This is a genomic window from Eubacterium sp. ER2, assembly GCF_000765215.1.
Classification (GTDB): domain Bacteria; phylum Bacillota; class Clostridia; order Lachnospirales; family Lachnospiraceae; genus Claveliimonas; species Claveliimonas intestinigallinarum.
The window spans coordinates 1-56,228 of the sequence record NZ_JPJE01000013.1 but is presented as its reverse complement, the minus strand read 5'-3'; the positions used below and the strand labels follow the sequence as shown (position 1 = coordinate 56,228).

At 53.9% G+C, this 56,228-nt stretch carries 58 protein-coding genes, 1 tRNA gene and 1 pseudogene; 6 read left to right on the top strand and 54 right to left on the bottom strand.

All coding sequences use genetic code 11. The features are described from left to right. Positions 1-155 precede the first annotated feature (155 nt). From NI21_RS0105510 to NI21_RS0105500, 4 genes are all read right to left on the bottom strand, one after another. The gene (locus NI21_RS0105510; RefSeq protein WP_033125251.1) at positions 156-497 is read right to left on the bottom strand and encodes a hypothetical protein; all 342 of its coding nucleotides are present in this window, start codon (positions 495-497) and stop codon (positions 156-158) included. 147 nt (positions 498-644) lie between these two features. Then, positions 645-1,067 (bottom strand): type II toxin-antitoxin system HicB family antitoxin, encoded by a 423-nt coding sequence (locus tag NI21_RS0105505; RefSeq protein WP_033125250.1) that lies wholly within the window; start codon positions 1,065-1,067, stop codon positions 645-647. 30 nt (positions 1,068-1,097) lie between these two features. Continuing rightward, a complete protein-coding gene (locus tag NI21_RS16335) occupies positions 1,098-1,271 on the bottom strand; it encodes a type II toxin-antitoxin system HicA family toxin (RefSeq protein WP_081957986.1) in 174 nt (57 codons plus the stop codon). Between the two features lie 230 nt (positions 1,272-1,501). Next, positions 1,502-1,575 (bottom strand) — tRNA-Val (locus NI21_RS0105500). 177 nt (positions 1,576-1,752) lie between these two features. Here NI21_RS0105500 and NI21_RS0105495 point away from each other — a divergent pair. Together NI21_RS0105495 and NI21_RS0105490 are read left to right on the top strand one after the other, a co-directional pair. Further along, the gene (locus NI21_RS0105495) at positions 1,753-3,021 is read left to right on the top strand and encodes an ArsB/NhaD family transporter (protein ID WP_033125249.1); all 1,269 of its coding nucleotides are present in this window, start codon (positions 1,753-1,755) and stop codon (positions 3,019-3,021) included. A gap of 33 nt (positions 3,022-3,054) precedes the next feature. Next, complete coding sequence (locus tag NI21_RS0105490) at positions 3,055-3,540, top strand: hypothetical protein (protein ID WP_033125248.1); 486 nt, start codon at positions 3,055-3,057, stop codon at positions 3,538-3,540. A 69-nt stretch (positions 3,541-3,609) separates the two neighbouring features. Here NI21_RS0105490 and hisIE read toward each other — a convergent pair whose 3' ends face one another. From hisIE to NI21_RS0105420, 14 genes are all read right to left on the bottom strand, one after another. Next, positions 3,610-4,893: a bifunctional phosphoribosyl-AMP cyclohydrolase/phosphoribosyl-ATP diphosphatase HisIE gene (gene hisIE, locus NI21_RS0105485; protein WP_033125247.1), complete on the bottom strand. Its 1,284-nt coding sequence runs from the start codon at positions 4,891-4,893 to the stop codon at positions 3,610-3,612. Positions 4,894-4,914: 21 nt separating this feature from the next. Continuing rightward, a complete protein-coding gene (gene hisB / locus NI21_RS0105480) occupies positions 4,915-5,502 on the bottom strand; it encodes an imidazoleglycerol-phosphate dehydratase HisB (RefSeq protein ID WP_033125246.1) in 588 nt (195 codons plus the stop codon). 7 nt (positions 5,503-5,509) lie between these two features. Beyond that, positions 5,510-6,811 (bottom strand): histidinol dehydrogenase, encoded by a 1,302-nt coding sequence (gene hisD / locus NI21_RS0105475; protein ID WP_033125245.1) that lies wholly within the window; start codon positions 6,809-6,811, stop codon positions 5,510-5,512. Positions 6,812-6,878: 67 nt separating this feature from the next. Continuing rightward, positions 6,879-7,514, bottom strand: a complete 636-nt coding sequence (gene hisG, locus NI21_RS0105470; protein WP_033125244.1) for an ATP phosphoribosyltransferase — start codon at positions 7,512-7,514, stop codon at positions 6,879-6,881. Between the two features lie 2 nt (positions 7,515-7,516). Further along, positions 7,517-8,773, bottom strand: a complete 1,257-nt coding sequence (gene hisZ, locus NI21_RS0105465) for an ATP phosphoribosyltransferase regulatory subunit (RefSeq protein WP_033125243.1) — start codon at positions 8,771-8,773, stop codon at positions 7,517-7,519. A gap of 65 nt (positions 8,774-8,838) precedes the next feature. Next, on the bottom strand, positions 8,839-9,387 hold the full coding sequence (locus tag NI21_RS0105460; protein ID WP_033125242.1) for a Holliday junction resolvase RecU: 549 nt from the start codon (positions 9,385-9,387) through the stop codon (positions 8,839-8,841). A gap of 2 nt (positions 9,388-9,389) precedes the next feature. After that, entirely contained in the window at positions 9,390-10,406 is a 1,017-nt protein-coding gene (locus NI21_RS0105455; RefSeq protein ID WP_033125241.1) for an RluA family pseudouridine synthase, read from the bottom strand. Between the two features lie 25 nt (positions 10,407-10,431). Next, entirely contained in the window at positions 10,432-11,007 is a 576-nt protein-coding gene (locus tag NI21_RS0105450) for a hypothetical protein (RefSeq protein ID WP_033125240.1), read from the bottom strand. 1 nt (position 11,008) lies between these two features. Next, positions 11,009-11,791, bottom strand: a complete 783-nt coding sequence (locus NI21_RS0105445; protein WP_033125239.1) for an SDR family oxidoreductase — start codon at positions 11,789-11,791, stop codon at positions 11,009-11,011. 34 nt (positions 11,792-11,825) lie between these two features. Next, positions 11,826-13,754, bottom strand: a complete 1,929-nt coding sequence (locus NI21_RS0105440) for a YgiQ family radical SAM protein (RefSeq protein WP_033125238.1) — start codon at positions 13,752-13,754, stop codon at positions 11,826-11,828. Then, the gene (locus tag NI21_RS0105435; protein WP_369792775.1) at positions 13,751-14,467 is read right to left on the bottom strand and encodes a pseudouridine synthase; all 717 of its coding nucleotides are present in this window, start codon (positions 14,465-14,467) and stop codon (positions 13,751-13,753) included. The genes NI21_RS0105440 and NI21_RS0105435 overlap by 4 nt, the downstream gene beginning before the upstream one ends. Next, positions 14,467-15,861 carry an RsmF rRNA methyltransferase first C-terminal domain-containing protein gene (locus tag NI21_RS0105430; protein ID WP_033125236.1) on the bottom strand — a complete coding sequence of 465 codons (1,395 nt, stop codon included), beginning with the start codon at positions 15,859-15,861 and terminating at the stop codon, positions 14,467-14,469. The genes NI21_RS0105435 and NI21_RS0105430 overlap by 1 nt, the downstream gene beginning before the upstream one ends. A gap of 68 nt (positions 15,862-15,929) precedes the next feature. Beyond that, the gene (locus NI21_RS0105425) at positions 15,930-16,643 is read right to left on the bottom strand and encodes a M23 family metallopeptidase (RefSeq protein ID WP_033125235.1); all 714 of its coding nucleotides are present in this window, start codon (positions 16,641-16,643) and stop codon (positions 15,930-15,932) included. 56 nt (positions 16,644-16,699) lie between these two features. Next, positions 16,700-18,148, bottom strand: a complete 1,449-nt coding sequence (locus NI21_RS0105420; protein ID WP_033125234.1) for an aminoacyl-histidine dipeptidase — start codon at positions 18,146-18,148, stop codon at positions 16,700-16,702. 129 nt (positions 18,149-18,277) lie between these two features. Here NI21_RS0105420 and NI21_RS0105415 point away from each other — a divergent pair, with 129 nt between their 5' ends. Next, positions 18,278-19,240, top strand: a complete 963-nt coding sequence (locus NI21_RS0105415) for a hypothetical protein (protein ID WP_033125233.1) — start codon at positions 18,278-18,280, stop codon at positions 19,238-19,240. Between the two features lie 7 nt (positions 19,241-19,247). Here NI21_RS0105415 and NI21_RS0105410 read toward each other — a convergent pair whose 3' ends face one another. From NI21_RS0105410 to NI21_RS0105325, 19 genes are all read right to left on the bottom strand, one after another. Next, the gene (locus NI21_RS0105410; protein WP_033125232.1) at positions 19,248-19,874 is read right to left on the bottom strand and encodes an ATPase; all 627 of its coding nucleotides are present in this window, start codon (positions 19,872-19,874) and stop codon (positions 19,248-19,250) included. Next, the gene (gene coaD / locus NI21_RS0105405; RefSeq protein WP_033125231.1) at positions 19,871-20,368 is read right to left on the bottom strand and encodes a pantetheine-phosphate adenylyltransferase; all 498 of its coding nucleotides are present in this window, start codon (positions 20,366-20,368) and stop codon (positions 19,871-19,873) included. Before coaD ends, NI21_RS0105410 begins: the two co-directional genes overlap by 4 nt. After that, positions 20,362-20,931 carry a 16S rRNA (guanine(966)-N(2))-methyltransferase RsmD gene (rsmD, locus tag NI21_RS0105400; protein WP_033125230.1) on the bottom strand — a complete coding sequence of 190 codons (570 nt, stop codon included), beginning with the start codon at positions 20,929-20,931 and terminating at the stop codon, positions 20,362-20,364. Before rsmD ends, coaD begins: the two co-directional genes overlap by 7 nt. Positions 20,932-21,151: 220 nt before the next feature. Beyond that, positions 21,152-21,358, bottom strand: a complete 207-nt coding sequence (locus NI21_RS0105395; RefSeq protein ID WP_033125229.1) for an alpha/beta-type small acid-soluble spore protein — start codon at positions 21,356-21,358, stop codon at positions 21,152-21,154. A 63-nt stretch (positions 21,359-21,421) separates the two neighbouring features. Beyond that, complete coding sequence (gene recG / locus NI21_RS0105390) at positions 21,422-23,452, bottom strand: ATP-dependent DNA helicase RecG (protein ID WP_033125228.1); 2,031 nt, start codon at positions 23,450-23,452, stop codon at positions 21,422-21,424. Positions 23,453-23,537: 85 nt separating this feature from the next. Beyond that, a complete protein-coding gene (locus tag NI21_RS0105385; RefSeq protein ID WP_033125227.1) occupies positions 23,538-25,223 on the bottom strand; it encodes a DAK2 domain-containing protein in 1,686 nt (561 codons plus the stop codon). Positions 25,224-25,240: 17 nt separating this feature from the next. Continuing rightward, positions 25,241-25,600, bottom strand: coding sequence for an Asp23/Gls24 family envelope stress response protein (locus NI21_RS0105380; RefSeq protein ID WP_033125226.1), 360 nt, complete (start codon positions 25,598-25,600; stop codon positions 25,241-25,243). A gap of 147 nt (positions 25,601-25,747) precedes the next feature. Next, complete coding sequence (gene rpmB / locus NI21_RS16330) at positions 25,748-25,933, bottom strand: 50S ribosomal protein L28 (RefSeq protein ID WP_076777440.1); 186 nt, start codon at positions 25,931-25,933, stop codon at positions 25,748-25,750. A 342-nt stretch (positions 25,934-26,275) separates the two neighbouring features. Beyond that, positions 26,276-26,686: a GerW family sporulation protein gene (locus NI21_RS0105375; protein WP_033125225.1), complete on the bottom strand. Its 411-nt coding sequence runs from the start codon at positions 26,684-26,686 to the stop codon at positions 26,276-26,278. Between the two features lie 21 nt (positions 26,687-26,707). After that, on the bottom strand, positions 26,708-27,754 hold the full coding sequence (locus NI21_RS0105370; protein ID WP_033125224.1) for a DUF2953 domain-containing protein: 1,047 nt from the start codon (positions 27,752-27,754) through the stop codon (positions 26,708-26,710). A 1-nt stretch (position 27,755) separates the two neighbouring features. After that, a complete protein-coding gene (locus NI21_RS0105365) occupies positions 27,756-28,079 on the bottom strand; it encodes a hypothetical protein (RefSeq protein ID WP_033125223.1) in 324 nt (107 codons plus the stop codon). Between the two features lie 18 nt (positions 28,080-28,097). Continuing rightward, positions 28,098-29,564 (bottom strand): peptidoglycan D,D-transpeptidase FtsI family protein, encoded by a 1,467-nt coding sequence (locus NI21_RS0105360; RefSeq protein WP_369792773.1) that lies wholly within the window; start codon positions 29,562-29,564, stop codon positions 28,098-28,100. Continuing rightward, positions 29,479-30,954: an FtsW/RodA/SpoVE family cell cycle protein gene (locus NI21_RS0105355; protein ID WP_033125222.1), complete on the bottom strand. Its 1,476-nt coding sequence runs from the start codon at positions 30,952-30,954 to the stop codon at positions 29,479-29,481. The genes NI21_RS0105360 and NI21_RS0105355 overlap by 86 nt, the downstream gene beginning before the upstream one ends. Positions 30,955-30,962: 8 nt before the next feature. Continuing rightward, the gene (locus NI21_RS0105350; protein WP_052083962.1) at positions 30,963-33,185 is read right to left on the bottom strand and encodes a U32 family peptidase; all 2,223 of its coding nucleotides are present in this window, start codon (positions 33,183-33,185) and stop codon (positions 30,963-30,965) included. A 54-nt stretch (positions 33,186-33,239) separates the two neighbouring features. Next, positions 33,240-33,653, bottom strand: coding sequence for a cell division protein ZapA (gene zapA / locus NI21_RS0105345; RefSeq protein ID WP_033125221.1), 414 nt, complete (start codon positions 33,651-33,653; stop codon positions 33,240-33,242). A 67-nt stretch (positions 33,654-33,720) separates the two neighbouring features. Next, positions 33,721-34,728 carry a Holliday junction branch migration DNA helicase RuvB gene (ruvB, locus tag NI21_RS0105340; protein ID WP_033125220.1) on the bottom strand — a complete coding sequence of 336 codons (1,008 nt, stop codon included), beginning with the start codon at positions 34,726-34,728 and terminating at the stop codon, positions 33,721-33,723. A 15-nt stretch (positions 34,729-34,743) separates the two neighbouring features. Then, positions 34,744-35,358: a Holliday junction branch migration protein RuvA gene (gene ruvA, locus NI21_RS0105335; protein ID WP_033125219.1), complete on the bottom strand. Its 615-nt coding sequence runs from the start codon at positions 35,356-35,358 to the stop codon at positions 34,744-34,746. A gap of 16 nt (positions 35,359-35,374) precedes the next feature. Further along, positions 35,375-35,869, bottom strand: coding sequence for a Gx transporter family protein (locus NI21_RS0105330; RefSeq protein WP_033125218.1), 495 nt, complete (start codon positions 35,867-35,869; stop codon positions 35,375-35,377). Between the two features lie 12 nt (positions 35,870-35,881). After that, positions 35,882-36,253: a NusG domain II-containing protein gene (locus NI21_RS0105325; protein WP_033125217.1), complete on the bottom strand. Its 372-nt coding sequence runs from the start codon at positions 36,251-36,253 to the stop codon at positions 35,882-35,884. Positions 36,254-36,494: 241 nt separating this feature from the next. Between NI21_RS0105325 and NI21_RS16325 the strand changes: the two genes are divergently transcribed. Beyond that, positions 36,495-37,748 carry a transposase gene (locus tag NI21_RS16325; protein ID WP_197052605.1) on the top strand — a complete coding sequence of 418 codons (1,254 nt, stop codon included), beginning with the start codon at positions 36,495-36,497 and terminating at the stop codon, positions 37,746-37,748. Positions 37,749-38,020: 272 nt separating this feature from the next. Then, positions 38,021-39,007 (top strand): FAD:protein FMN transferase, encoded by a 987-nt coding sequence (locus NI21_RS0105310; RefSeq protein WP_033125216.1) that lies wholly within the window; start codon positions 38,021-38,023, stop codon positions 39,005-39,007. Between the two features lie 379 nt (positions 39,008-39,386). Here NI21_RS0105310 and NI21_RS16320 read toward each other — a convergent pair whose 3' ends face one another. The 17 genes and pseudogenes from NI21_RS16320 to NI21_RS0105225 all read right to left on the bottom strand — a co-directional run bounded on the left by NI21_RS16320 (position 39,387) and on the right by NI21_RS0105225 (position 54,932). After that, a complete protein-coding gene (locus tag NI21_RS16320; RefSeq protein ID WP_081957984.1) occupies positions 39,387-40,013 on the bottom strand; it encodes a hypothetical protein in 627 nt (208 codons plus the stop codon). Positions 40,014-40,054: 41 nt separating this feature from the next. Continuing rightward, entirely contained in the window at positions 40,055-40,465 is a 411-nt protein-coding gene (locus NI21_RS0105295; protein ID WP_191493258.1) for a DUF2752 domain-containing protein, read from the bottom strand. A gap of 51 nt (positions 40,466-40,516) precedes the next feature. Next, positions 40,517-41,308 (bottom strand): RnfABCDGE type electron transport complex subunit B, encoded by a 792-nt coding sequence (locus NI21_RS0105290; RefSeq protein WP_033125213.1) that lies wholly within the window; start codon positions 41,306-41,308, stop codon positions 40,517-40,519. A gap of 12 nt (positions 41,309-41,320) precedes the next feature. Then, positions 41,321-41,896, bottom strand: coding sequence for an electron transport complex protein RnfA (locus tag NI21_RS0105285; RefSeq protein ID WP_033125212.1), 576 nt, complete (start codon positions 41,894-41,896; stop codon positions 41,321-41,323). Positions 41,897-41,907: 11 nt separating this feature from the next. Then, a complete protein-coding gene (rsxE, locus tag NI21_RS0105280; protein ID WP_033125211.1) occupies positions 41,908-42,624 on the bottom strand; it encodes an electron transport complex subunit RsxE in 717 nt (238 codons plus the stop codon). Positions 42,625-42,636: 12 nt separating this feature from the next. After that, positions 42,637-43,221 carry an RnfABCDGE type electron transport complex subunit G gene (locus NI21_RS0105275; RefSeq protein ID WP_033125210.1) on the bottom strand — a complete coding sequence of 195 codons (585 nt, stop codon included), beginning with the start codon at positions 43,219-43,221 and terminating at the stop codon, positions 42,637-42,639. Further along, positions 43,221-44,174: an RnfABCDGE type electron transport complex subunit D gene (locus tag NI21_RS0105270; protein ID WP_033125209.1), complete on the bottom strand. Its 954-nt coding sequence runs from the start codon at positions 44,172-44,174 to the stop codon at positions 43,221-43,223. The genes NI21_RS0105275 and NI21_RS0105270 overlap by 1 nt, the downstream gene beginning before the upstream one ends. Positions 44,175-44,203: 29 nt before the next feature. Further along, on the bottom strand, positions 44,204-45,526 hold the full coding sequence (rsxC, locus tag NI21_RS0105265) for an electron transport complex subunit RsxC (protein ID WP_033125208.1): 1,323 nt from the start codon (positions 45,524-45,526) through the stop codon (positions 44,204-44,206). 212 nt (positions 45,527-45,738) lie between these two features. Continuing rightward, entirely contained in the window at positions 45,739-46,839 is a 1,101-nt protein-coding gene (gene rpsA / locus NI21_RS0105260) for a 30S ribosomal protein S1 (RefSeq protein WP_033125207.1), read from the bottom strand. Beyond that, positions 46,820-47,085: pseudogene (locus tag NI21_RS16315) on the bottom strand (4-hydroxy-3-methylbut-2-enyl diphosphate reductase); the annotation flags it as partial. The gene rpsA and the pseudogene NI21_RS16315, both read right to left, overlap by 20 nt. Positions 47,086-47,102: 17 nt before the next feature. Further along, the gene (cmk, locus tag NI21_RS0105255) at positions 47,103-47,759 is read right to left on the bottom strand and encodes a (d)CMP kinase (protein ID WP_033125206.1); all 657 of its coding nucleotides are present in this window, start codon (positions 47,757-47,759) and stop codon (positions 47,103-47,105) included. 58 nt (positions 47,760-47,817) lie between these two features. After that, positions 47,818-48,261 (bottom strand): YcxB family protein, encoded by a 444-nt coding sequence (locus tag NI21_RS0105250; protein WP_147581168.1) that lies wholly within the window; start codon positions 48,259-48,261, stop codon positions 47,818-47,820. Between the two features lie 37 nt (positions 48,262-48,298). Next, positions 48,299-49,528, bottom strand: coding sequence for an NAD(P)/FAD-dependent oxidoreductase (locus tag NI21_RS0105245; RefSeq protein ID WP_033125204.1), 1,230 nt, complete (start codon positions 49,526-49,528; stop codon positions 48,299-48,301). Then, positions 49,521-50,459 carry a MurR/RpiR family transcriptional regulator gene (locus tag NI21_RS0105240; protein WP_033125203.1) on the bottom strand — a complete coding sequence of 313 codons (939 nt, stop codon included), beginning with the start codon at positions 50,457-50,459 and terminating at the stop codon, positions 49,521-49,523. Before NI21_RS0105240 ends, NI21_RS0105245 begins: the two co-directional genes overlap by 8 nt. 118 nt (positions 50,460-50,577) lie before the next feature. Continuing rightward, positions 50,578-51,663 (bottom strand): Xaa-Pro peptidase family protein, encoded by a 1,086-nt coding sequence (locus NI21_RS0105235; protein WP_033125202.1) that lies wholly within the window; start codon positions 51,661-51,663, stop codon positions 50,578-50,580. Between the two features lie 91 nt (positions 51,664-51,754). Beyond that, complete coding sequence (locus NI21_RS0105230) at positions 51,755-53,116, bottom strand: peptide MFS transporter (protein WP_033125201.1); 1,362 nt, start codon at positions 53,114-53,116, stop codon at positions 51,755-51,757. A gap of 28 nt (positions 53,117-53,144) precedes the next feature. Then, a complete protein-coding gene (locus tag NI21_RS0105225) occupies positions 53,145-54,932 on the bottom strand; it encodes an aminopeptidase P family N-terminal domain-containing protein (RefSeq protein WP_033125200.1) in 1,788 nt (595 codons plus the stop codon). A 304-nt stretch (positions 54,933-55,236) separates the two neighbouring features. Here NI21_RS0105225 and pepI point away from each other — a divergent pair, with 304 nt between their 5' ends. Beyond that, complete coding sequence (gene pepI, locus NI21_RS0105220; RefSeq protein WP_033125199.1) at positions 55,237-56,130, top strand: proline iminopeptidase; 894 nt, start codon at positions 55,237-55,239, stop codon at positions 56,128-56,130. Positions 56,131-56,228: the final 98 nt, after the last annotated feature.

Sequence of the window (56,228 nt, the reverse complement as noted above, 5' to 3'; positions counted from 1 at the left end):
CTCTGGATGGGAAAATCAATGTAAAGATGGGAAAAGGCCTGCACAGGAGGGCTGGACATACAAAGACCGGACGATCATATGCCATGATGGATATTCCCGTCCGATCTTTCCTGCGCTGTGAATAACGCTGGCTTTTCTTTTTATATTTATAAATGTCAGGGAGCTTCCTCCTGGCCGGTGAGGCTCTGGATTTCCTGCCACACAGTCCGGACATCCACCCCCTCCTCCACAGCCTCTGTGATCTGGCTGCTGCTGACATCCGCCACTGTGATATCGTAATTGTCCATCATGACAAAGCCGATAAAGAGAAGACAGCAGAGTATGACCCGCAGGCCGAAGAGGCCGGAGCTCTCCCTGTCCTCACCGTCCCCGTAGAGGCTGTTGTAGGCGTTCCTGTACCTCGGGTGGACAGCCGGGGAGAAGCTTTTCTCACTGTACAGACTCCTTGTCTGGGCGAGGAGCGCCCGCCTTCTTTTTTCTGTGTCTGTTCTGTCCATCTGCTCTTCCTCCCTTTATATTCTAAAGGATTATTATATCTCTATGCGATTAAAAGGAAATTGATGAAAAGAGACTTAGAAGAATTATTTTACTTTTTAATTAACAAAAGACCGGAAGAAATATACTATCTTCTGGTCTTTTGCGGATTAATAATTCGGTGTTTTAAGCCCAAGAGTTGATATTAGTGCCTCCTGAAGGACTCTTGAGACATTGATGCCTGCATGTTCAGCCTCATAGTTCAGCCAACTGGGTAAAGCAACATTTCTCCTAACCGTTTTTGTGTCTATTTTTCTTCTGTACTCACCAGAGTCAATGTCTACCAAAGAAATGACAGTATTACCCTCGCCAGCAAAAACTCCATCATTTGCATTAAGCCCTTCTAATGCAGATGGTTTAGGAATAGGTTTATTTGCATCTTCCAGCGATACGCATTTTACTTCAATTGCGTCTCTTGCCATTTCAATTGCATTGCTCATATTTTCCCCTTCAGTTAAAATATCAAAATCAGGGACTTCGATTAGAATATTATTTTCTGTTTTAGTGAATAAAACTGGGTAAACGGCTTTCATATAATCTCCTCCTTCTGGCAATCCTAAAACTTATAAAAGCCCTCTTCTTCTCAATATCGCTCTGGCCAATCGCTCATCAATTTCATTGTGTCGTGGAACAGTTTCCTGTTCATCTCCTCTAGTATAAACATCATGACTGCTACCATGGCGTTCGAAGACAAATCCACCGTCTTCTAGTTTTTTGATCAAATCACGCCTTTTCAAAAAGTATACATCCTCCTTATAATTAATTATACACACTAATTACACAAAATACAATGCTGCGGCAAAAATTGCCTCTTGTATATGCTTCGGTCAGTTGAATGTGGCCTGTGGTTCCTATTATAAATATATTTTCGGAAGAAACTGGGAAATTTGGGCAAAAACAAAGCCAACTGAGACTCAATAAAAACTAATACTAATAAAGGGGAAAAAGAATTTTAAGAAAAAATAAATGGAAGCAATGGGGCTCGAACCCATGACCTCTCGCGTGTGAGGCGAACGCTCATCCCAGCTGAGCTATGCTTCCATGTCTATTATTATATCACTATGTCTGAAAAATGCAAGGACGAAACACAAAAATGATAATTTAAAAACAATTTTGTTAAATGTTTGACAACGAAGAAAATTGTGCGTATCTTATATTTACAAAACAGAAAAATAAGAGTACAATACCATCTGAACATTAACTAGGAGGTAACAAAAGATGAATACAGAGGCAGTGATCTCAGTCCTTGTCTTTCTTCTCGTCATGGCTGCGATCATATCTGAAAAAGTGCACCGCTCCGTGGCCGCAATGGCCGGAGCTGTCATCCTTCTTCTCTTCCACGTGCTGTCCATCGAGGAGGCCACGTCCTACGTGGATATCAACACGATCGGCGTACTGGTGGGTATGATGCTCTTTGTGGCGGTTGTCAAGAATTCCGGTCTGTTTGAGTATGTCGCCATCAAGGCGGCGAAGCTCACAAAAGGAAGACCCATGGCTATCATGGTTGTATTTGCCGTCATCACGGCGCTGCTGTCCGCCTTTCTGGACAACGTGACCACCGTGCTCCTGATCGGGCCCATGACAATTGCCATCACGCAGATGCTGGAGGTCAACCCCATCCCCTATCTTCTTTCCCAGATCATGGCGTCCAATATCGGCGGTACAGCCACGCTGATCGGTGACCCGCCCAATATTATGATCGGAAGCGCTGCGGGACTGAGCTTTGTGGATTTCGTGATCAACACCGGAAGCGTAATCGTCATCATCATGGCCGTGACTGTGGTGATCTACTATTTCATGTACAGAAGCCGGATCAGCGTAGTCAAGGAGAACATGCAGAAGGTCATGGAGCTGGATGAGGACCGCTCCATTAAAGATAAGCCACTTCTCATAAAAAGTGTTATAATGACTATAGTGGTAGTGATCGGATTTGTGTTCCATTCACAGCTCCAGGTAGAGTCGGCCACAGTCGCGATGTTTGCCGCTGGCTTTATGCTCATCTTTGGAAAGCAGGATGCGGAAGAGATCATCCTTGGCGTGGAGTGGTCCACGATCCTCTTCTTTATCGGGCTCTTTGTCGTTGTTGGAGGACTGCAGAAATCCGGTGTCATCTCCTCCATGGCTGAGGTAATGGTCGGATTTATCGGAAACAACGAGGCGCTGGGCATTATCGTTATCCTGTGGGTGTCCGCCATCATCTCGTCCTTCCTGGACAACATTCCTTTTGTGGCGACTCTCATTCCGCTGATCCTCACAATGGAGAGCAGCGGTGTGGATGTGGCTCCCCTGTGGTGGGCTCTCTCCCTGGGCGCATGCCTGGGAGGAAACGGCACGCTGATCGGAGCCAGCGCCAATGTGGTACTGGCAGGAGTCAGCTCAAAGAACGGCTATCCGATCACCTTCATGCAGTACACGAAAATAGGATTTCCGCTGATGCTTATCTCAATCTTGATCAGCATGGTCTACCTGCTGCTCCGTTTTGCGTAGGCGCCCGGCGGAGAAAAGGAAGGAGAGGCTTTTATGAACAGAAACACAGTGAGCGGAGATATTATCGACTGGCAGCTCAGACAGATGGGCGCCTCGAATATCACATTTGTAAACAGCAATATGTACATTGTTGACTTTAAGCTGGAGGGCGGACTTCTTGTGTCCTACGTGTTCAATATTACCCGGGGAGACAAGTATTTCCTTCAGAGGATGCGCCCCTATGCCATGGTTCAGGGCAAATATGCCAACACGGCACAGATCGCCGAATTTATTGAAAAGGATCTGTCCAAGTTCCGCAACGCGGAGCACAGCCGCAATTTTGACAAGTTTATTGAGATTTCAAAAAAGGGAGCTGAATTTGCGGAGGCTCTTGAAAATCTCTTCCTCAATTACAATGTGGGCAAGGAGGAGATGGAGAGCATGGAGGAAAAGCTGGACAGACTGCTGGAGCACATCGGGCAGGCCAAGGAGAAGGCCGCGCCCATCCAGGTGCCTCCACTGAACGAAAACGAAAAATAAGGTCAAAGAAAATCCTCATGGAGCTCCATGAGGATTTTTAAATTATCTGTCTTTAGATTACCTGTCTTCCTATCTGTCCGCCAGCTCTTTGACAATGTCCTCCCAGCTGACGCCCCTCTCCACCATGAGCACCATGGCGTGGTAGAGGAAATCCGCCATCTCGTACTTGACCTCCTCCGGGTTGGGGTTCTTGGCCGCGATGATGATTTCTGTGGCCTCCTCTCCCACCTTCTTGAGGATCTTGTCGATTCCCTTCTCAAAGAGGTAGTTTGTGTAGGATCCCTCCTTGGGGTGGTCCCTTCTGTCCACAATGGTATTGTAGACGCTCTCAAACACCTGAAGCGGATTGGTCTCGTCGTAGTCCGATCCCACCAGTGGCTGGAAGAAGCAGGTCGGATTGCCGGTGTGGCATGCCGCTCCCACCTGGTCTACCTTGGCCAGGAGGGTGTCCTTGTCGCAGTCGATGGTCAGGGAGTGGACATACTGGAAGTGTCCGCTCGTCTCCCCCTTCACCCAGAGGCACTGGCGGCTTCTGCTGTAGTAGGTCATCCGCCCGGTCTTGATGGTCTGGTCAAAGGCCTCCTCATTCATGTAGGCCAGCATCAGCACCTCCTGGGTCTTGTAGTGCTGCACGATGACCGGGATCAGTCCTTTGTCGTCTGTCTTAAACTCAGAGAAATCCATCATACTCTCAAAGGAAGTCATCTGGATCTGCTCTTCCTCGCATTTCTTCTTGAAGTCATCGAAATTCATGTCCGTCTGGCTCACATACTTGCCGGAAAGCCCCCGCACGCCGGAGCACTTCAGAATCTTGAAGAGCTCTTTTTCCTCCATGGTGTCTGTCAGCACCACGCAGGGGATATCCGTCACGTTGATCACAGAGTTCAGATCCAGACGATGCATGAAAACAAGCTCGCTGGCGTACTCGTTGATGAGGTGCTGGTGCTTGAAGAGGGCGTCAAAGTCGTTCAGCGAGACAGCGATCTTCTCCTTGCCGAAGCGCTTGGACACGTCCTCTATAAGCTTCTGGTTGTCTGCTTTAGAGAAGTTCAGCATGGCTCTCTTGGCGCCTGCGTAGAGGATCTTTTTGATGTCCTCCTGCCGCTTTACATTTCCGCCCGCCACCATGGGAATGTGGATGACGCGGTTAATTTTCTTCATGAGGTCAATGGCCTCGTCGTGGTCCTCATCAGAGTCTGACAGGTCAAATACAAGGAGCTCGTCCGCTCCGTGCTCACTGTAATATCTGGCAAGGGAAATGACATCGTCGCTCACTACCGTATGGTCGTCGAACCAGCGAACCGCCTTGCCGGAGTCGATAAAGATACAGGGTATCAGTCTTTTATAACTCATTTCTCTTCCCCTTTTCCTTTCCTATAAAGTACCCTTTGTGGTCCAGGCTCCCTCGATGCGGGGTTCCATGGATACAGCCATATCCAGGGCCTTGCCAAAGCCCTTGAAGAGGGCCTCGGCGATATGGTGGTTGTTTATGCCGTCCAGCACCTTCAGGTGCAGGTTCATCTTTGCGCTGTAGGAGATGGCATAGAAAAATTCCCGCACCATCTCTGTGTCCAGATCTCCGATCCGCTCTGCCGTAAACGGGGCATCATAGTTAAAATACGGGCGGCCGGACAGGTCGATGGCGCACAGAATGAGGGTCTCGTCCATGGGGAGCAGGAAATTGCCGTATCTCTTGATCCCTTCCTTTCCTCCCAGGGCCTCCAGGATGGCGCTGCCGAGGACAATGCCGGTGTCCTCCACCGTGTGGTGGCAGTCCACATCCAGGTCTCCCGCGGCCCTCACGGTCAGGTCAAAGAGCCCGTGGCGGGCAAATCCGTTCAGCATGTGGTCAAAGAAGCCGATGCCGGTCTCTATGTCCGTCTTTCCGGTTCCGTCCAGGCAGATGGTGACCTCTATGTCTGTCTCCTTTGTGGTTCTTCTGATCGTCGCTTTTCTGTCCATATCTGTATTACGCCTCCTTGTCCTCAAAGCGGACTTTGATGGAATTGGCATGTGCCGTCAGGTGCTCCGCCTGGGCAAAGGCCTCAATGTCCGTGTGTATCTTCTCAAGGGCCTCCCTTGAATAGCCGATGATGCTGGATTTCTTGATGAAATCATCCACTGACAGGGGAGAGAAAAACCGGGCCGTGCCGTTGGTGGGGAGCACGTGGTTGGGGCCCGCGAAATAGTCGCCCAGGGGCTCGCTGGCATACTCCCCGATGAAAATGGCGCCCGCGTTGCGGATCTTTGTCATCACATCGTAGGGGTTCCTTGTCTGGATCTCCAGGTGCTCTGAGGCAATTTCATTGGCAATGTCGATGGCCTCATCCATGTTCTCTGCCACAAGGATGTAGCCGTAGTTGTCCAGTGATTTCCGGATGATCTCGCTTCTGGAGAGCACCCCGAGAAATTCGTCCACCTCCTCAGACACCCGCCGTGCCAGCTCCTCGCTGGTGGTGACAAGGATGGCGCTCGCCAGCTCGTCATGCTCGGCCTGGGACAAAAGATCCGCTGCCACATACCTGGGATTGGCGCTGTCGTCAGCGATGACTAGGATCTCGCTGGGACCTGCGATGGCGTCAATGCTGACATACCCGTAGACAGCCTTCTTGGCCAGGGCCACGTAGATGTTGCCCGGCCCCACGATCTTGTCCACCTTGGGGATACATCCGGTGCCGTAGGCCAGTGCGCCTACAGCCTGGGCTCCTCCCACCTTGTAGATCACGTCCGCCCCCGCCTCGTTGGCAGCCACCAGAGTGTTGGGATTTACCTTTCCGTCCTTCCCGGGGGGAGTCACCATGACGATCTCCTCCACTCCCGCCACCTTTGCGGGCACGATGTTCATCAGCACGGAGGAGGGATAGGCGGCCTTTCCGCCGGGCACGTAGACTCCCACCCTCTGCAGGGCTGTCACCTTCTGGCCAAGGATGGTGCCGTCCGGCTTGCTGTCAAACCAGCTGTACTGCCGCTGCTTCTCGTGATAGCTGCGTATATTAACGAGAGCCTTCCGGATAATGGAGATGAGCTCCTCCCCGGCCAGCTCGTAGGCCTCCCGGATCTCTTCCTCCGTCACCCGGATATTCTGCTCATTGATGTCAGCGTGGTCAAATTTCGCGGTGTACTCGAACAGAGCCTCATCGCCCTTTGCCTTCACATCCTCCAGGATGCGGGTCACACCCTCCTCGTAGCTGCCGTACTGGTTGGGACTTCTCTTCAGAAGGTCCTCCAGCAGGTTTCTCCTTGTATGTCTGTCCAGCTTCTGTATCCTCATGTTCACAATCCTTCCTTCCAATCTGTCTTTCAGTCACGCTCTCGCTTACTCTTTCAATCGCGGTCCGCTAAATCACGGTTCGCAGGCGGGTGATGAGATCTCTGATCCTGTCGCTCTCCATCCGCATGCTGACCGGATTTACGATCATTCTGGCAGAGATGGGGCACACCTCCTCCAGCACGGTCAGGCCGTTTTCCCGCAGGGTGGAGCCGGTCTCCACGATGTCCACGATGACCTCAGAAAGGCCCACAATGGGGGCCAGCTCGATGGAGCCGTTAAGCTTGATGATCTCCACGGTCTGATGCTTTGTGTTGTAGAAATAGTCCTTAGCGATATTGGGGTATTTTGTGGCCACCCGGATGAGCTCGTGGTGCTCCAGCAGAGGAGCCGCCTTCTTGGGCCCGCAGACACACATGCGGCAGGCGCCGTAGCCCAGATCCATGACCTCGTGGACCTTTCGCCCCTCCTCCAGGATGGTATCCCTGCCGACGATCCCGATGTCCGCCGCCCCGTATTCCACATAGGTGGGCACGTCAGGGCCCTTTGAAAGGAAAAACCGGAGTTTCAGATCCTCGTTTGTGAAAATGAGCTTTCTGGACTTCTCGTCCTTCATCTCCTCACAGGTGATGCCGATCTTCTCAAAAAGCTCCAGTGTATGTTTTGCAAGTCTGCCCTTTCCCAGGGCAAATGTCAGATATCTCATAATTACTGCTCCTGTTCCTTACTGCCTACAACCTTCTCCTCCCCTGTGACAAGGTTGATCATTAAGATCTGTCTGTCCGCCTGAATGTAGATCAGGCTTCCGGCATAGTATTCTTTTCCGTACCTCTTGTAGTCGTCCAGCGTCTTCCCCGTCTCCTTGCGCAGAAGCTCCGTGTTCTTGAATTTGTCCCGGAATTCCTTGGCCAGCTCGATAGCAGACTTCTCCATCCCCTTGTCATAGAGGATGAGGGTGTTTTTGCGGGAGTAGGTGATCCGCACGTGCTGTCTTGTGAGAGCCTTCATCAGCTCATCGATGACCAGGGCGAAACCGATGGAGGGGGACTCCTTGCCGAATTTCTCCAGAAGATGGTCGTACCGGCCGCCCTTTACGATGGCATCCCCTGTTCCGAAGGTGTATCCGCGGAAAATGATGCCTGTGTAGTAGCCGTAGGTTCCGCTCATGCTCAGGTCAAAGCTGATGTACTTCTCAGCCCCGTATATCTTCAGAATGTCGTAGATCTGCTCCAGGCGGCGCAGGGCCATGATAGCCTTGGAGTTGGGGGCGATGTTCCGGGCCTGGGCCAGCACCTCCACGCCTCCGAACAGGTCACCCAGTCCGGAGAGGGCCTCCTTTGCGCTCCTTCTCACCTGGATGCTGTCCAGATACTCCTCCACGCCGAAGTAGTTCCTGTTACCTATGAGCTCCCGCACCCGCATCTCGGCTTCCGAATCCAGGGAGGCATCCTCGATCAGGCTCTGGAAGAAATCCACGTTTCCCACGCTGACCTGAAACTCACGCAGCCCGATGGAGGACAGACAGTCCACTACCATGGCCAGCATCTCAGCGTCGGCCTCCACCGTGTCCACGCCGATCAGCTCCGCGCCCATCTGAGTATTCTCCCGCATCCTGCCCTGGTAGCTGGAATGATTGACAAATGTGTTCCCTGTGTAGCAGAGACGGATGGGAAGCTCCTCCTCCCCGAAGAGGGTGGCCGCCGCTCTCGCGATGGAGGGGGTGATATCCGGCCTGAGCACAAGGGTATTGCCCTCCTTGTCAAAGAACTTGTAAAGCTCCTTTGAGGGGGTGGTGCCGATCTCTTTGCGGAAGACATCAAAATACTCGAAAGTAGGTGTCTGGATGTCGTGATAGCCGTAGAGCTGCAGCACCTTGTGCAGACGGCTCTCCAGGGAAAGCTTTTTGCCGCACTCCACGTTGTATATATCACGGACTCCCTCCGGTGTATGTAGTAACTGTTTCATGAAAATCCTCCTCGCACTTTACCGTGCTAAAACGTTAAAACTCTTTTGCAATTATACGCACTTTTTTATGTATTGTCAAGTTTGTCCCTCATGGACAGATCCAGGTTCATAAGATCCAGATAGGGCAGATAGACCTTTGCCTTCATATCCAGAAAAAAGCGGGGATCCAGCTCGTCCATTCGGAAGCTCTTGCGTCCTCCCTGGCGGGAGCGGTTCCAGAACTTCAGGAGCTCTTCAAACCGCATGTAGTAGGCCCTGTGCTCACCGCTGAAGTAGATGAGAAGGAAAGCCACCCCGCCCTGCCGTTCAAATTTTTCCATAAATACGGCCTGGTGCTCGTGAATATTCTGGATGGGGAAGGTGCCCTCCGCGCACTCCTTTGCGTCAAAGCATACCGGAATTCCCTGGACAACGCCGATATAGTCCACTGTGCTGCGCTGCTCGAAATAGGCCAGGGTGATCTGTCGGTGCTCCTTGTCCATCCGGACCGGTGTGATGGGGGTGGGGATCTTCTGGATCAGGGCGATATTTTTTTCCGCGTACCGCTCGTTAGTCCTGTTGATGATATCCTCCAGCTCTGATCCCCTCAGTCCTCTTGTATTCCATGTGGCCATTGCTATTTCTCCTCCTTCAGTATCCTGGAAAAGAGATCCGGGAGAGGCGCCTCAAAGGCTTTTCCTGAAAGATGGGCAAGGGGGCCCGCTATCTCAGGAAAGACCATGCGGTGGGCGTGGAGAAGCTGGCTTTTCAGGCCGTAGGCCTTTTTGAAGCGGTCGTTTACCCTCCTGTCCCCGTACTTGTAATCCCCGATGATGGGATGCCCCGTCCCCGCCAGGTGGGCCCTGATCTGATGGGTGCGGCCGGTTATCAGATGCACCTCCAGAAGGGTGGCGTCTCTTATGATGGATACCGGCCGGTACTCTGTCTCGATGAACAGATCCTCCGGGGCGTTCTTTCTTTGGTGGACAGTGACCCGGTTTGTCCGTCTGTCCTTTTGCAGCCAGCCCCGTATCCGCTGGGATTCCTCCACTCTGCCCCTGACAAGGCACAGATAGTACTTTTTCAGGCTCCTGTCCTTGAAGAGGCGGCTCAGCTCCTGGAGCCCGGCAAGGCTCTTCCCTGCGGCGATGAGGCCGCTTGTGTTCCTGTCCAGACGGTTGCACACAGAGGGCCGGAAGGTGCGCAGCTCCTCCTCTGTGAGCTGCCCCGTCTCCAGCAGGTAGCGGATGACATACTCGGTCATGGACAGCTCCCGGTTGTCTGCCCTCTGGGACAGGATGCCGGCGGGCTTGTTTAAAAGGAGGACGTGGTCGTCCTCGTAGACGATGTCACTGCCTGTCAGGCGGAAGGGGCTCCTTTCCTCACCGGCTTTCCCGGCAGCTTTCCCAGGAACCTTCCCGGCATTTTTTGCTGTGTCCGAGAAGCCGTCGATGGTCTCCTCAGACAGGAAGAGCCGCACCACGTCTCCCTGGGCCAGCTTTTCACTGCCGGAGGCCTTCTTTCCGTTGAGGACAATGTTCTTTTTGCGGAGCATCTTGTAGAAAAAGCTTTTGGGGGCTTTTTTCATGTATTTGGCGAGAAATTTGTCCAGGCGCTGCCCGGCTTCATTCTCTGCTATCTGTAATTCCCTCATAGTTTCTTTTCCCTATATATTTTCCCTACATGGAAATGTTGAGAAGGATCTGGCGGATCCGCTTCTCTTTCTTGCTGTGTTCGCTGTGCTCTACCTGGGCGATGCTGTTCAGCCCCTCCGCCCTTGTGAGAAAGGGCTTGTAATCGGAAAAGATCTTTACAGTGATCTTGTTCAGGCGGTTCTCCTCCAGAATATTCCTGATGTGTTTTGCGGCCTCCTCGGGGACAGTCTTCCTGTTGGGGGCGTAGCCGCAGACAGTATTTCCGGAGATGACCACCGCCTCCACGGGCATGATCTTCTCCCGGCTTGTGATGACCAGGTCGAAGGCTGTGGTGAGAAGGGGCGCCTTTTCCCGGATCTCGGCCGCCTTGTCCTGGTCAGCAGTCCTGTAGGGCAGCAGGGTGATGAGTCCCACCAGCACCTTGCAGGCCGGCAGACAGCCCACGATGGCCACTACGGTGAGCAGGTTCAGCCTGGTGCCGGTCTGCATGTACCCCAGCACCAGGAGGGCGATCACAATGGCAAACTCCAGGAGAGTGAGCAGCAAAAGCCGTATTTTTCTGGCGTTCAGATAGCCAGGTGTTCCTTTTTCTATCTTCATCTTAAGTCAGACTCCTTGTATTCATTTTGTTCATAAACCAGTCCGTCAGTCTGTCCGGCGCAATCTTGGCGGCCGTCCTGGCCCCCTTCATGGCCGCGCCGTATACAGAGACGCTGCGGCGCCTGCGCACGTCCGACAGAGCCTTTCGCACCACTTTCCCGGGCTGGGCCATGAGCTTTTGCCTGGTCTTCCCTGCCGGCTCTCCGGCGGTGCGGAAAAAGTCCGTCTCCACAGGCCCCGGGCAGACGGCGGTGACAAAGATCCTCCTGTCAGCCAGCTCCTGGCCAAGGGCCCTGCTGAAGCTGAGCACGTAGGCCTTCGTGGCGCCGTAGACCGCAGATCCGGGCTGGGGCGCGAAGGCAGCCGCGGAGGCCAGATTGACGATGCGGCTTCCCCGGTTCATGTAGGGCAGGCACAGGCTGGTCAGGTGGGTCAGGGCCGTGCAGTTCAGCTGGATCATCCCGGTCAGGGTCTCCGGGCTTGACTGGGATACAAGAGCGTTGCACCCGACGCCGGCTCCATTGACGAGCATCCGAATGTCCGGCCTGAGGGCCTCCAGGTCCCGCTGCAGGTGATAGAAGACATAGTCTCTTGTGAGGTCGCTGTCGTAGATGCGGCAGTAGATGCCGGTCTCCTTTGTCAGCTCCTCCTTCAGCTGCTCCAGCTTGTCGCTGCTGCGGGCAATGAGCCATATCTCATCAAGGCTGCGGTAAAACTTCGGTATCTGTCTGGCGAACTCTCTTCCAAGACCGGAGGAGGCGCCTGTCACGATTGCTGTTTTCATATAAATCCCTTCTTTATCAATTATCTATACTTATCTATATGGTTTTCTTTCTATGTATATTGCGGATCGTCTTTTTCTTTCCCCTCTTTCCGGCCTTTCTCTCCCCCTGGCCGGCCGGAGCGTACTGCTTTATGCGTCTGCCCGCGCCCTCTTCCTTATCCTTTGGTCTTCTTGGACGGATCAGACATTTCTTATCAAATCCCACCAGATCCATCCGCCCCGCTTTTTTCAGAGCCTCCAGAACCAGATCATAGTTCCGCGGATCCCGGAACTGGATAAGGGCCCGCTGCATGGCCTTCTCATGCGGATTTTTCGGCACGTAGACCGGCCCCATGTCCCTCGGATCCACACCTGTGTAGTACATGCAGGTGGAGATGGTGGAGGGGGTGGGATAGAAATCCTGGACCTGCTCCGGCATAACTCCCAGATCCCGCAGGTACTCGGAAAGAGCGATGGCCTCCTTCAGGGTGGAGCCCGGGTGGGAGGACATCAGATAGGGAACCAGGTACTGCTTTTTCCCGATCTGTCGGTTGATGCTTTCGTATTTCTTTACAAAGGACTGGTACACGCTGTTCTTTGGCTTCCCCATCCTATCAAGGACCGGGTCCGCAATATGCTCCGGGGCCACCTTGAGCTGTCCGCTCACATGGTACTGGCACAGCTCCCGGAGGAAGGTGTCGTCCCTGTCGGCCATCACATAGTCGAACCGGATGCCGGAGCGGATAAACACCTTCTTCACACCGGGCACCTCTCTCAGTTTCCGTAATAATTTTACGTAGTCCTTATGGCTCACCTCCAGGTTTTTGCAGGGTTCTGGAAAGAGACACTGCTTTTTGCTGCATACGCCCTTTGTGAGCTGCTTTTTGCAGGAGGGCTGCCGGAAATTGGCAGTGGGCCCGCCCACGTCGTGAATGTACCCTTTGAAATCCGGATCCTCCATCATCCCCTTTGCCTCTGTCAGAAGGGATTTATGGCTTCTCGTCTGGAGGATGCGGCCCTGGTGAAAGGTCAGGGCGCAGAAGCTGCAGCCCCCGAAGCATCCCCTGTTGCTGACCAGGGAGAACTTTACCTCCTGGATGGCCGGGATACCGCCCGCCTCATCGTAGGCGGGGTGCCAGGTGCGCATGTAGGGATAGCTGTACACCTGATCCATCTCCTCCTGAGTCAGGGGCTTTGCAGGCGGGTTTTGGACCACAAAGCAGTGGTCCGAGTAGGGCTCCACCAGCCTCCTGCCGGAGAAGGGATCCGTGTTGCAGTACTGGGTGTAGAAGCTTCTGGCATAATTCAGCCGGTCCTCCTTCAGCGCCTCGTAGGACGGAAGAATCACCGGGTCGTAGACACTGGAAAGATCCCGCACCTTGCAGACAGTCCCGTCAATATAGGTGATATCCCGGATGGAAAGCCCTGCGTCCAGCGCCTCCGCCACAGCGGCGATGGACCGCTCTCCCATCCCGTAGGAGATGAGGTCCGCTCCGGAGTCCAGAAGGATGGATCGCTTCAGCGTGTCGGACCAGTAGTCGTAGTGGGCCAGACGGCGCAGGCTGGCCTCAATGCCCCCCGCGATAATGGGGGTATGCTTGTACACCTGACGGATCAGATTGCAGTATACAACCACGGCGTAATCAGGACGCTTTCCCATGACACCGCCAGGTGAAAAGGCGTCCGTGCGGCGCCTCTTTTTTGCCACTGTGTAGTGGTTGACCATGGAGTCCATGTTCCCCGCTGACACGAGAAAGGCGAGCCTTGGCTCCCCGAACTCCATGATGCTTTCCCGCCTGCGCCAGTCCGGCTGGGGCAGGATACACACTTTATATCCAAGGGACTCTAAAAGTCTGGTGATGATGGCATGGCCAAAGGAGGGGTGATCCACATAGGCATCGCCGGACACATAGACGAAATCCGGCTGGCTCCATCCTCTGTCCTCCATCTCTTTTCTGGAAATCGGTAAAAATCCCTGCTTCATTCTTCTTTCAACCTCTTGATCTCTTCCTCGGTGAGGGGCCGGTACTCTCCCGGTTTCAGGCTTTCATCCAGCCTAAGTGGCCCCATGGACTCCCGCTTCAGGTAGACTACCTCCATGCCCTGCGCGTGGAACATCCTCTTGACCTGGTGGAACTTGCCCTCCCGTATGGTGAGGCGCACACGGGACAGGTCCCGCCCCGCCTCCAGGATTTCCAGATCGGCGGGCATAGTGACAAGAGGCTCCTCCCTGGTCCCGATGTCCACTCCCTCCCGGAAGGCTTTCTTTGTCTGCTCTGTCGCGCGGCCGTCCACCTCCGCGTAGTAGGTCTTATCCACATGGCGTCTGGGGGACAGGAGGCGGTGGGACAGCTCCCCGTCGTTTGTGATGAGGAGAAGCCCCTCCGTATCCCTGTCAAGGCGTCCTACAGGGAAGAGATCCTTTCTCTTCTTATCCTGTATCAGGTCCAGGACAGTCCTGTCCCTTTTGTCCTCCGTGGCGGAGACGACACCGCCCGGCTTGTTGAGCATATAATACTCCATTTTTGCATAGGTGACCTCTATTCCGTCCAGGCAGACCTGGTCTCCTTCGCTCACCTTGCGCTCCGGGGAGCGGACCGTCTCGCCGTTGACGGTGACAGCCCCTCTGCGGATCTGTTTTTTTACCTCCTGGCGGGTGCCCTCACCCATGTCAGCCAGGTATTTATCTAATCTTATCATAGGGACTGCCATCTCCAGCCTGGCAGATATTTGTTCTTGAGTGTTCCTCCGGACAGCTTTCCCCATCCAAGCGGATAGCCGTCCACGCAGAAGAGATGCCAGCCCTTCTGCGCTGTGGAGGTCTGGTCTTCCACATCCAGGGTCTCCCCCTTCAGGTAGCGGATCACCCGCTCGTCGCTGCAGGGGAGACTGATAACCTGGTCAAACTCCTCCGCCCGGAGCGCCATGGCCAGAGCCTGGCTGGGCTCGAAGCGGTTCTTCTTGAGTTCGCCCAGGAGAAGGCCTGTCCGCAGGAAGCGAAGTCCCCGGATATCGGAAAGCCCTTCTGGCATATAATAAACCCTTTCGCCGTGAATATCCAGTCTGTCCGGACTTAAATCTATCTTAAGTTTCTCTAAAAACTTTTCCAGCTCCTCCGGCAGCCTTCTGCTCCTCCGTCTGGGTGGCTCCTTCCCTTCACTGCCTTTTTTCGGAGCCTGCTCCCCCTTCTGGAGGAGGGCCAGGAAATGCCCTTCCCCGTGCATCCTGTGGGGGAAGATGCGAACCGTGTCAGCCAGAGAGGGATCCGCCCCTTTTGCCAGCTCCGGTCTTCCGGGGGCAAAGCCCTGGTAGGGCTCTATGGGGCAGACGTGAAATTCCGGCCTCTCTCTTAAGAGGTGGGCAATGACCTCCTCGTTCTCCGACGGGTCAAAGGTGCAGGTGGAATAGAGCATCATGCCCCCCTCCCGCAGCATGGAGGCTGCCTGCAGGATGATATTCTTCTGTATCTTTGAGAAAAAGGCGGGGCCGTGCTCCTCCCACGCCTTTACCATCTTTTTGTCCTTGCGGAACATCCCCTCCCCGGAGCAGGGGGCGTCAATAAGGATCTTGTCAAAGAATTCTGGAAAAAATTCCGCCAGGCGTCCCGGCTCCTCGCTGGACACAAGGACGTTTCCGATGCCGAAGAGCTCAATGTTCTTTAGGAGCCCCTTGGCCCGGGAGCTGCTGATGTCGTTGGCCGCCAGAAGGCCCCTTCCCCGGAGCTTGGCCCCCAGCTCCGTAGCCTTGCCGCCCGGGGCTGCGCACAGGTCCAGTACTCTGTCCCCTGGCTCCACCGGGAGACGGCTGGCAGGGGTCATGGCGCTTGGCTCCTGGAGGTAGTAGAGGCCGGCGAAATAGTAGGGATGGCGTGCCGGAGACACCTCCTCCCCGTTGTAGTAAAAGCCGTTTTCGATCCAGGGCACCTGCCGGATCTCAAAGGGGCAGATCCGCCGGAAATCCTCTACGGATATTTTCTTTGTGTTGACCCGGAGCCCGTAATACCGGGGTTCGTCGTAGCAGGCTATATAGGATGGGAATTCATCGCCCAGAAGGCGCTGCATTTTCTCTTCAAACTCAGATGGGAGATTCATGTTTTTCCTCCGTTTTTTGTCTCGTAGTCATCTGATAAAGTATAACACAGATGGGCGGATTACACCAGCTAAGAATATTGGTATTTCAGCCTGCTGCTCTCCAGGGACCGCAGCAGATAGTAGGGGTTGACGCTGATCTCCTCCCCCGTCCCCCAGGAGTAGATGCCCAGGTGGAGGTGCACGTCGAACTCCCCCTTCGTCCCCTCGGGGCCATACCCGGAGTCCCCCATAAAGCCCAGGAGCTGTCCCGCCTTCACGGTATCCCCCTCCTTGATGCCCGCATAGGAGTCCAGGTGGGCATAGTAGTAGTAGACACCGTGAGGCGAGGTGATGCCGATCCGCCACCCGCCCAGCTCCAGCCAGCCAAGATTGGTGACAGTCCCATCAGATATACTGACAATGGGATAGAGCCCCCGCTCGTTTCTGGCAGCCATGATGTCTGTCCCCTCATGACTGCTCTTCTCCTTGTAATTTCGTTCGTACATCCAGGAATTCACATAGGATACAGAAAGGGAGGGATCCAGGGAGGACGCGGGCACAGGAAAGTACACGCTGTCCTCCTCCACCTGCCGCAGGAAGGTGCGGCACTCCTCTGAGAGCAGCTTCCTGTCCTTTTGCATTTGAGGGGAAAAGAAATCCTGCCTGTAGGATGGCGAGGAGATCCTCCTGCCGGCCAGGGTGTTCTGCCGTCCTGTCTCCAGCAGGCACCGGGCGCCCAGAGTGCAGAAAAAAGAAAATAGTAATACAAGAAGGAGCAGCCGTTCGGCTCTTATTTGTCTCAACGCAAAACTCCTTTTTGTATTACTATATGACTGGCCGTATGTATTTTAGTAGCTGCCTATCTGCATTTTGCCAGGACTGCCTTCAGGTAGTCGTAGCATCTTTTTGTGGACGCGATGTCCAGTCTCTCCCGGACGGAGTGAACGTCCGGAATGTCCGGCCCGAAGGAAACGCAGTCAAGGTCCGGGCGTTTGCCGAGGAAGAGACCGCACTCCAGTCCGGCGTGGATGGTGATGACCTTGGGATCCTCCCCGTACATCTGCCTGTAGGTATCTACCATGATCTCACGCATAGGCGAGTGCTCCTTGTACATCCACCCCGGGTAATCGCTGTCCGCCGTGAAGTCGCCGCCGCACAGAGCCGCCAGAGTCCGAAGCCTGTCCGCCAGCGCTTCTTTCTTGCTGTCCACGGAGCTGCGCACGAGGGCGTGAATGGTGAGGATATCCCCCTTCATGGAGGCCACGCCTGGGTTGAGGGAGGTCTCTACAAGTCCCTCCAGTCCCCGGCTGTAGGCCTGGGGGCCGTTGGGCATAAGATAGAGATAGTCGATGATCTGAGTGGTCCGCTCCGGCGAGGCGGCGGAGAGCTCCTGCCCTTGGGCTCCCTCCACAGTCACCTTCAGCCCCGGCTCATCCCCCATAAATTCCACGTCCCAGGTCTCCTTCATGGCCTGCGCTTCTTTTTCAAGCTTCTCCAGGCCGCCCTCAGCTACCAGAAGGGTGGCGGTACAGTCCATGGCAATGACGTTCTCCTTGCTGCCGCCCTCCAGGCTTACAAGGCGCAGGCCGGCGTCTCTGTTCAGCCTGTGGAGGAGCTGTCCCATCAGCTTCAGGGCGTTGCCCTTTTGCATGTGGATCTCCGCCCCGGAGTGCCCTCCCTTCAGCCCGGAAATCCGCAGCTTTACAGCCAGGCCTTTATCCGGCTGTGGATCAAGGGCAAAGGAGGTGCGGCAGGTGATGCCGCCGGCGCATCCGCAGGTCAGATAGCCCTCCTCCTCCGAGTCGATATTGATCAGCTTTGTGCCCTTCAAGAGGGTCAGGTCCGCAGCCATAGCCCCTCCCATGCCGGTCTCCTCGTCTGTCGTAAAGAGAGCCTCCAGGGGCGGGTGGGGAATATCCTTGCTGTCCAGGAGAGCCAGAGCCATGGCGATGGCAATTCCGTCATCGCCTCCCAGGGTAGTGTTCCTGGCTTTTACAAAGCCCTCCTCCGTATACAGATCCAGCCCGTCCTTTGTAAAGTCGTGGTCTGAGTCCTCGGTCTTGTCGCAGACCATGTCCAGGTGGCCCTGGATGATCACCGGGTCGCTTCCTTCATAGCCCTCTGTCCCGCTTTTCCGGATGATCACATTGTTCGCCTCGTCCTGGAGCACCTCCAGTCCACGCTCCTTTGCGAAGCGGACGCAGTAGTCGCTGATCCGCTTTGTGTCAAATGTGCCGTGAGGGATGCTGCACAGCTCCTCAAAAAAATGAAAGACTGCCTTTGGTTCCAGGTTGTCAAGTACTGCCATTGTATTATCTCCTTTATGTGTGATTTGAATGTAAATTCGTCTTTCTCTATTGTGTCACGGAATACATAAAAAAGCAAGCCGCGCCATAAAATAAACCAGATCCTTCCGGAAAAGCCGAGGTGCCTGTCCATGAAACGCCGTCTCTTCACGCTGGCCGTCATAGTATTTTTCTTTATTATGCTCCTCTTTCCGGGCCCCGTGTTCAGGGGGGCAAGCCAGGGGATCCTGCTCTGGTTTCAGACTGTCCTTCCCACTCTTCTCCCCTTTATGATCGCCGCCAACCTGATGGTTCGGACAAATGCAGTCCACTGCATCTCCCGGCTGGCAGGAGGGCTTCTGGGCAGGGCGCTGAAGGTGTCGGACTGCGGGGCCTTTGCGGTTATAGCCGGTTTCCTGTGCGGCTACCCCATGGGCGCCAAAGTGACGGCAGACCTTCTGCGGGAGGGGAAAATCTGCCGGGAGGAGGCTGCCTATCTTCTGTCCTTTTGCAACAACACAAGCCCTATGTTCATTGTCAGCTATGTGGTCATGCAGAACATCGGTAAGCAGGCTCTGTTTGTCCCTTCGGTGGCCATCCTCCTCCTCTCCCCTCTCCTGTGCAGCCGCGTCTTTTACCGGATATTCCGGGGGAGATGGGCGCCGGGCCTGGACCGGCGGGGAAAATTCAAAAGCCCTCCCGGCGCCAGGAGCGCGCCCTTCTCCTTCGACGTGCTGGACGCCTGTATTATGGACAGCTTTGACTCCATCACAAGGGTGGGAGGGTACATTATGCTTTTTTCCGTCTTCACGGAGCTGGCTTTTCTGCTCCCGGGAACCGGAGGTTCCCTGTCAGTGTGCCTCTTTTCTTTTCTGGAGATCACGGCGGGCGTTCCCATGCTGGCTGCTCTCCAGGTATCCTTCCCTCTGCGGTGGGTACTGGTCATGGCCCTCACCTCCTTCGGAGGCTTCTGCGCGTCCGCCCAGACCTACAGCATGATCCAGGGGACAGGACTGAGAATTTCCGCCTATCTGACAGAAAAGCTGGCCACCGCAGGGGTGACCAGCTGTATGTGCGCTGTCTTTCTCTATGTATCCGAAAGGGGACTGCTGTAGGCTTTGCCTACTCCAGCTCTATATCGTCCTCTTCGTAGTCCTCCTCCGGCTCCTCGGGAGTGCCGTACTCAGCCTCCAGCCCTCTTGAGGACTGATCCGGGATCTCCAGCTCAGAGCGGTTGTTGCGGACCATGTCGTAGCACTCCTGGAGGGAGTTGACAAGTCCGTCGTATTTGGTAGTGTAGCTGTCCAGCGTGTGGCCGATGATACTCTCCGCGTTTGCCAGCAGGTCGTCTGTGTACTGCATGGCGCCGATGCGGATGTCGTTGGCATCGTTTGTGGCATTGTCCAGTATCTGCTGAGCCTGCTCTGTGGCGGCGGTGACGATCTCATTTGCCTGGGCGTAGGCCTGCTGCATGATCTCGTGCTCGCTGACCAGCTCGGATGTCTGAATCTGGGCCTCCTGGAGCATGCTGTCAGCCTTTGCCTGGGCGTCGGCCAGGATGGCATCTTTATTTGCAATGATCTTCTGATAGCGCTTGATCTCGTCCGGAGTCTTCATGCGGAGTTCGCGGAGAAGCTCGTCTATCTGATCCTTGTTTACAATGATCTTAGTGGTGGACAGAGGCTGAAATTTGCAACTGTCGATGTACTCCTCGATCTCTTCGATAATCTGTTCAATACGGCTGCTCATAATTTACACTCTCCTTTTTTATCCATTTTTTCCTGCATCCGCTCTATCACGATATGAGGCACAAACTGTGAGATGTCTCCCCCGAAAGCGGCCACTTCCTTCACTGTGCTGGAGCTCAGGTAAGAATACTCCAGGCTGGTGGTCAGGAAGATCGTCTCCAGCTCCGGCTCCAGCTTGTGGTTGGTCTGGGCCATCTGGAGCTCGTACTCGAAATCGGTAATGGCACGAAGTCCCCTTACTACCATCTGCGCTTCCATTTTTCTCACAAATTCTACCAGCAGTCCCTCAAATGGAATGACTTTTACATTTGGAATATTTTCCACTGTTTTCTCTAGTATTTTAACACGTTCTTCTACGGAAAACAACGGACTTTTTGCGTTATTTACCAATACTCCGACGATTAATTCGTCCACCAGTTTCGCGGATCTGGTTATGATGTCCAGATGGCCGAATGTGACCGGGTCAAAGCTGCCCGGATAAACCGCTCTTAACATATCTCTTTCCTCCCTGACGGCTCTATGAACACGTGCTTGTTTGTCTTGTACACTTTCTCCTTTATGATCTGAAATCCCAGGTCATCCAGATAGTCGAAGGAAGTCTCCCTGGAGGCCTCCACGATGATCACCCCCTGGTGGGCCAGAAGGTCGGACTCTGACAGGTAGGTGAGAACCTGCTTTTCCAGCTCCCTGTTGTAGGGTGGATCCATGAAAATATAGTCAAACTGCTTCTCCCCCTCCAGGCGGTAGAGGGCCGTCATTACGTCAGAGGAGATGGTGAGGGCCCTGCGCTCCAGGCGGGTGTGCTTCAGATTGTCCTTGATGCAGGCCATGGCCTTTGGGTTCTTCTCCACGAATACAGCCTCCATGGCGCCCCGGCTTAGGGCTTCGATGCCGATCCCGCCGCTGCCGGCAAAGAGATCCAGAAAAATACAGTCATAGAGGTAGGGGGCCAGCATATTAAAGAGAGTCTCCTTTATGCGGTCCGTTGTGGGACGGGTGTCAAGCCCGTCCAGGGTTTTCAGCTGCAGGCTCCGCGCGGTCCCGGCGATCACACGCATGAAATCACATCCTTTTACTTCATTTCAGACGTAATACTTTTAAAAAGTATTACGTCTGAAATTATACTAACTGGTGCATAATTGTGTCAACAGGAATAAACAAAAAGCACCCGACAGATATTATTTCAATCTGCCGGACGCTTTTCGGTTTCATATTTCAGAATTTTCGCAGGTATTGATACACTTTTTTTCAGATACCGTTTTGAGCTGGATTTTCAGCCTATTTTCCGGCCATCTGTCTCTCCTGCTGCTCGATCATCTTCTTTACCATATATCCGCCAACAGAGCCGTTCTGTCTGGAAGTCAGGTCGCCGTTGTAGCCGTCTGTGAGCGGTACGCCAAGCTCGCTTGCCACCTCGTATTTGAATTTGTCCAGTGCGCCCTTTGCCTCAGGCACTGCTGCTTTGTTAGATGAACGATTAGTCATTTTTATACTCCTCCTTTTTTGTAACATTTTGTTTTGTTGTTACACCGATAGTATATGGAGGATTTACAATATTACACTAGTATTTCCTGCATGCTTTTCCATTTTTTTCAACCATTCGGAGCCGGCGGCCTCCGGGGAAGAGACGGCCTCGTTCGCCATCTGAAGGAGCCGTGCGTCCTGGAACACATCCCCTAGCTTAAAGTTCATCAGGCCGCTCTGGCGGATGCCGAACAGATCCCCAGGTCCCCGCAGCTTCAGGTCCTCATCCGCTATCTTGAAGCCGTCGTTGCTTTTGTTTAAAATGTCCAGCCGCTTCTTCGTCTCCTCGTCGTGGGAGCCGGTCATGAAAATGCAGTAGGACTGGTATTTTCCACGGCCCACACGTCCCCGCAGCTGATGGAGCTGGGCCAGTCCGAAGCGCTCCGCGTTCTCCACCATCATGACCGTGGCGTTGGGCACGTTGATACCCACCTCGATGACTGTGGTGGAGACGAGGACCTGGATCTGGCCGCTGCCAAACCGCTCCATGATCTCATCCTTCTGGGCCTGTTTCATCTTCCCGTGGAGGTAGTCCACGGTGATGCCCTCTCCCAGCTCCTCCTGCAGCATGGCGGCGTAGTCCGTCACATTTTCCACCTCCAGGTGCTCGCTCTCCTCCACCATGGGGCAGATAATGTAGCACTGGCGCCCTTCTTCCACCTGCTTTTCTATAAAGCGGTAAGCGGTCTTCCGGTAGCCTGTGTCCACCACGCAGTTCTTGATGGGCAGCCGGTCAGAGGGCAGCTCGTCGATGACGGAGATGTCCAGATCCCCGTACAGAATGATGGCCAGCGTCCGCGGAATGGGGGTGGCGCTCATGACAAGGATGTGGGGCATCTGCCCCTTCTGTGCCAGCATCTCCCGCTGCTTTACCCCGAATCTGTGCTGCTCGTCCGTGACCACCAGGGCCAGATTTTTGTAGCCCGCCTTTTGCTGGATGAGGGCGTGGGTGCCGATGATGATCTGTGCTGTCCCGTCCTCCATCCGCTGGTAGGCCTCCCGCTTTTCCCTGGCGGTCATGGATCCGGTGAGGAGCTCAGTCCGGATGGGGATGTTGTATTCCCTGAGAAGAGAAGTGATGGACTCATAGTGCTGTTTGGCCAGCACCTCAGTAGGCGCCATGAGCGCTCCCTGAAATCCGTTCAGTGCCGCTGTCATGAGAGCCAGCAGGGCGATGACCGTCTTCCCGGAGCCCACGTCTCCCTGGACAAGCCGGGACATGGAGTAATCCCTCTGCATATCTGCCAGGATCTCTCCCCAGACCCGCCTCTGGGCCCCGGTGAGCTCATAGGGCAGCTTCCGGATAAAATCATCCACCTGGGGCTTGGGCTCGATGTGAAAATCATTGCGGGCCCGGTCCGTCTCCTCCTTCAAAAGCCGCAGGGAGCAGATAAACTGGGCGAATTCCTCGAACACGAGCCTGTTCCTGGCATGGTAGTACACGTCCTTGTCTTCGGGAAAATGAATTCCTCTCAGCGCATAGTTATACTCTGCAAGCTGGTACCTGAGCCGCAGGGACTCGGGCAGCAGCTCCCGCTCCAGGGGAAGACTGTCCAGCGCCTGGCGGACTGCCTTCATGACCGCATTGTTGGACAGGCCGCTTGTCAGCGGATAGACCGGCTGCATGGTATTCAGCTTCTCTTCATATTTTGAGGAAGGATAAAAGATCTCCGGGTGCTCCATGACAAGGCCGCTCTTTTTCCTGGACACAAGTCCCCGCAGAGTGATGACTCCACCCTTTCCCAGCGTATTCCGAAGAAAAGGCATGCGGAACCAGACCACCTTCAGAGTGCCGCTGATATCTTTTACATGGAGCGTGGTCACCTGCATGGAGCGGTTCCCGGACACCTGAACCCTGCCGAAGATGGCCCCGGTGACAGTCTGCACCTTTCCCTCCACAATCTCGCTGACAGGCACCGCCTCCTCGTACACGTCGTATCCTCTGGGATAGTACTGGATCAGGTCTCCCACCGTGTGGATGCCCACCTTTATAAAAAGTTTTTCTGTCTTGTCTCCGATCCCCTTCAGCTCATGGACCGGTGTCAGTTTGTTCATACCTCATTCACCTGCTCTTGGTTTTGTCTCCGGACAAAGAAATAACAGGCAAAATCATGCCTGCTATCTCTCTTTTGTTCTCTCTTTATTCTACAGCCAGCACGTAGTAGTAGATAGGCTGTCCGCCGTAGTGTGCGTCCACATCCACATCCGGGTATTTCTCCTCGATCTCAGCCACAAACCTCTGGGCGTCCTCCTCCTTTACTTCCTCGCCGTAATACAGGCTGATAAGCTCAGAGTCCTCGTCCACAAGCTGCTCCAGCATGTCCCTGGTAGTCTCCTCAATCTGAGTGCCCACCGCGATGATGCCGGCGTCGCCGATGCCCATGATATCTCCCTCGTGGATCTCCTTGTCATCGATCTTTGTGTCCCGGACAGCGTAGGTCACCTGCCCGGACTTCACATGGCTGATGGCATCCAGCATGGCCTCCTCGTTGGCCTTGCTGTCCGCCTCTGGCATAAAGCTGATGATGGCTGTGATGCCCTGGGGAACTGTCTTGGTGGGGATGACGATGATCTCCTTATCCTTCACAAGGGCCTTGGCCTGGTTGGCTGCCAGAACAATGTTCTTGTTGTTGGGAAGGATGAAAATGGTGTCTGCGTTCACATGATCCACAGCGTTGAGCATATCCTCGGTGCTGGGGTTCATGGTCTGGCCGCCCTCGATGATATAGTCGGCTCCCAGCTCCCGGAAAATCTCGTTCAGGCCCTCGCCGATGGAGACTGTGATAAATCCCATGGGCTTCCTCGGCTCTGCCGCGGCGGCCTTCTCCTCCTCTTCCTTCTGCTGCTTTGCCAGCTTCTCAGCATCGCGAATCAGCTTTTCCTGATGCTCCTCGCGCATATTGTCAATCTTGATGCGGGAGAGCTGTCCGTAGGTGAGGGCTTTCTGGATGGCAAGTCCGGGATCATTGGTGTGAACATGTACCTTCACCACGTCCTCGTCAGCCACACAGACGATAGAGTCGCCGATGGACTCCAGATAGGCCTTGAACTCGTGCTCATCCGCATCTGTAAATTCTTTTTCCGTCATGATAATAAATTCCGTACAGTAGCCAAACCGGATGTCCGCCGCAGACTCGGCGGCAACCTTCTGCTGCCCGGCTGCTGTCGCGCCGCCTCCCTCGGATGTGAGGGCGCTGTAGTCGACCTCCTTGCCCAGGAAAGCGTCGTAGGCTCCCTTCAGGACCTCCATAAGACCCTGCCCGCCGGAGTCCACCACACCAGCCTCCTTCAGCACAGGAAGCATGTCCGGTGTCTTTGCCAGAACCGCATCCCCCTCCTCGATGAGGGCGGGGATAAACACCTCCAGGTCATCGGTAGTCTCCGCCAGCTCCTTCGCTTTGTCCGCAATGCCCCTGGCGACAGTGAGGATGGTCCCTTCTTTGGGCTTCATGACCGCCTTGTAGGCCGTGTCCTTGGCCCGCTCACAAGCGGCTGCCAGATTTTGTACATTGATCTCCTGTTCGTCCCGGAGAGCCTTTGTAAACCCTCTCAAAAGCTGGGATAAGATCACGCCGGAGTTCCCCCTTGCCCCTCGCAGGGAGCCGGATGAGATGGCCTTTGCCAGAGACTTCATGTCCATGTCGGCAAGCGCTGTCACTTCCTTTGCCGCCGACATAATGGTCAGCGACATGTTCGTACCCGTGTCGCCGTCCGGCACGGGAAATACGTTGAGTTCGTTGATATATTCCTTCTTCGCCTCAATATTCTGCGCCCCGGCGAGAAACATCCTGGCGAGCATATCCACACTTATAGAATTTGTAGCCACTTAAAAGTCCTCCTTAACTAATCGATGACTCTGACGCCTTCGATGTAGATATTGATTTTATCCACCGGCATACCGGAAAATTCTTCCACCCTGTACTTTACATTGCTGATCAGGTTGTCCGTGACAGCAGAAATGCTCACGCCGTAGGACACGATCACATGGAAATCGATGGTGATCCGGTTGTCATCCGATATGGTAACCTGGATGCCGTGGGTGAGGCTGTCCTTTTTCAGCAGCCTGACAAGACCGTCCTTCATATTGACAGCCGCCATGCCGACGATGCCGAAGCACTCAACGGCAACAGTACCCGCATATTTCGCAATCACTTCAGGATTTACTGTTATGATACCAAGATCTGTGCTCATGCTTCCCTTCATATAATTCCCTCCAATGTTCTATTTTCATACTTTCTTAAAAGTCTGCTTAACAAAAATATTATACTCTGTTTTCCATTGTTTTACAACAAAAAAAGACTAACTTCCCACGTCTGTATGGGGAAATTAGCCCTCTTTCTTACTCGCTGATTAAGCACGCTCTACTTTGCCGGATTTTAAGCAAGAAGTACATACATACATTCTCTTTGCTCCGCTCTCTGTTTTTACACGCACAGATTTTACGTTTGATTTCCACATTTTCGGTGTCTTTCTATGAGAGTGGCTGACACTGTTTCCAAAGTGAGCACCCTTTTCGCAAATAGCACATTTCGCCATGACTGCACCTCCTAACGCTCATAATAAGTCCGTTCTCCAGACTCGCAACAATGATATTCTATCAGAAGAATTTTCAAAATGCAAGCATTTCTTTTTGATTTTCCAAAATATTTCTCATTTATCGTCCCTGCAGCAAAAAAACAGCTCATATGCCGCCAGCAGACACAGGATAATGCACAGTACTTCCACAAACATATTGGGAAGCCAGATACTGATCAGAACCCCGACAGCAATCCAGAACAAGGCAAAGCCAGCCACCCGTTTCATAAGGGCACCGCCCCTTCCGCAAGGCCTCTTCCTTCTATGCTTATTCGCTCCCGCCGCCGTTCAGAACCCGGACAGTTACTTTTTCTCCTCTTCCGCCTCGTCCAGGATATCGTTCAGATCGTCCTCTGACATCTTGCCGTTTCCCTTTGCGGCAAAGCGATCCAGCACGTCGGGCACCATGTCCAGGAGCTTGGTGATGGTATCCTGGTTCTTGATATTCACCAGTCTCGTGGTGCCGTTCTGGATGACAAGGACAGCGCTTGGAGTCATCCTGCCGCCCAGGCCTCCCGCCCCCTTCTCCTTCTTCTCACCGCTCTTGTCCCCGTTAAAGGCGCCGGCCCCCACGGCGAAGGATACATCCACAAGGGGAAGGATGATGGTGTCATTGATATGGATGGCGTCCCCCACTACTGTCCTGGAAGAGATGACCGCATCCATTCCGTGAAACAGCGCCTCCACAGTCCCTTTGAAATTATTGTCAGCCATATTCGTTAACCTCCTGTATTTTTACGCTTTCGCCCGCAACAATCCCCGTATATCCCGGTAGGTCTCTCTCACCGCTCTGCGCCGCAGCACCTGAAAAGCCGCAAAGACAAGGCTTGCCACATACAGCCGTCCCCGCAGCACGGCTTTTCCCCGAAAGATCCGCTCCTCAAAATCAGGCTCCACCCGGACGTCTCCCGGGAGAAAGGGGTAGAGCACGGCAATTCCTGCCAGCAGCTGTCCCGTGTGGTATGGGTCTTCAAAGCCGAAACGCGCGGACAGGCTGAACTGTTTGGGCAGGACGCTCCCGAGAAGGCGGATACATTCCTTTTTCACGACATCAAACGCTTTTTTATGGGTCTCGTTGCTTAAAAACGCTGCAATCTGTTCTTTTTTTTCAGTAATCAGATTTATTTTATCACAGATCTTCTTAAAAGTACATTTTATCTTTTTAATGATCTGCCGAAGGCGCCGGCATATTTTTTCAGCTGTCCGGCGGAGCTTACTGTGCCCCCTGTCAGCCTGGGCGCCCTCTTTTTCATCATGCGCAGCGTCTTTTTCAATCCGGGCGCCTCTCTCCAGCCCTTTTTCTTCATGCGCTTTCTCAGCCTGCGCAGCTGCCTTTGCAGGCGCCGGAACTGCCTCTGGCGCTTCTTCAGCTTTCTCAGCTCCCTGCTGATCCTTTTCACGTTCTTCTTCATGCTTTTCCTCCTTCTGCCGGTCCCTGCTCTCATCCTTTACCGGCCTTTCCTCTTCCGCCTTTTCCTCTTCCGCCGCTTCCGGCTCGGACTCCCGGCCCTTGGCCCGCGCTCCGCCCAGCTTCTTCCAGGCGATCCGGCCCTTTACAGAGGCATTTCCGTCCCGGAGCACAAACCGCAGCTCAACCAGGCCGAACAGCCAGCTGATCCGCCCCTGGGCCCGCAGGTCTCTCTGCCCGCCGTCCCACTTTGCGGCGCCCTGGTAACAGAAGGGCACAAAGAGGACGATAAGGAGCGCTAATATGAGTATGCCCAGTATAGCTGCCAATATGATGCCTGCAATTTTTAAGATCAATAATAAAATGTGAAGCATATTACTCTTCCTGTTCCCTGTGGTGTATGTATCCGCACAGATCTGTTCCCATGAGGGCGTCAAAGGTCTCCTGGGCGATCCTGCGCACCAGCTCCAGAGCGTCATCGTAGTCTCCGGCTATGCCCGCGACGAGCAGCCCCTGGGATGGGTAGCCCTTCTGCAGAAGCTCCGCAGAGGAGAGGATCTCCAGCCTCTCCTGCCCGTAATCGCACAGGGCGATGAGATACACCGGCACCTGAAGCTTCCCGCGGCGCAGCCGGTGCATCACTTTTCTCTTCTTTTTTTCCATCCCTTCTGACAGATACAGATGCCTTGCGAATTTCATGGTAAACAAGCCCTCTTCCTACTGATTATAATAATAGCTGTCCAGGATCTCTTTTGCAACATCTACCGCCCTTGTGCCTCCGTCGGACTGCTCCACGATCACACAGATAGCGAGCTCGGGGTTGTCTACGTCTGAAAATCCCACGAACCAGGAGTGGTTTTTGGAGGAGTCCCCGTCCGCGTACTCGGCGGTTCCGGTCTTGCCGGCCACGCTGTAGCCTGAGCCGGAGAATACGGAGCCCGTACCGTAATCTGTCACATCCTGCATGTACTCCTTCAGCTGAGCCGCCTCCTGGGAGGTCATGAGAGACCCGTAGCTGTCAGGAGACGCCTCTCTGACAATGGAGCCTGTATAGTTGGTCACCTGCTCCACCAGGTAGGGGCGCATCAGATTGCCCCCGTTTGCGATGGCAGAGGTGATGAGGGCCATATGGTAGGGGCTGACCTGGGTCTCCCCCTGTCCCATGGCTGTCATCATCCGGTCTGAGGCAGAGGCGCCGCTCTTCAGGGAAAAGCTGCTCTTGACCGGGGAGATATCGTTTCCCGGAAGGCTCTTGTTGAAGAGCAGATCCTTGGCTGTGCCCCGGTAGCTGGAAATATCCAGCGACAGGCCGATGTTGCAGAAGGATGAGTTGCAGGAGTAGGCGAAGGAGTCCGCCAGACTGACGGTCCCGTGGACCTGTCCTCCCGCGCAGGGAATGGTCACTCCATCGTAGGTAATGGAGCCGTTGCAGGTGTAGGAGTAGCTGTCGTAGTCCGCGTGCTCCCGCATGTACTCCAGAGCGGTCACGATCTTGAAGGTGGAGCCAGGCGCGTACTGTCCCTGGATGGCCCGGTTTAAAAGACGGCTGTCCGGATCGCTGTTCAGGGCGTCCCAGTTCTGCTCCACTGTGTTGGGGTCAAAGTCCGGCTTGGAGAGCATGGTCAGGATCTTCCCGGTTGTTGGCTCCAGGATCACCACAGCCCCCTTGTTGTCGCCAAGGGCATTGTAGGCTGCCTGCTGGAGGCTTGTATCCAGGGTAGTCACCACCGTGTCTCCCATATTTTTCTCATCCTGGAACTCATTGCGCAGCTTCTCCAGGAAAAAAGCGTTGGATGTTAGGAGCTCAAAGTTTTCCGTGGACTCCAGCCCGGATTTCCCCTGGGTATCGTAGCCAACCACATGGGCGTAGAGGCTGCCGTAGGGATAGCTGCGGTATTCGCTGCCGTCTTCTGCTGTCTGAGTGGAGGCCAGCACATTTCCGTCCTTGTCCAGGATGCTGCCCCGCACCACCCGGTCCGCCATGGAGTCCAGCCTGGGGTTGTAGGGACTGTTTATGATATCCTTGCTCTCCACAATATTGAAGTAGCCGATGTAGACCATCAGCACAAGGAAGAGAGCCACAAAGGCATAGGTCACCCTAGCGAACTCTTTGTTTGCTTCCCGCTTTTTCTTTTTTTCTTTCTTTTCCCGCTGTTTTAACTCTTTTTTGCCCTGACGGCTCATGGAGGCTTTTTCCTGCTGCTTCTTTTGGCGCTCTGCCTCTCTTCTGAGCTCGTAGCTTCTGTTCTTTTTTTCTTCTTTCAATGCTTTCTTCCTCGTCCTCTCTTAAGATGTAAAGTCCCTGGATGATCGCAAACATGATCAGCGTGCTGAGCATGGAACTCCCCCCGTAGCTGACAAGGGGCAGCGTCACGCCGGTGGACGGAATGAATTTGATCACACCGCCTACATTCAGAAACACCTGAAAGATGTAACAGGTTCCCAGTCCCAGCGCCACCAGCTTGTAGAACTGGTTGTGGAGCTGCATGGCAATGTTCAGGAACATAATGTAGCAGCTCACAAATATAAGGATGAGACAGAGGGCAAAGACAAGTCCAAGCTCCTCTGCGATGGCTGAGAAAATAAAGTCCGAGTCCCGCACAGGGATGCTCTCCGGAGAGCCCTGACAAAGCCCCATGCCGAACCAGCTCCCGGTACCGATGGCAAACAGCGACTGGGCCACCTGGTAGCCTCCGTTGTCGTAGGTGCCAAAGGGGTCTCTCCACACATTGACGCGGGTCCGCACATGGGCGAACAGGTAATACCCGGCCACCGAGGCGCAGGCCCCCGCTCCGATCCCGGCCAGCATGTAGAGGGGCTGCCTGGTGGCCACATACAGCATGACCAGATACACCACAAAGATGATGAGGGCCGCTCCCAGATCTGTGGAGATGACAAGGATCAGTACGTGGAGGGCCGCGATCATGGTGGTGATCACCACATTCTTAAACCGGGTGGACTCCTTCAGGCTGGCGGCCACATAGAATACGAAAATAATTTTCACCAGCTCCGATGGCTGGATGCTGATGCCGCCGATGGAAAAGCCAAGCTTGGCGCCGTAGGACACCTGTCCCAGCACCGCCACGACCGCGAGGGACGCCATACCGGCGATGGCGTACAGCTTCCGAAGCTTCGCCAGGCCCTTCACCTTTCGGATAATGACAGGTACCACAAGGCTCAGGGCAATGCCCGCAGCCGCAAAGACAAACTGCCGCATGGCGGTGCCGTAGTCCAGCCGTGTCAGCATCACGAGGCCGACACACAGGAGCATACACATATTGTTGACTACAAGCCGTGACACTCTCGGATAGATCTTCGTGTACAGAAGGATCGTCAGCCCAAAGAGCACCACCTGGGCAAGGTACAGCCCCGCTATCCGTATGTCATCCATCTCCAGATACAGCACAAGGAAGGCGATCAGATGGAAGAGGAACATAAGGACATTCTGTCTGCGCAGCATGGCCTGCTTCCTCTGCATATCGTGATAGCCGAATATCGTGAAGCACAGGTATGTGTACATGATGATCAGTATGATGATGAGATATTTCGAAAGCTCTACTATAATATTTACCAAAGTTTCACCTACTTTACTCCCCTTTTAAAATGGCCCCGTGTAAAGCCGCCCTCCCACCGGGGCGTTTCCTCTGTGGAAAGCCACTTCCGGAACTGCTCCAGCACCTCTCTTGTCTTCTCCTTGCTCTCCCACGTAAATCCGCACAGGAGAGCCGCCGGCGCCAGAGACTCAATCTCCTCCTTCTGGCCCAAAAGCACAAGAGGGTCTGTGTTATATATCACATTATAACAGTAAAGGCACTCACTGCGCACCATAAATTTCTTGTGGTACCGGTCTGTCATGGATGTCCAGCCCGCCTTCCCGGTACATCCCTTTGTGTGCTTGCGTATGCAGCCGGCGCTGACCATGACCGGGAGATAGCCGTACACAGGCAGGAGCATCCGGCTTTCCTCCAGGCTCTTCAGCTCCTGGGCGTTCAGCTCAAGGGGCGCCTCCAGAAAGCCGGCTCCCAGCTCCTTCCAGAACGCGGCTGCTCTCCGGTTCCAGGCGTAGGCGGAAGCCCCGGTATCCACAGGCTTTGAAAAGCCCGCTCTTTTCAAAAGCAGAAGGCTTTCCAGATTTTTCACCATAGCCCCGTCAAAATCCCGGGCCATAGCCTCCAGATTTCTGCTGTAGAAATCTTCCGCCTCACGGCGGCAGATCTCCGCCATGGAGGCATACACCTCCACCTGACGCTGCCGGGCCTTCGCAAGGAACTCATCCGCCTCTCCCCGGGCCCAGGCTGTATCGGAAAGATAGATCCTTTTCACGGCTGGGAAGGCAAGGGCGGACATGGCCTGCTCCGCGGACATGGCAGAGACAAAGAGGGGAATTTCTCCCAGAGACCTGTCCTGCCGGGACTTACCGATGGAGAGAGCCGGTTTATTTGAAAGCCCCGCTGCTGTCCCACCAGGCCTGCGGAACCTGCCGGTGATGCTGTCACTCAGTTTTTCCAGTCCCGCCCGCCGGAGTGCGTTGAGAGCCTGGAGAGGCAGAAAAACGTCTCCCTCTGTGCAGATCTCCAGATTTTGAAAGACGAATTCTGTATTTCCTGTCTTCCGGAGCTGCTTCAGGATCTGCTCCCTGGCTAAAGGCCTGCTCTGGGCCTCCTGCACTGTGTCTCCTGTGACAGTCACCTTCGTCATCTCTCCGTCAGGGCCGGAAGATAAAGTAAGTGTAGCACTTTTTCCGGGGGAAAGTATTAATTTCCCATTAATTTTTTCCTGCAATTGTCTTTCTCTCCCCTTTTTGGGGGAAGCTTCCCTCTGCGCCTGCGCCGGCTCAGGACGGCTCAGGGACAGCATCTCCCTGCCGTTGTGGCGGGTGTAGTAGCCGTCCGTGTAGCCCCGGCGCGTGTAGGCCTCCATGAGGGCTCTTTTGTCCTCCCGCGACACCTGGAAGCGCTCCCTGTCCCCGTTTAGGGCAGCCCAGAGGTCCGTGTACCTGCGGTACATGGCGGTGACCGTCTCCACGTAGGAGGGCTGCTTCATCCGACCCTCGATCTTAAAGGACGTGATGCCGGCCCGGATCAGCTCCGGGATCAGTTCGATGGCGCAAAGATCCTTCAGGCTTAAGAGATCCTGCTCCTTCTTTGCCTGCTCCGCCTTCCAGGGGAGACGGCAGGGCTGGGCGCACTGGCCCCGGTTTCCGCTCCGGCCGCCGATCATGCTGCTCATGAGGCAGCGACCGGAATAGCAGTAGCACAGGGCTCCGTGTACAAAGCACTCAATCTCCAGGTCCGTCCCCTCAGCGATCCGGCGTATCTCCCCAAGAGACAGCTCCCTTGCCGGGACCACCCTTGTGACGCCCCTCTCCTCAAGAAAGGATGCGCTGACCGAGCTCGTCACAGTCATCTGGGTGCTGGCATGGATGGGAAGAAGGGGGAATTCTTCTCTTATAAATTCCATCACTCCCATGTCCTGGACAATAACCGCGTCCAGCCCCTGCCGGTAAAAGGGGAGAAGGTAGTGGTAGAGCCGGTCAAATTCTCTCTCCTTGACCAGCGTGTTGACCGTCAGATAGAGCTTTTTCCCGTGGATATGGGCATAGTCAATCCCCTCCATGAGCTCCTCCTGGGTAAAATTGGTGGCAAAGGCCCTGGCTCCAAAGCAGGAGCCTCCCGCGTAGACCGCGTCAGCCCCCGCCTCGAAGGCGCACTTCAGTATGTCCAGAGAACCGGCCGGAGCCAGGATTTCCACAGGCCCGCCCTTCTGCCCGGGTTCTCTTTTTTTCGATCGGTTCGGATGCGTCATAGCTGTCCCTCCTCTCTTTTTATCCGCCATTTAAAAAGGCTGTCCCATGACAGCCTATTTTTTCTGATTGTTCTTCATCTCTGTTTCCAGTTTGACGATCTTCATCTGAAGCTCTCTGTTCTCCTCCTTCATCCGATCCAGAGTCTTCTCCGCGTTCTCCAGTTTAATCTGCACGGAGATGAGCTCGTGCTTCAGATCGTACATCTCTTTGTCCTTTGCCTCGATATCGCTCTCCAGCGTGCCACCCTGCTTCTTTGCCTTGAAGTAATCATCGGCAATGTTCAGCGCGAGAAGGATGCTCCTGGTCTCGGCGCTCTGCTTGCGGTATCCCTCGCTGTTCGTACACTCTTCCAATTTATGGTTCAGATAGGTGGACACTCTCTGCAGATACTCTTCGCTTTCAAATCCACTCAATGTGAATACCTTGCCCCCTATGAGAACTTCCGTATAATTTTTTGATGATGCCATAAATGACCTCCCGCCCTTTTACGTTTATCCTGCAATTCATTATAAACTATTTACATATAAAAACCAACTATTTTTCGATATTTTCAGGTGAAATTCCCAGATGCTCATAGCTGAGGGCCGTCACCACACGCCCTCTTGGCGTCCGCTGTATAAAGCCGTTCTTCAGGAGATAGGGCTCGTACACATCCTCGATGGTGCCCGCGTCCTCCCCAATGGAGGCAGCCAGTGTGTCAAGGCCCACCGGACCGCCCTGGAACTTCTCGATCATGGTGAGAAGGATGTTCCTGTCAATATGGTCCAGACCGTACTTGTCCACGTCCAGAAGGTCCAGCGCAAAGTCCGCTACCTCCTTTGTGATGACGCCGTCGTATTTCACCTGGGCAAAATCTCTCACCCGCTTGAGAAGCCGGTTGGCAAGACGGGGCGTCCCCCTGGAACGTCTGGCCAGCTCCATGGCTCCCGCCTCATCGATCTCCACCCCCAGCACAGAGGCGGAGTTCATGATAATGGTCTTCAGCTCCGACACCGTGTAAAATTCCAGGTGGTGGACTACCCCGAAGCGGTCCCTCAAGGGGGCAGTCAGCATGCCTGCCCTTGTGGTGGCTCCCACGAGGGTGAATTTGGGGAGGTCCAGGCGGATCGACCTGGCTCCCGCGCCTTTGCCGATGACAATGTCGATGGCGTAGTCCTCCATGGCCGGGTAAAGCACCTCCTCCACCTGCCGGTTCAGTCTGTGGATTTCATCCACAAAAAGCACATCCCCCTCCTGGAGATTGTTCAAAATGGCGGCCATCTCCCCCGGCTTCTCAATGGCCGGTCCGGAGGTGACCTTCAGATGAACGTTCATCTCATTGGCGATAATACCTGCCAGAGTCGTCTTTCCAAGGCCAGGCGGGCCGTAAAAGAGCACGTGGTCCAGCGCCTCCCCCCTGGCCTTTGCAGCCTCGATATAGATCTTCAGTGTGGCCTTTGCCTTCTCCTGGCCAATGTAATCCTTCAAATACTGGGGCCGGAGACTGTTTTCTATCTTAACATCTTCTTCCAGATTTTCTGTTGTGATAATTCTTCGTGTCATGTCTTCTACCTGCTTTTAGAACATCATTAATTTCAGCGCCCTCTTCAGCACGTCCTCCACCTGCATGTCCTCTGTGATCTCCACCTGGCGCACTGCCTTCAGGGCATCTGTATTTCCATAGCCCAGAGCCACAAGAGCCTGCACCGCGTCGTTCTGGATGGATCCGGACAGGACAGTGCCGGTTCCGGCCACGCTGTCTGCCTCCTGGGAATGGCCCAGAGCGTCCTCCAGCTTCAGCTTGTCTTTGAGCTCCAGGATCAGCTTCTCAGCGGTCTTCTTTCCGATGCCGGGCGCGGCTGAGATGGCCTTCACATCGCCGGAGAACACAGCAAAGCGCAGCTCATCCGGCGTGAGCTGCGATAGAATGTTCAGCCCTCCCTTGGGGCCGATGCCGCTGACCCCTATGACGAGCCGGAACACCTCCAGATCGTCTCTTGTGAGGAAACCGAACAGCTGCATGCTGTCCTCCTTCACGCTGAAATAGGTGTGGATCTTTACCTGGCTGCCGACAGAGGGAAGCCGGCCTATGGCGCTGCCGGACATGAAGATACCGTACCCGACGCCTCCGGCCTCCACCACGACCCTGTCCTCTTCCACAGCGGCAAGCTCGCCCCGTATATATGAAATCATATCATCTAACTCCTTTTCATTTCAATGTGATGCCTCTCAGCCTCATCAGCATGGCGTCAGCGGCGATGCCGATGAAAAGTCCTGTGAGCAGTCCGGCCACGAGAAGGACCGGAATATAGTAGGACACGCTGAAGGTCTGGACGACAAACATGGCCACTATGAGCTGCCCCACGTTGTGCATGACGCCGCCGCCGATGCTGACTCCAAGTATGCTGAAGCCGCCGTTCCTTTTCAGAAGGGCCATGACAGTCAGGCTGAGGAGCGCGCCGGCAAGACTGTAGAGGATGCTGAACAAGTTCCCGAAAATAAATCCAGCCAGGACAACTCTTGTTACAGACAAAAGATAAGCCTCTCTGAGGCTCATCTTGTAAAGTGCGATCACTATGATCAGATTGGCAAGTCCCAGCTTCACTCCGGGGATACCGATCTGAAATGGTATCAGGGACTCCACATAGCTGAAAATCAGTGCCAGCGCTGTGAAGACTCCGAAATAGGCAACTCTCGTCTTCAAGGGCAGCACCTCCTAATTCGTGACGGCATCGTATTCGCTCTCCTGCCTGGACTGGATCTCCACGATCACCTTATTTGGCAGACAGATGATGCTCTCGTTGTCCGCGGACACGGCCCTCTGATTCACACAGAGCTGGTCCGGACAATCCGCCTCGATCATCTTGGCCTTTCCGTTCCTGATCCGGAGAATGTTGGTCCCTCCGTTGACGGAGATCTCTCTGTCCTCGCTCAAGGGGTAGGTGCCTTCGATCTCGCCGTTCACGCGGATCACGGCCACACCGCTGCCCGCATCCTTCAGCACCTCGTGGAGAAGCCAGGCTCCCCCCGCCACGAGAAGGATCAGTACGACCAGTATGATATCTTTTATCTTCAGATGTTTTTTCATGATGACTGCTTTCGCTTTCTCTTAAATACTATATCTGCTATTCTACCATATCGTTTTGGGATGTGCAACCACATGTTCGGCTTGAGTTTCCGCAGAATTATCCCCTTAGATAAATCTACCGTATTTCGTTATCCACAACTTTCAAAAAATGGCCAAAATATAAGGAATCCTAATCCTTTTTGATGTAAAATTAAGCTACCAAACAAAAACCTTACTAAACAAAAAAGAAAGGGGATTCCTTATGGCTAATTCTACATCAATTACTTACCGTTTGAAAAGAAAAATTTTGACTTTTACAAATAAAATCTCCCGCAGACTTTCGAAACCAGACCGGAAGTTCACAGCAGATATGGTTTATGGCATTCTGGCATCCAGAAGCTGTCTGCTCACTGATATTTCCGACCAGCTTCATGAAACGGTACATAAGGTGAATACTGTAAAACGGCTTTCAAATCATCTTTCGGAAGGAACGCCGGCTTCTGCTACCGCTTCTTATCTCCACACCGTAAAGAGACTCGTTCCCTCTGAACCAGTGGTCCTCATTGATGAAAGTGATATCGTAAAACCAGATGGAAAACAGTTTGAAGCTCTTGGTATCGTTCGCGATGGTTCTGAAAGCACACAGACGAAAAGTGTTTATAAAAAAGGATACCATGTAACAGAGGCCTGTGTCCTGACTGCCAACAAGCATCCTGTCAGTGTTTTTTCCATGATCCATTCTTCTGTTGAGAAGGACTATAAATCTGTAAATACCATCACATTTGATGCGATCAAACAGGCATCTGCTCTTTTCGGAAAGGCCACCTTTGTTATGGACCGCGGTTATGATGACAATAAGATCTTTCTCATCCTCGACCATCTGAAGCAGGATTACGTGATCCGCCTGAAATCCAACCGGAAACTTCTTTATCACAACAAATGGACAAAGGCAACGGAACTGCAGAATCGGAGGAAAGGGAAAGTAAAAGCGGATGTTTTCTATAAGGGAAAAGAGCATACCGCATATCTTTCCCACGTAAAAGTTCAGATCACTGCCTCCCGGAAAAATATTTATCTGGTCCTGGTCTATGGGATCACGGAACATCCCATGATGCTGGCTACAAACAAAGAGATCCGTTCAAAGGATGATGTGATCCGCATTGCCAGAACTTATTTTTCCAGATGGCGGATCGAGGAATATTTCCGTTGTAAAAAGCAGACCTATCAGTTTGAAAATTTCCGTGTAAGGAAACTGGAAGCCATTAATGCGCTTAACTTTTATATTACTTTAGCCATGGCATTTTTAGCTCAGGAAGAATTAAGTCCTGAGACAAACGCCCTGAAAGTTTCAATCATACAGGAAGCAGACCCGATCAAGGAAAAAGTCAGTTTCTGCTATTACCGGCTGGCAAAAGGCATCTCCGGCATACTGTCACATGCCAAAGAGGGCATCCGGCTCTGGTACAGGACAAAGCGTCCGACATACCGTCAACTCTGCCTTAAGCTGACCGCCTGAATAGATAAAAGTATATGTCTCCCAAAGCCCGGTTCCGGCGGGGCTTATAAAAGTGCCTCTACTCTCGGTGCTGCCATTCTAAATCTCTCAAAAAATGGGCAGATTGGTACTTTGGGTAGACATAGCTATTTTTTTATTGCAGTTTGCGGAAACTCAAGCATGTTCGGATGCATGTTCGGGTATGGTAGCAGTTGCGGCCCCTGCCGTGGCTATGGTATAATGATTGCGCAAAAGCGCAATTTGGCGCGATTTTACAGACGAGGTGGAAAATTATGAAATTACGAAAGATACGGTTCCTGGCGGGAGCCGCCGTAGTCTCTGTCTTTTTGGCATCCGGCTGCGCGGCAGTCTCCTCCGGGCCTATGACATACACGGATACCCTTTTTGACAGCGTGATCTCCGTACAGATCTACGACTCAAGAGATCAGGATATTCTGGACGGATGCCAGAAGCTCTGTCAGAAATATGACGTCATGTTCTCCCGGACTAACGGGGAGAGCGAGGTCTCCATGATCAACAGCGCCCAGGGCAACCCGGTGGAGGTGTCCCCGGACACGGCCACCCTGATCAAAAAGGGACTCTACTACGGCAAGCTGTCGAACGGGGCCTTTGACATCACCATCGGCGCTGTGTCCAGTCTGTGGGATTTCAAGTCCGAGGATCCGGCCCCGCCGGACACGGCTGCCATCGCCGCGGCACTGACCCACGTGGACTACAAAAAGGTAGTGGTGGAGGGCAACACCGTCACCCTGCAGGATCCGGCTGCCGCTCTGGATCTGGGCGCCGTTGCCAAGGGATACATAGCCGACAGGCTGAAGGATTACCTGAAGGGGGAAGGTGTCCACCACGCCCTCATCAACCTGGGAGGAAATGTGCTGGCAGTAGGGGACAAGCCGGACGGCTCCCCCTTCCACATCGGCATACAGAAGCCCTTTGACGAGAGCGGTATCCCTCTCACCTCTGTCCGGATCGATGACAAATCCATCGTCACGTCGGGCACCTACCAGCGGTATTTTGAGAAGGACGGCACCCTGTATCACCATATTCTGGATCCGGCTTCCGGGTATCCCTGCAACAACGGCCTGGCCAGCGTGTCCATCATCACGGACTCCTCTCTCACCGCGGATGCACTGAGCACCACCTGCTTTTTGCTGGGGCCGGAGAAAGGGCTGTCCCTTGTCAATCAGCTTGATAATGTGGAGGCTGTGTTCGTGGACATAGACAACCAGATCACCTACTCAAACAATTTCCAGAAATAGAAAAGCCCCTCGTGCGGGGCAGTGAATACAGAAGCTCCCTGCGTGAGAGGCATTATCTTTTGCAGCGTCTCTCACACAGGGGGCTTCTCACATCTGCTGTTCGTCAAAATAGAACAGCCCCATACAAAATATATAGAAAAAGCAGGCAGACAATATCAGCAGTACAATACCGGCTATGAGAGAATGTTTTTGGTTCAGCTTCAGTCCCTCATAGGCGAATCCCAGGCCAGAAGTGCAAAACAGCAGCGATATGATGTCTGCTGGAGACTCTGTCTGGACTATCTTGAATATCATTGCCAAGTTTACTTGTCAATACTGCTTATGAAAAACGGCCAGCTCTGTGGGGACTGACCGTTTCCTGATTACATACTTTCAAAAATTAATATCCGTATGACGGATAGGCTGTAAAGAGAGCCGCTCCGAAGATGACCATCACGATGATGGAGAGTATAATGATCACCAGCTCAATGACGAGAGCCGCGCGGCAGTAGTTTCTCCTGTTGATGTTGCCGTTCTTCCCAAAGGCCCACACAAAGTAGAGGATGATGCCCGCGCAGGGGATCATCAGGGCCAGGATGGTGAGCACCCAGTCACCCATAGACATGGGGCTTGTGTCCATACCGCCGTACTGCTGCGGGTTGTAGCCGTTTCCGCCGTACTGCTGATTGTAGTTCTGATTATAGTTTGAGTTGTAGTTCTGGTTGTAATTCTGATTATAGCTCTGGCCGTTCTGGTTATAATTCTGGCTGTAATTGTAGTTTTGGTACTGATACTGGCTCTGATCTTGGTACTGGGTCTGCCCATTCTGATTATAGTACCCGCTCTGTCCCTGGCTGCCAGCGCCCTCCGTGCCGCCCGCACCGTTATAGTCTGTGCTGCTGTAGCCTGCATTTGGGTCTGTGTACTGCTGCTCCGGCTGGCTCTGAGAGCTTCCGGCGCCGTCTCCGCTCCCGGAGTATGTATTGTCCTGTCCGTTGTCCGGCTGATTGTTGTAGTTATTATCCATTTGTTCATCCTCCTTGAGAAATATAACAATCTGCGGTTATTTTACCATAATTGTCTGTAAATGACAATCTTTTGGAGGAGATTATCTGAATGATATAGGTAGGGCGCCCTGTCCGGGAAATACCTGTACATGGACACAGCGTAGAAGACAGCCATCCCGCAGATGAGGACAGCGCCTGCCCATTTGAGCCACACGGAGAGTCGCCTCCTGCGGCAGAAGTATCTCTGCACAGCGGCGGCAGCCAGCCACAGCAGAATCGGGTAGATAAAAGGCTGCAGCTCCCAGGCATCCGCAAAGCGGAGAGTGAGGACACTGATCCCCGCCCTGGTCAGGCCGCAGGCCGGACAGGGGAAACCTGTCAGACAGGCCACAGGACAGATGCTGCCGAACAGGACATAGAGAAACAGAAAACAGGCGATTATCGAAATAACCGCCCATTTTACATTCCTCATATCCGCCCAGAAAATTTTTATACTGGATCTGATATGTCTTATCATAAATTTTTACAGTATCACTTTCTTCGGACACTTCTCTGCGCACTTTCCGCAGTTTGTACACTTGGAAGGATCGATGTGGGCGATGTTGTCTGTCACCTTGACTGCGTCAAACTCGCAGACTCTCTCGCACATCTTACATCCGATACATCCGACGGAGCACACGGACATGACATCCTTGCCCTTGTCTCTGGAGCTGCACTGCACAAGATGCTTCTGCTCGTAGGGCACAAGCTCGATCAGATGGCGCGGGCAGACAGCCACGCACTTGCCGCAGGCCTTGCAGGCATCCTTGTCCACTACAGCCACGCCGTCCACAACGTGGATGGCGTCAAAGGGACATGCCTGCACGCAGGAGCCCTCTCCCAGACAGCCGAAGGTACAGGCCTTGGGGCCGCCGTTCTGCATCATGTTGATCATGACGCAGTCGTGTAATCCGTTGTAGTTGTATGTCTGCTTTGCCACCTCACAGGTGCCGGCGCATTTGACGAAGGCCACTTCACGAACCTGCTCTCCTGCCTCGACGCCCATGATCTCGCCTACCTTTGCTGCCACCGGAGCGCCGCCCACAGGGCAGGCGTTTACCGGAGCCTCTCCCTTGGAGATGGCCGCCGCCAGTCCGGAGCATCCCGGGTAACCGCAGCCGCCACAGTTGTTGCCCGGCAGCACGCCCAGGATCTGCTCTTCTTTCTCATCAACTTCTACTGCAAACTGCTTGTCCGCAAGTCCGAGGAAAATACCGATGAATAACCCAGTACCGCCTACAATGACTGCAGCCAAGATAATTCCTGTCATACTCATTTTCTTTTCCTCCTATATCAGTCCGGAGAACCCGAAGAATGCGATCGCCATCAGTGTGGATGTGAGAAGGACAATCGGCATCCCCTTAAAGGACTCCGGAATATCATTGTATTCCATTTTCTCTCTGATACCAGCCAGCAGAACGATGGCGATCAGATAGCCGACGCCAGTTGCGAAGCCGTTTACAACACCCTCCAGGATGTTGTAGCCATCCTGCACGTTGTTCAGGGCAACGCCCAGCACGGCGCAGTTGGTCGTGATCAGGGGCAGATAAACGCCCAGCGCATTGTAGAGGGAGGGGACGAACTTTTTAAGGAACATCTCCACGATCTGCACAAGCGCCGCGATGACCAGGATGAACACGATCGTGTTCAGATAGTCAAAGCCCAGCGGATGAAGGATGAACTGGTATAAAAGGCCTGCCACCAAGGAGGCCAGTGTGATAACAAAGATAACGGCTCCGCCCATGCCGACAGCTGTCTCCGTCTTCTTGGAGACACCGAGGAAGGAACAGATACCGAGGAACTGGCTGAGCACCACGTTGCTCACGAGCGCAGAGCCAACTGCAATTAAAATCAAATCTCCCATGGTTTTCCCTCCTATTCTTTATCTTTTCCGGCTGCTGAAGGACATCCGCCGCATGTAGCGCAGTCCGCGCCGCAGCCTGACTGGATCTTGGATGCGTCCTTGCCCTTCTTCTCCATGTTGATCTTCACTTTGTTCTGGAGAGCGGCAAGACCTGCAAGAACGAGGAACGCGCCCGGAGCAAGGATGAAGATGGTAATGGGTGTATAGCCCGCTTTTCCTGTAGCCGCGTCAGCCAGAGGAAGAATCTGGTATCCAAAGATCTGTCCGGCGCCCAGGATCTCACGGACGATACCGATGGCGATCAGGGCCACTGTAAATCCAAGTCCCATTCCCAGTCCGTCAAAGATAGAGGGAAGCACTTTATTCTTGGAGGCATAGCTCTCAGCGCGGCCCAGGATGATACAGTTTACAACGATCAGAGGAATATAAATTCCAAGTGAATCATAGAGGGCAGGCGTAAAGCCTTCCATCATAAAGTCAACAACTGTTACAAAGGATGCCACGACTACGATAAACGCAGGCATACGGACAGAGTCCGGTATGATCTTTCGCAGCATGGAGATCAGCATGTTGGACATGACAAGCACGAATGTCGTGGAAAGCCCCATGCCGATACCGTTTGTCGCTGAGGTTGTGACAGCAAGTGTGGGACACATGCCGAGCATCAGGACAAAGATAGGATTTTCATCAATAAGACCATTTTTCAGTCTCTCGCCACATTCATTCATCTCAACTACCTCCTAAAACTCATTCTGGAAGTAACCAAGTGCCGCGTTCACCGCACCTGTCACTGCCCTTGATGTAATGGTGGCGCCGCTGATGGCATCGATTGGCTCGCCTTCGCCGCCGTCTTTAGATACATAGAAATGGTCTGTCTGTACACCTACATACTGGCCGTAGAAGGACTCGTTCTGGGCGTTCATTCCAAGACCCGCGGTCTCGCTGATGGACAGGAAGGAAATACCGCTCACCGTGCCGTCCGCTGTGATGCCCACAACAACCTGAATGTCGCCGCCGTATCCCTCGCTGTCTGTGGCAGTGATAACATAGCCGGTGTCGCCGCCGTCCACTGTGCAGACCTCATCGATTGTGGCGTCAATGCCAAGATCAGCGATCACCTGATCCGCCACATCGGTGTCCACATCCGTCTCCTCAAAGGCAGTAAGGTCCGCGTCCGGGAACACAGCCTGCCAGGCCTCTCTCTTGGCATTCTCTTCAGACTGGGCAATGGGATCCTTTGTGACCTCATAGGCCAGTCCCAGAAGAAGTCCGGAAACCAATGTAATTACTGTAAGGATAATTGTATTTTTTATGATCTTGTTCATTATTTCTCTCCTCCTTTGCCAAACGGTTTTGGAAGAGTAACCTTCTCGATCAGCGGAACCAGAAGGTTACTGATGATGATGGCGTAGGAGACGCCCTCAGCAGACCCGCCGAAAATACGGAACAGGCCGGTCAGAACGCCGAGGCAGATGCCGTACAGGTACTGTCCCTTCTTCGTGATGGGGGAGGTGACGTAGTCTGTCGCCATGAACCAGGCGCCCAGCATAAGGCCACCGCCGCACAGGTGGGCTGTCAGGTAGGTGGGATCGAAAAATCCGATCTCCGGATGTGCCACATGGCCGAAAATTCCCACAAAGATCACGAAGGTTACAATGTATGTACCCGGGATGCGCAGATCGATGACTCCCATCAGAATCAGGAAGATCGCACCGATGACGATGGCGATCACGGATGTCTCACCGATGGTTCCCGGAATGGTTCCAATGAGCATGTCCATGGTGTTCACCTGATCCAGCGCCCCGCTCTTTACATAGGAAAGGGGAGTCGGACCTGTGATGCCGTCATAGACGAAGCTTGTCATGGGACCTGTGAAGGAAAGCAGAAGGAAACATCTGGCTCCCAGAGCAGGGTTCATGAAGTTCTGTCCCAGTCCTCCGAAAAGCTGCTTTACGATCAGGATTGCAAATACGCTTCCCAGGGCGCCCATCCACCAGGGGGCTGTGGGCGGCATATTCAATCCAAGGAGCATACCAGTGACAACCGCACTGAAGTCTCCCACTGTGACCTTTTTATGCATCAGTTTCTCATAGATAAATTCTGTAAGCACAGAAGCCGCCGTTGTGCTGACCATCATGATCAGGGCGGGCAGTCCAAAGTTGTACACTCCGAAGAAGGTTGCCGGGAGCAGCGCAATGACTACCATGAGCATGATATTGCCGGAGGTCACCTTGGAACGTATATGTGGTGAAGATGAAATATTAAATGAATTCTCCACGTTTGTTCACCTCTTCCTCTCTAAAATCTTTATTTCTTTTTCTTGCGGTTCGCAAGTGCGATCTTTCTCATAGAACCAATAGACTGCTTCAGCTGGCGCTTTGCAGGACATACATAGCTGCAGCATCCGCACTCCACGCACTCCAGCCCGTTCAGCTTTGTGAACTGCTCCTCATCGTGGTGCTCCGCGTAGTCTGCCAGTCTGGAGGGGATGAGCCTGCTTGGACAGGCGTCTACGCATCTTCCGCAGTTGATACATGCTGTTGGTTCAAATTCTGCCACCGCGTCTCTGGAAAGACAGAGAATGGAGGAAGAAGTCTTTGTGACAGGAGTGTCCAGTGTGAACATGGCAAATCCCATCATGGGGCCGCCTGAGATCACCTTCTTGGGCTCTCCCTTAAATCCGCCGGCTGCCTCCACAAGCTCCGCCTGGTTTGTGCCAAACAGGACCTTGAAGTTGCCCGGCTCGTTCACAGCGTCTCCGCTGACTGTCACAATGCGCTCCATGGAGGGAAGTCCCTTCACGACAGCCTGGTAAATATTGATCATGGTCTCCACGTTGTCCACAACGCAGCCCGCGTCGGCCGGGAGCATAGAGGAATTGATCGCCCTTCCCGTGGTGGCGTAGATGAGCTGGCGCTCAGCGCCCTGCGGATACTTTGTCTTCAGCGCCATCACTTCCATGCGGGGCTCGTCCTTCACAAGCTCCTTTAATTTGGCGATGCAGTCCGGCTTGTTGTCCTCCACCGCGAAAATACCTTTTGCGTTGTCAAACAGTGAAAGAACCACCTTCATGCCGCCCACGAGCAGCTCCGGTGTTTCCATCATTCTGCGGTAGTCCGCTGTTATGTATGGTTCACATTCCGCACAGTTCGCGATCACATAGTCGATCTTCTCCGGCTCCTTCGGTGAGAGCTTCACTCTTGTGGGGAAGCCTGCGCCTCCCATACCTACAACTCCGGCCTCACCGATGGCGTTTAGGATCTCTTCCTTGGTCATATCGGCCAGAGGCTTTACGGGAGCGTACTCAACCTCCTCGTACTCGCCGTCGTTCTCAACGACAATGCAGTTTACCTTGGCCCCTGTGGGGTTGAAATGGGGCTCGATCGCCTTGACTGTACCAGAGACAGAGGCGTAGATGGGGGCAGATACAAATCCGCCGGCCTCCGCGATCTTCTGCCCTTTTAATACATGATCGCCCACTACAACGATGGGAGAAGCCGGGGCGCCAATATGCTGAGAAAGCGGATAAACCAGGTTTCCCTTTGGCTTAACTTCGACAATAGCCTTGTCTTTTGCCAGGCTCTTGCCATCATCCGGGTGGATACCACCCTTAAATGTCAACAATGCCATCTCTTTTTTCCTTCCTTCCTACTATAATCTGTATATACTATACAAGAAAAAACCGGTTTCTTCTAGGTTTTCCGGCGTTTTTTTTGTATATTTCGAAGTACATCTTGTCGCATTTTTAACAATGCTTCACACGAAAAGAAAGAGACTATAACATAGTCTCCATCTTTTAATTCGCTATATAATTTCAAAAGAAATGATATGTCCGGATATATCTATTCCTCTTCAGCCTCTGCCTCAGCCGGAGCCTCCTCAGCCTGCTGTGCGTTCTCGAGAGCCTTCATGCTCAGGCTGATCTTCTTCTCCTCCTCGTTGAGGTCCACGATCTTGGCTGTGATCTCCTGTCCCACTGTCAGGACATCAGACGGCTTGTCGACATGCGCTCTGGAAATCTGTGACACGTGAAGCAGCGCGTCCACACCCGGAGCCAGCTCCACAAAAGCGCCAAAGTCTGTCATGCGGGCAACCCTGCCTGTAATGATCTTTCCTACAGCGTAGTCCTCTGCCGCGTTGGCCCAGGGATTTGTCTCCGGGAACTTCAGGCTGAGGGCAATCTTTGTGTCGTGGATATCCTTTACGAGAACAGTCACCTTCTCGCCAACCTGGAATACCTTCTTCGGGTTCTCCACTCTGCCCCAGGACATCTCGGAGATGTGGAGAAGTCCGTCCACACCGCCCAGATCGATAAAGGCGCCGAAATCTGTCACATTTTTCACAGTACCTTCGATCCTGTCGCCGACCTGTAGCTTCTCGAAAAGTTCCTTCTGCTTCTCTGCCTTTCTGGCAACAAGGAGCTGTCTTCTGTCGCCGATAATGCGGTTTCTTCTCGGATTGAACTCGCTGATGACGAACTCAATCTCCTGATCCTGATATTTGCTCAGGTCTTTCTCATAGGTGTCGGAAACCAGGCTTGCAGGGATAAATACTCTGGCTTCGTCGATCACAACGGAAAGTCCGCCTCCCAGGATCTGAGTAACAGGAGCCTTCAGCACTTCCTTGTTCTCAAATGCCTCTCTGAGACGCTCGTTTCCCTTCTCGGCCGCAAGCCGTTTATAAGTGAGCAGCACCTGACCTTCTCCGTCATTTACTTTTAACACCTTTGCTGTCATGGTATCGCCAGGGGACACAATGGTAGTCAGATCCACGTTCGGCTCGTTTGTGTACTCGCTTCTCGTAATGATGCCATCTGCCTTGTAACCTATATTTAAAATGATCTCATCAGGCTTTACGTCGATGACTGTACCATCTACCACTTCCCCGTTCCGTATTGTCTTAAAAGACTCTTCCAACATCTGTTCAAAAGTTAATTCTGACATTATTTTGAACCTCCTCAATTATTTTATTGGGCGTGGATGCCCCTGCTGTAATACCTACTGTTTCCACGGACCTTAATTGATTCATATCAAAATCGTCAAGTGTCTGTATGTAGTACGTATTGTTACATGCATGATCTGCGCGCTGTCTGCAGTGCGGCAAATCGTATCTAAAACATTTATATCATACCCCTTTTTCGAGATAATTTCAACTAAATCTTTGATTTTATTGTAATTATATGTCGTTTCAAAGTCCCGGCGGGGCTCTAGCGGCAGAGAGCCAGGATGGCGTCCGCCACCTGCCTGATGGTCATGTCCGAGCTGTCCACCAGCACCGCGTCCTCAGCCTGGCGCAGAGGAGAGATCTCCCGGTTCATATCCCGGCTGTCCCGCTCGATGATGTCCTGCTCGATCTGCTCCAGATCGCAGGGGACTCCCCTGGCGGTCAGCTCGTCATATCTTCTCTTCGCCCGGGTCCGGCTGCTGGCTGTCAGGTAGACTTTCACATCCGCGTCCGGCAGGACGCAGGTGCCGATGTCCCGGCCGTCCATGACCACGTTCTGCCTGCGGGCCAGATCCCGCTGCAGGGAGAGAAGCTTCTCTCTCACCTCCGGGATGGCAGAGCTTTTTGAAGCCATATTGCCCACTTCCTCCCGGCGCAGCTGGGAGGTGATATTTTCGCCGTTCAGATAGACCTGCTGCTGTCCCTCCTCATAGCCGATGGAAACCTGGGCGTCCCGGCAGGCCTCCTTGATCTTCTCCGTGTCCTCCGGCTGTATGCCCTTCTTCAGGAAGTGGACCGCCAGCCCCCTGTACATGGCTCCTGTATCCACGTAGATAAATCCCTTCTCTTTGGCCACAAGCCGGGCGATGGTGCTCTTTCCCGCCCCCGCCGGACCGTCGATCGCTATACTGTAACCCATATCTTTGCTCCTTGTCCTGTATATTTTTTCGCCGCATGTTGGCTGTCCGCTTCCGCTTTTAGAGATGTCTGATACTGCCGCCTGCCTTTGTGCATTTTTTCAGGAGAAATTCCTTCAGATCCGCAAGGCTCTTCCCCTTTACGCTCCCTTTTTTCAGAGCGATAAAGCCCTCCTTCTTCCACTTTTTGTCCGCCACCAGCGCAAGAGTGGTATCGGTCTCGCAGATGCACTCGATCTCCCCGTAGGAGAATTCCTGGGTGACATCCCCTGTCACGCAGGTGAAGCTGTCCTCGTAGAAGCTGACCTTCACAAGGCGCTCCTTCCGGCTGATCTTCTTCAGCTCTGCCCACCGCTTCTTGGCGCCCTCGTAAGCCCTTGTCTTGATGTCCTGGATCTTGAAGGGCCCCCAGGCCTTTGAGTTCCTGTATTTGTAGAGGGCTGTGTACATCTCGTTTACGATCTTAAAAGACTCGCTGTATTCCATATAATATACTGGTTCCATAATATCATTCCTTTTCCTGTAAAAATTCTTTTTCCTGCTAGGGAATGCTGCTCCCCGCCAGATAGGCGGTGGACCAGGCGATCTGGAGGTTAAAGCCTCCCGTCACCGCGTCCAGATCCAGAACTTCACCGGCAAAATAGAGTCCCTTTATCTTTTTCGACTCCATAGTGGCCGGGTCTATCTCCCGCACCGAGACGCCGCCCTTTGTGATGATGGCCTCGCTCCAGCTCCGCAGGGACACGGCCGTCACGGTCAGATCCTTCAGAAGGCTGACCAGCCCTCTTCTCTCCTCCCTGGAGATGTCGTGGATCTTCTTTTCCGGGGAAATGCCTGACAGCCCCACCACCACGGGGATCAGCTTGGCGGGGAGAAGCTTTCCGAGAGAATTTTTGAACTGCCTGTTCTTCTGCTCTCCGAAATCCCGCAGGATCCTCTGATCCAGCTGCTCCGGGGTCAGAGCCGGCTTCAGATCGATGTGGAAGGAGAGCGGCCCCTTCTCAAGCCGCGGCCCTACCTCGCTGGTAGCGCTAAGTACCACCGGGCCGCTGAGACCGAAATGGGTGAACAGCATTTCCCCGAAATCCCGGTACAGCTCCTTCTTCCCGTCCTTTACCGTCAGCTCTATGTTTCTCAGGGACAGGCCCATCAGGTCTCCCACCCACTTTTCTTTCGCCTCCACCGGCACGAGGGAGGGAACAAGATCCGTGACGCTGTGGCCTGCCTCCCGGGCAAACCGGTAGCCGTCCCCGGTGGAGCCGGTCAGGGGATAGGAAAAGCCTCCGGTGGCGACGATGCAGGCGTCTCCTGTCTCCCGGGTGCCGTCCCCCAGGAGAAGGCCGGCTATCCTTCCCTCCTCTGTCAGAAGCTCCCTCACCTCTGTCCCCAGGTGGAGCCTGACTCCCCATTTGCTCATCTGCCGCTCCAGAGTGCGGATCACATCTGAGGAGTGGTCAGAGGCGGGGAAGACACGACCCCCTCGCTCCGTCTTTACAGGCATACCATTGTCCTGGAAAAAGCGGATCACATCCTGGTTTGTGTGGGTGTAAAAGCTGCTGTAGAGAAATTTCCGATTGCTTTTGACCGCCTGGAGCAGTTCCTCTGTGTCGCAGTCGTTTGTCAGGTTGCAGCGCCCTTTTCCCGTGATAAAAAGCTTTCTGCCGGCTTTGTCATTTTTCTCAAAGACGTGGACCTGATGTCCCGCCCGGGCAGCTGTCACAGCCGCGTACATGCCGGCGGCGCCGGCGCCGATAATCAGAACCTTACTCATCTGCCTCCCCTTTGCCTTCCTTTCTTCCGGGCGTGGAGAGCTCCACCTTGTCGCTCACCTTGTCCAGTTCGTCCCCGCTGTAGACCTGGTACTCGTCCCAGATCTCCTCCAGCATCTCCAGGGTGGAGACCACCTCTTTTTGCTTCTTCATGCACAGGGCTACCACCAGGGCGTTGACAACGCTTAAGGGGGCTACCAGGGAGTCCACGATGGAGGCCATGTCGCTCCTGGCGATCAGGTTGCAGGAGGAGTAGAGGTTCATGGGGGAGTGGATGCTGTCTGTCAGGGTGATGACCTTCGCCTTCCTGTTGCTGGCGAATTCCAGCGCCTTCAGGGTGCGCATGGAGTACCGCGGGAAACTGATGCCGATGATCACATCCTCCTCGCCGATGCGCAGGAGCTGCTCGAAGATCTCGCTGGAGCTGTTGGTGCTCACAGGGGTCACATCCTCGCAGAGCAGATTGAGGTAAAAGCTCAGGAAGCTGGCCAGGGGCGCGCAGCTCCTGATTCCCACCACATACACCTTCCTGGCCTTCAGGATAGTCTCCACCGCCAGCTCGAAGGCCTCATGGTCAATGTTCTCCATGGTGAGCTTGATCTTCTCAATGTCCGACTGAAGGACAGATTCCAGGATCTCCCCCTGGGTGATACGCCCGTAAGTCACCTCCATGCGCTGGATGGAATTCAGCCGGGTGCGCACCATCTCCTCCAGCGCCTTCTGGAAGGCCGGGTAGCCGGAATAGCCCAAAGCGGTGGCAAAGCGGACCACTGTGGACTCGCTGACCCCCACCACCTCGCCCATCTTCGCCGCTGTGAGGAATGCGGCCTTGTCATAGTCTCTGCGGATGTAGTCAGCCAGCTTTTTCTGCCCCTTGCTGAACCTCGCGTATCCGTCATCAATTTTCTGCAGTAATTCGTTGTTTGTTCCCATTTTACAGGTCCCTTTTCTTTATAGTCACAAGAGGACAAAGAACCCCCGGTTCCTGCCCTCTGTGTGTATTCACTGTACTATTATAAATCCTGTCGCTTCCGTCCGCAAGTAGAAATCCTTACTCCTCCGGTACGACGATCAGATCCTTTGTAAAGCTGTTGAGCACCTCGCAGCCGTCCTCTGTGATCAGGACAAGGTCCTCGATGCGCACACCGATGCCCTCCTCCGGCAGATAGATGCCCGGCTCAACGGAAAAGCACTGGCCCGGCTTGATGATATCTGTGTTCACAGATGACACGTCGCCGAACTCGTGGTCCTCCAGACCGATGGAGTGTCCGGTGCGGTGCGTAAAATACTGTCCGTAGCCCTTCTCCTCGATGTAATTTCTCGCGGCAAGGTCCACGTCGCACATCCGGTTGCCCGGCTTTGCAGCCGCGATGCCCCGCAGGTTGGCCTCCAGGACGATGTTGTAGATCTCTCTTGCCCGGTCTGACACCTCTCCGATGAAGACGGTTCTTGTCATGTCGGAAGCGTAGTTGTCCTTGAAACCGCCGATGTCGATGACTACGCAGTCACCCCGTTTGCCCTTTGTATCGTCTGTGGCGTGGTGGGGATCTGCCCCGTTCTTCCCGTAGGCAGTGATGGGATCAAAGGACACGCCCTCACATCCGGCTTCCTTGTAGATCTCCCGCACCTTGTGGTCCAGCTCCATCTCTGTCATTCCCTTTGCCACAAGGGGGATGACCTTCTCCATAACGCCGTCGTTGATCCGGGAGGAGATCCGCATCAGCTCCTGCTCCTCCTCATCCTTGATCATGCGGACCTGGTCAACGATCCAGGAAGCATTGACAAAGCTGCTTCCGCCGCCCAGCTCCTGAAGGCGGAGAAGAAATCTGGCGGGCCAGTTCTTGTCCACGCCCATGACAGCGTCCTTGTCCACGTAGCGGCTCAGGATCTCCACGGCGTCCTCCACGTCATCGTACCACACAAGCTCAACGCCCAGATCCTTCTCCTGGGGGAACAGCTTGTTGATGACCAGCTTGTGGTTCCCCTTTACATTCAGGTACAGAGCCAGCATCCTCTCGCCCGGATGGATCCACTTTCCTGTCAGGTAGAAGATCGCTACCGGATCAGAGATGATCATCTGGGGAATCTTGTTTTCTTCCATTGCCTTTAAAATTTTCTGAGTTCTTCCCTCGTTCATGATATGCACACCTCTCTATATATTTTACACATGCCGGGGAAGCTCCCCGGCAAAATGTCCGCCAAAAACAGTCGGTCTCTTACTTATGATATTACTCCTGCTCCAGCTTGTCCAGCTTGCCGCTGCATGCCCACAGGATCACTCCCAGAACAATGACAACCGCTGCCAGGACGCCGTATCCCATCTGGAAGGGAACGGTCTTCAGGAAGTCGTAGAGCGGCGGATAGATCATCTGTGCAAAGAACACGGCGATGGGCCAGAAGCCAAGAAGAATTCCCATGGCCTTGGCCGGCGCGATCTTTGTGATGAAGGAGTTCCCCAGAGGTGAGAAGATCATCTCGCCCACAGACATGAGAACAGCCACCATGGCGATCCAGACAAGTGAGCACTGGCCGTCTCCTCTGATGATGTCCGCCAGTACCATGACAACAAAGGCAACACCCACAAGGATCATGCCCAGAGCTGTCTTCTTGAACATGCTCATATCGCCCTTCGGACGCTTGGCCATCTTGTCCCACACCACAGCGAACACCGGTCCCAGAATGATGCAGGTGATGGCGTTCATGGAGTCAAACCAGGATGTGGGCACCTGGAAGGAGCCGATCATCCAGTTGGCGTGGTTCAGATAGGAAGCGCCGTCGCCCCATCCAAAGTAGAAATAGGCCGGATAGTAGGCAAGATACCACACCATCCAGAACACAACAGAGAACAGGGTCACAAGGATAACCGCAATGATGCGTTTCCAGTCGCTCTTTGTCAGGGGAGCGCTCTCTGCCTTTTCCGCCTTCGCCTTGTCCACGAACTCTCTCTGATCATGCTTGAAGGGCTTCTTTCCCGCCTCTCCCAGCGCTCTCTGGTTTGCGATGAACCAGATGGCATCGATGAAGAGGAAGATGCCGCAGATCAGGAATACGGTGTTAAAGGGCAGCTTCAGGCCAAAGAGTCCTGAGATGGGAAGCATGGCGATAAAGGTTGTTCCGATAAAGCTTCCGATGTTTACAAAGGAGTACTGGATGGAGAATGCATTGTTCAGCTCCTCCTGGTCGTGGAATAAAAGTCCGTTGATACCGGACAGGTTTCCCTTGAAAAGACCTGTACCGATGGCAACCAGTATGATCATGACCCACACCATAGTGAGGGAGTCAGCCTGCCATGCGCACACATAGCCAAGGCCCATCAGGATCATACCTGCCGGCACGCAGATGCGGGGGCTCAGCCAGTAGTCGGCGATCCATCCGCCCACGATGGGTGTGATGTAGGTTCCGGCCACGAACACGGCGGAGATAAATGTTCCCTCGGAGTCGGTAAGCCCGAGTCCGCCCTGCATTGCCTCTGTGGCGATCCAGATCGCCAGAAGATATTTCATGGTGTAAAATGCCAGACGCTCAAAGGTAAAGCCGAGCGCGCAGACATAGAAACCAAAGGGTTTTTTTCTTTTTGCTGTCTGTTCCATTTTGAAGTTTCCTCTCTACTATTATTTCCTACACGGCTCTTGTGTACTTCTGAAGCCATGCCCGCTCCTCCTCGTCGAGGAAGGGGGAAACCTTCTCGTACACTGCGCTGTGGTAGGTGTTCAGAAGATGTCTCTCCTCTTCTGTCATCATATCCGGCAGGATGGCATCCAGGTCCATCGGGACGAATGTGATGGTCTCAAAATACATGAACTGCCCGTACTCGTTCCGGGTTCCCTTTCGTGTCAGCAGCTCATTTTCCAGTCGGATCCCATATTCTCCCTCCAGGTAGATGCCAGGCTCGTCTGTGATCACCATGCCATCCTCGAAGGGCTGGATCTCTCCTGCCCGGAACTGCCAGCGGAAGCCTGTCGGCGGTTCGTGTATGTTCAGAAGATAGCCGACCCCGTGGCCCGTCCCGTGGTTAAAGTTCAGGTTCCTGTCCCAGAATGGCTTTCTGGCAAGCATGTCCAGTGTCATCCCGGTAGTGCCGTATAAAAATTTTGCCGATGCAAGCTGAAGGTTGCTGATGGCTGTCAGCGTAAAGTGCTCCTTCATCTTATCTGTCACGTCGCCCAGTGCGTAGGTTCTCGTGATATCGGTAGATCCCTCATAAAAGCCCGCGCCTGTGTCTGTCAGAAGAAAGCTTCCGCCCTCCAGGCGCACGTCTGTCTCCGGCGAGGATGTGTAGTGCACGATGGCCCCGTGCTCGCCAAAGGATACGATGGGTTCAAAACTGGGCCGGATAAAATTCCCCTGCTGTGCCCGCAGTTCATCCAGCTTCTGTGAAGCGCTCAGCTCTGTGATCACCTCTTTGTCGTAGTTCTCCTTGACCCATTTCATAAATTTGACATGGGCAACGCTGTCCTTGAGCTGCGCCTTGCGGATATTGGCAATCTCTGTGGGATTTTTGACTGCCTTGAAAAGGATCTCCGGGTTGCGCATCTCCACTTTTCCCGTCTTGCGGGGAATGTTTTTCCAGAGCGCGTAGTTCAGCCTTGCCGGGTCGATGAGGACAGTTCCGCCTTCATCCAGCTTCTTCACATCCTCATAGATGTCATTGTAGGGGTGGAAGACAACGCCGTCCTTCTCCAGCTTCTCCCTCAGCTCATCAGAGAATTTGGACTCATCCACATAGAGATCCATCCGGTCCATCCTGATGACTGCGTAGGACAGCACCAGCGGGAAAAATTCGATGTCGTTTCCGCGGATGTTCAGCGTCCAGCATATATCGTCCAGCGTGGTCAGTATATGGCAGTCCGCTCCCGCCTCCTCCATGGATCTGCGGATCCTCTCAAGCTTTGAGCCGCGGTCCTCGCCTGCGTACTGAAGCGCAAGCTCCCACACCGGCTCCTCTGACAGGGCCGGACGGTCTTTCCAGATGTCCGCCGCCAGATCCCTTTCGCAGGAGACAGAGCCCTGCTTGCTCGCGGCAATCTGCTCGTAGAGCTTGCCGTCGCCCAGGGAAACACACCTTCCGTCAAAGGCAATGACGCCCCCCTCGGGAAGACTGGCGCTTAAGAAATGCTCTATGTCAGGCACTCCGGGCTCGCCCATCTTCATGAGTCTGACCGGCGTCCCCTCCAGCTCCTTTGCAGCCTGGATAAAATATCTGCCGTCCGTCCAGAGGTAAGCTTCGTCCGCTGTAAAGACGGCCGTGCCCGCTGATCCGGTAAAGCCAGTGAGAAATTCTCTCATCTTGAAATACTCTCCCACATACTCGCTCTGATGAAAATCAGCCGTGGGCACGATGTAGATATCCACCTTGTTCTGCCGCATGATCTCATGCAGCTTCTGCACTCTCTCGGTTATATCCATGACTTTTTTCGCCTCCATTATTGTGGTTTTGTATAAATGCACTGTCTGTCCGCGCAGGGCAGCCGGCACAAGCACACCAGGCGCAGACCATATTATTTTACAATATAAAGCCAGGTTTGTAAACTCAAAAATTGCGGCTTGAAAATATTGGCTTTATCGGGAAGTACATGCCCATATCCATGCCTTGTCAAATAAAATCCCCTTATGATATACTGGTCAGAAGCAGCGGGTTTTATGTAAGAAGCCTGCCCTTCAATGAGATAAGATAAAGAAAATTCAGAAAAAAATTCAGGAGGTAAACTATATGAAGATCACAGAAGGATACATGCCCTATCTGGGCCATCAGACCTACTACCGGATCGCCGGCGAGTGCAGGGACGGCAAGAAGCCTCTGCTCCTTCTCCACGGCGGACCGGGCTCCACACACAATTACTTTGAGGTGCTGGACGCTCTGGCGGATACAGGCAGGGCCGTCATCTCCTACGACCAGCTTGGCTGCGGGAACTCCTATGTGGACGGGCACCCGGAGCTGTGGTGCCAGAAGACATGGGACAACGAGCTGATGGAACTGCGCAGGCATCTGGGGCTTGACCAGGTGCACCTGCTGGGACAGTCCTGGGGCGGCATGCTGGCCATTGAGTATCTCTGCGACTACCAGCCGGAGGGCGTCGCCTCTGTCATTCTCTCCAGCACCCTTTCCTCCGCCAGTCTGTGGGCAAAGGAGCAGCACCGGATGATCCGTTTCCTCTCCCAGGAGGACCAGGAGGCCATCGCCGAGGCGGAGCGGACCGGAAACTTTGACACGCCGGAGTACCTGGCCGCCAACAGCCGCTTCATGGAGCGCCACTGCGACTCTCCCTCCGCTGACACGCCGGAGTGTGTGACCCGTCCCAAGAGATCCGGGAAGGAGGCCTACCTCTACGGCTGGGGTCCCAACGAGTACAACCCCACAGGATCCCTGGGAAGCTGGGAGTACACGGACAAGCTGGAGAGGATCAAATGCCCGGCCCTCATCATCAGCGGCACGAACGACCTGTGCACACCCCTCATCGCCAAGACCATGTACGACCGCATCCCGAACGCAAGATGGGAGCTCTTCGACGGGTGCCGTCACATGTGCTTTGTGGAGGACAATGAAAAATATATCCGCCTTCTCACTGAATGGCTGGATCAGACAGAAAAAAACGGCTGCGTGTAGGCAGCCGTTTCAGACTGTAGACAAAGGTGGTGCTGGAGCCCTAGCTCCAGCACCACTCTTTTTGCCAAAATGCCAACTCCCATATTTTCTTATAAAGG

What these genes read in the sequence shown, in the direction of transcription:
- NI21_RS0105275 (WP_033125210.1), bottom strand. Translation starts at nt 43,221, where the DNA reads ATGAACAAGATCATAAAAAATACAATTATCCTTACAGTAATTACATTG.
- NI21_RS0105395 (WP_033125229.1), bottom strand. Translation starts at nt 21,358, where the DNA reads ATGACTAATCGTTCATCTAACAAAGCAGCAGTGCCTGAGGCAAAGGGC.
- pepI (WP_033125199.1), top strand. Translation starts at nt 55,237, where the DNA reads ATGAAGATCACAGAAGGATACATGCCCTATCTGGGCCATCAGACCTAC.
- NI21_RS0105510 (WP_033125251.1), bottom strand. Translation starts at nt 497, where the DNA reads ATGGACAGAACAGACACAGAAAAAAGAAGGCGGGCGCTCCTCGCCCAG.
- NI21_RS0105365 (WP_033125223.1), bottom strand. Translation starts at nt 28,079, where the DNA reads ATGAAATTCGCAAGGCATCTGTATCTGTCAGAAGGGATGGAAAAAAAG.
- cmk (WP_033125206.1), bottom strand. Translation starts at nt 47,759, where the DNA reads ATGGGTTACAGTATAGCGATCGACGGTCCGGCGGGGGCGGGAAAGAGC.
- NI21_RS0105245 (WP_033125204.1), bottom strand. Translation starts at nt 49,528, where the DNA reads ATGAGTAAGGTTCTGATTATCGGCGCCGGCGCCGCCGGCATGTACGCG.
- NI21_RS0105410 (WP_033125232.1), bottom strand. Translation starts at nt 19,874, where the DNA reads ATGAGCAGCCGTATTGAACAGATTATCGAAGAGATCGAGGAGTACATC.
- hisB (WP_033125246.1), bottom strand. Translation starts at nt 5,502, where the DNA reads ATGGACAGAAAAGCGACGATCAGAAGAACCACAAAGGAGACAGACATA.
- ruvB (WP_033125220.1), bottom strand. Translation starts at nt 34,728, where the DNA reads ATGACACGAAGAATTATCACAACAGAAAATCTGGAAGAAGATGTTAAG.
- NI21_RS0105375 (WP_033125225.1), bottom strand. Translation starts at nt 26,686, where the DNA reads ATGGCTGACAATAATTTCAAAGGGACTGTGGAGGCGCTGTTTCACGGA.
- NI21_RS0105310 (WP_033125216.1), top strand. Translation starts at nt 38,021, where the DNA reads ATGAAATTACGAAAGATACGGTTCCTGGCGGGAGCCGCCGTAGTCTCT.
- NI21_RS0105285 (WP_033125212.1), bottom strand. Translation starts at nt 41,896, where the DNA reads ATGGGAGATTTGATTTTAATTGCAGTTGGCTCTGCGCTCGTGAGCAAC.
- hisIE (WP_033125247.1), bottom strand. Translation starts at nt 4,893, where the DNA reads ATGAGTTATAAAAGACTGATACCCTGTATCTTTATCGACTCCGGCAAG.
- NI21_RS0105415 (WP_033125233.1), top strand. Translation starts at nt 18,278, where the DNA reads ATGAAACGCCGTCTCTTCACGCTGGCCGTCATAGTATTTTTCTTTATT.
- NI21_RS0105225 (WP_033125200.1), bottom strand. Translation starts at nt 54,932, where the DNA reads ATGGATATAACCGAGAGAGTGCAGAAGCTGCATGAGATCATGCGGCAG.
- zapA (WP_033125221.1), bottom strand. Translation starts at nt 33,653, where the DNA reads ATGGCATCATCAAAAAATTATACGGAAGTTCTCATAGGGGGCAAGGTA.
- rpmB (WP_076777440.1), bottom strand. Translation starts at nt 25,933, where the DNA reads ATGGCGAAATGTGCTATTTGCGAAAAGGGTGCTCACTTTGGAAACAGT.
- recG (WP_033125228.1), bottom strand. Translation starts at nt 23,452, where the DNA reads ATGAACAAACTGACACCGGTCCATGAGCTGAAGGGGATCGGAGACAAG.
- NI21_RS0105380 (WP_033125226.1), bottom strand. Translation starts at nt 25,600, where the DNA reads ATGAAGGGAAGCATGAGCACAGATCTTGGTATCATAACAGTAAATCCT.
- rsxE (WP_033125211.1), bottom strand. Translation starts at nt 42,624, where the DNA reads ATGAATGAATGTGGCGAGAGACTGAAAAATGGTCTTATTGATGAAAAT.
- NI21_RS0105440 (WP_033125238.1), bottom strand. Translation starts at nt 13,754, where the DNA reads ATGAAGCAGGGATTTTTACCGATTTCCAGAAAAGAGATGGAGGACAGA.
- NI21_RS0105290 (WP_033125213.1), bottom strand. Translation starts at nt 41,308, where the DNA reads ATGAGTATGACAGGAATTATCTTGGCTGCAGTCATTGTAGGCGGTACT.
- NI21_RS0105250 (WP_147581168.1), bottom strand. Translation starts at nt 48,261, where the DNA reads ATGGAACCAGTATATTATATGGAATACAGCGAGTCTTTTAAGATCGTA.
- rpsA (WP_033125207.1), bottom strand. Translation starts at nt 46,839, where the DNA reads ATGTCAGAATTAACTTTTGAACAGATGTTGGAAGAGTCTTTTAAGACA.
- NI21_RS0105505 (WP_033125250.1), bottom strand. Translation starts at nt 1,067, where the DNA reads ATGAAAGCCGTTTACCCAGTTTTATTCACTAAAACAGAAAATAATATT.
- NI21_RS0105460 (WP_033125242.1), bottom strand. Translation starts at nt 9,387, where the DNA reads ATGGCCACATGGAATACAAGAGGACTGAGGGGATCAGAGCTGGAGGAT.
- NI21_RS0105350 (WP_052083962.1), bottom strand. Translation starts at nt 33,185, where the DNA reads ATGACGCATCCGAACCGATCGAAAAAAAGAGAACCCGGGCAGAAGGGC.
- NI21_RS16320 (WP_081957984.1), bottom strand. Translation starts at nt 40,013, where the DNA reads ATGGATAATAACTACAACAATCAGCCGGACAACGGACAGGACAATACA.
- NI21_RS0105360 (WP_369792773.1), bottom strand. Translation starts at nt 29,564, where the DNA reads ATGAGCCGTCAGGGCAAAAAAGAGTTAAAACAGCGGGAAAAGAAAGAA.
- NI21_RS0105230 (WP_033125201.1), bottom strand. Translation starts at nt 53,116, where the DNA reads ATGGAACAGACAGCAAAAAGAAAAAAACCCTTTGGTTTCTATGTCTGC.
- NI21_RS0105240 (WP_033125203.1), bottom strand. Translation starts at nt 50,459, where the DNA reads ATGGGAACAAACAACGAATTACTGCAGAAAATTGATGACGGATACGCG.
- NI21_RS0105420 (WP_033125234.1), bottom strand. Translation starts at nt 18,148, where the DNA reads ATGGCAGTACTTGACAACCTGGAACCAAAGGCAGTCTTTCATTTTTTT.
- NI21_RS0105490 (WP_033125248.1), top strand. Translation starts at nt 3,055, where the DNA reads ATGAACAGAAACACAGTGAGCGGAGATATTATCGACTGGCAGCTCAGA.
- NI21_RS16325 (WP_197052605.1), top strand. Translation starts at nt 36,495, where the DNA reads ATGGCTAATTCTACATCAATTACTTACCGTTTGAAAAGAAAAATTTTG.
- ruvA (WP_033125219.1), bottom strand. Translation starts at nt 35,358, where the DNA reads ATGATTTCATATATACGGGGCGAGCTTGCCGCTGTGGAAGAGGACAGG.
- NI21_RS0105495 (WP_033125249.1), top strand. Translation starts at nt 1,753, where the DNA reads ATGAATACAGAGGCAGTGATCTCAGTCCTTGTCTTTCTTCTCGTCATG.
- rsxC (WP_033125208.1), bottom strand. Translation starts at nt 45,526, where the DNA reads ATGGCATTGTTGACATTTAAGGGTGGTATCCACCCGGATGATGGCAAG.
- NI21_RS0105325 (WP_033125217.1), bottom strand. Translation starts at nt 36,253, where the DNA reads ATGAAAAAACATCTGAAGATAAAAGATATCATACTGGTCGTACTGATC.
- NI21_RS0105430 (WP_033125236.1), bottom strand. Translation starts at nt 15,861, where the DNA reads ATGAATCTCCCATCTGAGTTTGAAGAGAAAATGCAGCGCCTTCTGGGC.
- NI21_RS0105295 (WP_191493258.1), bottom strand. Translation starts at nt 40,465, where the DNA reads ATGAGGAATGTAAAATGGGCGGTTATTTCGATAATCGCCTGTTTTCTG.
- hisG (WP_033125244.1), bottom strand. Translation starts at nt 7,514, where the DNA reads ATGAGATATCTGACATTTGCCCTGGGAAAGGGCAGACTTGCAAAACAT.
- hisZ (WP_033125243.1), bottom strand. Translation starts at nt 8,773, where the DNA reads ATGAAACAGTTACTACATACACCGGAGGGAGTCCGTGATATATACAAC.
- hisD (WP_033125245.1), bottom strand. Translation starts at nt 6,811, where the DNA reads ATGAGGATACAGAAGCTGGACAGACATACAAGGAGAAACCTGCTGGAG.
- coaD (WP_033125231.1), bottom strand. Translation starts at nt 20,368, where the DNA reads ATGTTAAGAGCGGTTTATCCGGGCAGCTTTGACCCGGTCACATTCGGC.
- NI21_RS0105445 (WP_033125239.1), bottom strand. Translation starts at nt 11,791, where the DNA reads ATGAAAACAGCAATCGTGACAGGCGCCTCCTCCGGTCTTGGAAGAGAG.
- NI21_RS0105235 (WP_033125202.1), bottom strand. Translation starts at nt 51,663, where the DNA reads ATGAACGAGGGAAGAACTCAGAAAATTTTAAAGGCAATGGAAGAAAAC.
- NI21_RS0105455 (WP_033125241.1), bottom strand. Translation starts at nt 10,406, where the DNA reads ATGAGGGAATTACAGATAGCAGAGAATGAAGCCGGGCAGCGCCTGGAC.
- NI21_RS0105370 (WP_033125224.1), bottom strand. Translation starts at nt 27,754, where the DNA reads ATGCTTCACATTTTATTATTGATCTTAAAAATTGCAGGCATCATATTG.
- rsmD (WP_033125230.1), bottom strand. Translation starts at nt 20,931, where the DNA reads ATGCGTGTGATCGCCGGGACCGCGCGGAGCCTGCAGCTGAAAACCCTG.
- NI21_RS0105450 (WP_033125240.1), bottom strand. Translation starts at nt 11,007, where the DNA reads ATGAAGATAGAAAAAGGAACACCTGGCTATCTGAACGCCAGAAAAATA.